At 62.5% G+C, this 48,950-nt stretch carries 46 protein-coding genes and 1 tRNA gene; 19 read left to right on the top strand and 28 right to left on the bottom strand.

Going from position 1 to position 48,950, the window contains the following annotated elements; all coding sequences use genetic code 11:
• The first annotated feature begins 181 nt into the window (after window positions 1-181).
• On the top strand, window positions 182-472 hold the full coding sequence (locus Q0025_RS08795) for a hypothetical protein (RefSeq protein ID WP_297298074.1): 291 nt from the start codon (window positions 182-184) through the stop codon (window positions 470-472).
• Between the two features lie 59 nt (window positions 473-531).
• On the opposite strand, the gene pal is transcribed toward Q0025_RS08795, so the two are convergent.
• Together pal and Q0025_RS08785 are read right to left on the bottom strand one after the other, a co-directional pair.
• Window positions 532-1,026, bottom strand: a complete 495-nt coding sequence (gene pal / locus Q0025_RS08790) for a peptidoglycan-associated lipoprotein Pal (RefSeq protein WP_297298072.1) — start codon at window positions 1,024-1,026, stop codon at window positions 532-534.
• Between the two features lie 216 nt (window positions 1,027-1,242).
• Window positions 1,243-2,103: a prephenate dehydratase gene (locus Q0025_RS08785; RefSeq protein WP_297298070.1), complete on the bottom strand. Its 861-nt coding sequence runs from the start codon at window positions 2,101-2,103 to the stop codon at window positions 1,243-1,245.
• Between the two features lie 241 nt (window positions 2,104-2,344).
• On the opposite strand from Q0025_RS08785, the gene Q0025_RS08780 reads away from it, so the two are divergent.
• The 5 genes from Q0025_RS08780 to Q0025_RS08760 all read left to right on the top strand — a co-directional run bounded on the left by Q0025_RS08780 (window position 2,345) and on the right by Q0025_RS08760 (window position 8,847).
• Window positions 2,345-2,893, top strand: coding sequence for a cytochrome c family protein (locus Q0025_RS08780; protein ID WP_297298068.1), 549 nt, complete (start codon window positions 2,345-2,347; stop codon window positions 2,891-2,893).
• Between the two features lie 156 nt (window positions 2,894-3,049).
• Entirely contained in the window at window positions 3,050-4,945 is a 1,896-nt protein-coding gene (locus tag Q0025_RS08775) for an extracellular solute-binding protein (RefSeq protein WP_297298066.1), read from the top strand.
• 1 nt (window position 4,946) lies between these two features.
• Window positions 4,947-6,041 carry a microcin C ABC transporter permease YejB gene (locus Q0025_RS08770; protein WP_297298064.1) on the top strand — a complete coding sequence of 365 codons (1,095 nt, stop codon included), beginning with the start codon at window positions 4,947-4,949 and terminating at the stop codon, window positions 6,039-6,041.
• Window positions 6,042-6,115: 74 nt separating this feature from the next.
• On the top strand, window positions 6,116-7,225 hold the full coding sequence (locus Q0025_RS08765) for an ABC transporter permease (RefSeq protein ID WP_297298080.1): 1,110 nt from the start codon (window positions 6,116-6,118) through the stop codon (window positions 7,223-7,225).
• Entirely contained in the window at window positions 7,222-8,847 is a 1,626-nt protein-coding gene (locus tag Q0025_RS08760; RefSeq protein ID WP_297298062.1) for an ABC transporter ATP-binding protein, read from the top strand. Before Q0025_RS08765 ends, Q0025_RS08760 begins: the two co-directional genes overlap by 4 nt.
• A 21-nt stretch (window positions 8,848-8,868) precedes the next feature.
• On the opposite strand, the gene Q0025_RS08755 is transcribed toward Q0025_RS08760, so the two are convergent.
• The 4 genes from Q0025_RS08755 to Q0025_RS08740 form a co-directional block, all read right to left on the bottom strand.
• The gene (locus tag Q0025_RS08755; protein WP_297298060.1) at window positions 8,869-9,357 is read right to left on the bottom strand and encodes a DoxX family protein; all 489 of its coding nucleotides are present in this window, start codon (window positions 9,355-9,357) and stop codon (window positions 8,869-8,871) included.
• Window positions 9,354-10,112, bottom strand: a complete 759-nt coding sequence (locus Q0025_RS08750; RefSeq protein ID WP_297298059.1) for a DUF2063 domain-containing protein — start codon at window positions 10,110-10,112, stop codon at window positions 9,354-9,356. The genes Q0025_RS08755 and Q0025_RS08750 overlap by 4 nt, the downstream gene beginning before the upstream one ends.
• A gap of 5 nt (window positions 10,113-10,117) precedes the next feature.
• Window positions 10,118-10,981 (bottom strand): DUF692 domain-containing protein, encoded by an 864-nt coding sequence (locus tag Q0025_RS08745; protein WP_297298056.1) that lies wholly within the window; start codon window positions 10,979-10,981, stop codon window positions 10,118-10,120.
• 112 nt (window positions 10,982-11,093) lie between these two features.
• Window positions 11,094-11,375 (bottom strand): DUF2282 domain-containing protein, encoded by a 282-nt coding sequence (locus Q0025_RS08740; protein WP_297298054.1) that lies wholly within the window; start codon window positions 11,373-11,375, stop codon window positions 11,094-11,096.
• Between the two features lie 194 nt (window positions 11,376-11,569).
• On the opposite strand from Q0025_RS08740, the gene Q0025_RS08735 reads away from it, so the two are divergent.
• The gene (locus Q0025_RS08735; protein ID WP_297298052.1) at window positions 11,570-12,130 is read left to right on the top strand and encodes a sigma-70 family RNA polymerase sigma factor; all 561 of its coding nucleotides are present in this window, start codon (window positions 11,570-11,572) and stop codon (window positions 12,128-12,130) included.
• Window positions 12,127-12,762, top strand: a complete 636-nt coding sequence (locus Q0025_RS08730) for a DUF1109 domain-containing protein (RefSeq protein ID WP_297298050.1) — start codon at window positions 12,127-12,129, stop codon at window positions 12,760-12,762. The genes Q0025_RS08735 and Q0025_RS08730 overlap by 4 nt, the downstream gene beginning before the upstream one ends.
• A 29-nt stretch (window positions 12,763-12,791) precedes the next feature.
• Here the strand turns inward: Q0025_RS08730 and Q0025_RS08725 are convergent, their stop codons facing one another.
• From Q0025_RS08725 to cyoA, 7 genes are all read right to left on the bottom strand, one after another.
• Entirely contained in the window at window positions 12,792-13,325 is a 534-nt protein-coding gene (locus tag Q0025_RS08725) for a response regulator transcription factor (protein ID WP_297298048.1), read from the bottom strand.
• Window positions 13,315-14,607: an ATP-binding protein gene (locus tag Q0025_RS08720; protein WP_297298047.1), complete on the bottom strand. Its 1,293-nt coding sequence runs from the start codon at window positions 14,605-14,607 to the stop codon at window positions 13,315-13,317. The genes Q0025_RS08725 and Q0025_RS08720 overlap by 11 nt, the downstream gene beginning before the upstream one ends.
• Before the next feature lie 83 nt (window positions 14,608-14,690).
• Window positions 14,691-15,425 carry an SURF1 family protein gene (locus tag Q0025_RS08715; RefSeq protein WP_297298078.1) on the bottom strand — a complete coding sequence of 245 codons (735 nt, stop codon included), beginning with the start codon at window positions 15,423-15,425 and terminating at the stop codon, window positions 14,691-14,693.
• A gap of 32 nt (window positions 15,426-15,457) precedes the next feature.
• Complete coding sequence (cyoD, locus tag Q0025_RS08710) at window positions 15,458-15,841, bottom strand: cytochrome o ubiquinol oxidase subunit IV (RefSeq protein ID WP_297298045.1); 384 nt, start codon at window positions 15,839-15,841, stop codon at window positions 15,458-15,460.
• Window positions 15,838-16,473, bottom strand: a complete 636-nt coding sequence (gene cyoC, locus Q0025_RS08705) for a cytochrome o ubiquinol oxidase subunit III (RefSeq protein WP_297298044.1) — start codon at window positions 16,471-16,473, stop codon at window positions 15,838-15,840. Before cyoC ends, cyoD begins: the two co-directional genes overlap by 4 nt.
• Before the next feature lie 3 nt (window positions 16,474-16,476).
• Complete coding sequence (cyoB, locus tag Q0025_RS08700) at window positions 16,477-18,474, bottom strand: cytochrome o ubiquinol oxidase subunit I (RefSeq protein WP_297298042.1); 1,998 nt, start codon at window positions 18,472-18,474, stop codon at window positions 16,477-16,479.
• A 25-nt stretch (window positions 18,475-18,499) separates the two neighbouring features.
• The gene (gene cyoA / locus Q0025_RS08695; protein ID WP_297298040.1) at window positions 18,500-19,606 is read right to left on the bottom strand and encodes a ubiquinol oxidase subunit II; all 1,107 of its coding nucleotides are present in this window, start codon (window positions 19,604-19,606) and stop codon (window positions 18,500-18,502) included.
• A 185-nt stretch (window positions 19,607-19,791) separates the two neighbouring features.
• On the opposite strand from cyoA, the gene Q0025_RS08690 reads away from it, so the two are divergent.
• The 3 genes from Q0025_RS08690 (at window position 19,792) to Q0025_RS08680 (ending at window position 22,052) form a co-directional block, all read left to right on the top strand.
• The gene (locus Q0025_RS08690; RefSeq protein WP_297298038.1) at window positions 19,792-21,111 is read left to right on the top strand and encodes an MFS transporter; all 1,320 of its coding nucleotides are present in this window, start codon (window positions 19,792-19,794) and stop codon (window positions 21,109-21,111) included.
• A gap of 138 nt (window positions 21,112-21,249) precedes the next feature.
• On the top strand, window positions 21,250-21,576 hold the full coding sequence (locus Q0025_RS08685; RefSeq protein ID WP_297298036.1) for a hypothetical protein: 327 nt from the start codon (window positions 21,250-21,252) through the stop codon (window positions 21,574-21,576).
• Between the two features lie 125 nt (window positions 21,577-21,701).
• Window positions 21,702-22,052, top strand: a complete 351-nt coding sequence (locus Q0025_RS08680; RefSeq protein ID WP_297298034.1) for a hypothetical protein — start codon at window positions 21,702-21,704, stop codon at window positions 22,050-22,052.
• A gap of 28 nt (window positions 22,053-22,080) precedes the next feature.
• Here Q0025_RS08680 and Q0025_RS08675 read toward each other — a convergent pair whose 3' ends face one another.
• From Q0025_RS08675 to cpdR, 3 genes are all read right to left on the bottom strand, one after another.
• Entirely contained in the window at window positions 22,081-23,154 is a 1,074-nt protein-coding gene (locus tag Q0025_RS08675; protein WP_297298032.1) for an acyltransferase family protein, read from the bottom strand.
• 285 nt (window positions 23,155-23,439) lie between these two features.
• A tRNA-Val gene (locus Q0025_RS08670) sits at window positions 23,440-23,514 on the bottom strand.
• Window positions 23,515-23,591: 77 nt separating this feature from the next.
• Window positions 23,592-23,975 (bottom strand): cell cycle two-component system response regulator CpdR, encoded by a 384-nt coding sequence (gene cpdR, locus Q0025_RS08665; protein ID WP_297298030.1) that lies wholly within the window; start codon window positions 23,973-23,975, stop codon window positions 23,592-23,594.
• Window positions 23,976-24,205: 230 nt separating this feature from the next.
• Between cpdR and Q0025_RS08660 the strand changes: the two genes are divergently transcribed.
• Window positions 24,206-25,138, top strand: a complete 933-nt coding sequence (locus Q0025_RS08660) for an N-formylglutamate amidohydrolase (protein WP_297298076.1) — start codon at window positions 24,206-24,208, stop codon at window positions 25,136-25,138.
• A gap of 345 nt (window positions 25,139-25,483) precedes the next feature.
• Window positions 25,484-26,284 (top strand): histidinol-phosphatase, encoded by an 801-nt coding sequence (gene hisN, locus Q0025_RS08655; protein WP_297298028.1) that lies wholly within the window; start codon window positions 25,484-25,486, stop codon window positions 26,282-26,284.
• Here the strand turns inward: hisN and Q0025_RS08650 are convergent.
• A complete protein-coding gene (locus tag Q0025_RS08650) occupies window positions 26,281-27,300 on the bottom strand; it encodes an alpha/beta hydrolase (RefSeq protein WP_297298026.1) in 1,020 nt (339 codons plus the stop codon). The genes hisN and Q0025_RS08650 overlap by 4 nt on opposite strands.
• A gap of 182 nt (window positions 27,301-27,482) precedes the next feature.
• Between Q0025_RS08650 and Q0025_RS08645 the strand changes: the two genes are divergently transcribed.
• Window positions 27,483-27,959: an Hsp20 family protein gene (locus Q0025_RS08645; protein WP_297298024.1), complete on the top strand. Its 477-nt coding sequence runs from the start codon at window positions 27,483-27,485 to the stop codon at window positions 27,957-27,959.
• Window positions 27,960-28,007: 48 nt separating this feature from the next.
• Here the strand turns inward: Q0025_RS08645 and Q0025_RS08640 are convergent, their stop codons facing one another.
• On the bottom strand, window positions 28,008-28,406 hold the full coding sequence (locus Q0025_RS08640; RefSeq protein ID WP_297298022.1) for a hypothetical protein: 399 nt from the start codon (window positions 28,404-28,406) through the stop codon (window positions 28,008-28,010).
• 452 nt (window positions 28,407-28,858) lie between these two features.
• Here Q0025_RS08640 and gltB point away from each other — a divergent pair, with 452 nt between their 5' ends.
• Both gltB and Q0025_RS08630 read left to right on the top strand, forming a co-directional pair.
• Complete coding sequence (gene gltB / locus Q0025_RS08635) at window positions 28,859-33,607, top strand: glutamate synthase large subunit (RefSeq protein WP_297298020.1); 4,749 nt, start codon at window positions 28,859-28,861, stop codon at window positions 33,605-33,607.
• A gap of 63 nt (window positions 33,608-33,670) precedes the next feature.
• Window positions 33,671-35,089: a glutamate synthase subunit beta gene (locus Q0025_RS08630; protein ID WP_297298018.1), complete on the top strand. Its 1,419-nt coding sequence runs from the start codon at window positions 33,671-33,673 to the stop codon at window positions 35,087-35,089.
• 22 nt (window positions 35,090-35,111) lie between these two features.
• Here Q0025_RS08630 and Q0025_RS08625 read toward each other — a convergent pair whose 3' ends face one another.
• On the bottom strand, window positions 35,112-36,605 hold the full coding sequence (locus Q0025_RS08625; RefSeq protein ID WP_297298016.1) for an amino acid permease: 1,494 nt from the start codon (window positions 36,603-36,605) through the stop codon (window positions 35,112-35,114).
• A gap of 17 nt (window positions 36,606-36,622) precedes the next feature.
• The gene (gene mtnA, locus Q0025_RS08620; protein WP_297298014.1) at window positions 36,623-37,720 is read right to left on the bottom strand and encodes an S-methyl-5-thioribose-1-phosphate isomerase; all 1,098 of its coding nucleotides are present in this window, start codon (window positions 37,718-37,720) and stop codon (window positions 36,623-36,625) included.
• Between the two features lie 211 nt (window positions 37,721-37,931).
• On the opposite strand from mtnA, the gene Q0025_RS08615 reads away from it, so the two are divergent.
• On the top strand, window positions 37,932-39,011 hold the full coding sequence (locus Q0025_RS08615) for a hypothetical protein (RefSeq protein ID WP_297298012.1): 1,080 nt from the start codon (window positions 37,932-37,934) through the stop codon (window positions 39,009-39,011).
• 39 nt (window positions 39,012-39,050) lie between these two features.
• Here Q0025_RS08615 and Q0025_RS08610 read toward each other — a convergent pair whose 3' ends face one another.
• Genes Q0025_RS08610 through Q0025_RS08590 form a run of 5 tightly spaced genes read right to left on the bottom strand, consistent with a single transcriptional unit; the run spans window position 39,051 to window position 44,608 of the window.
• A complete protein-coding gene (locus tag Q0025_RS08610) occupies window positions 39,051-39,497 on the bottom strand; it encodes a GNAT family N-acetyltransferase (RefSeq protein ID WP_297298011.1) in 447 nt (148 codons plus the stop codon).
• 44 nt (window positions 39,498-39,541) lie between these two features.
• Window positions 39,542-40,126 carry a sarcosine oxidase subunit gamma gene (locus Q0025_RS08605; protein WP_297298009.1) on the bottom strand — a complete coding sequence of 195 codons (585 nt, stop codon included), beginning with the start codon at window positions 40,124-40,126 and terminating at the stop codon, window positions 39,542-39,544.
• Window positions 40,119-43,088 carry a sarcosine oxidase subunit alpha family protein gene (locus Q0025_RS08600; RefSeq protein ID WP_297298007.1) on the bottom strand — a complete coding sequence of 990 codons (2,970 nt, stop codon included), beginning with the start codon at window positions 43,086-43,088 and terminating at the stop codon, window positions 40,119-40,121. Before Q0025_RS08600 ends, Q0025_RS08605 begins: the two co-directional genes overlap by 8 nt.
• Complete coding sequence (locus tag Q0025_RS08595; protein WP_297298005.1) at window positions 43,085-43,351, bottom strand: sarcosine oxidase subunit delta; 267 nt, start codon at window positions 43,349-43,351, stop codon at window positions 43,085-43,087. Before Q0025_RS08595 ends, Q0025_RS08600 begins: the two co-directional genes overlap by 4 nt.
• Window positions 43,352-43,357: 6 nt before the next feature.
• On the bottom strand, window positions 43,358-44,608 hold the full coding sequence (locus Q0025_RS08590) for a sarcosine oxidase subunit beta family protein (RefSeq protein ID WP_297298003.1): 1,251 nt from the start codon (window positions 44,606-44,608) through the stop codon (window positions 43,358-43,360).
• Window positions 44,609-44,698: 90 nt separating this feature from the next.
• Here Q0025_RS08590 and Q0025_RS08585 point away from each other — a divergent pair, with 90 nt between their 5' ends.
• A complete protein-coding gene (locus Q0025_RS08585; protein ID WP_297298001.1) occupies window positions 44,699-45,709 on the top strand; it encodes a GlxA family transcriptional regulator in 1,011 nt (336 codons plus the stop codon).
• On the opposite strand, the gene Q0025_RS08580 is transcribed toward Q0025_RS08585, so the two are convergent.
• The gene (locus Q0025_RS08580) at window positions 45,684-46,355 is read right to left on the bottom strand and encodes an XRE family transcriptional regulator (RefSeq protein ID WP_297297999.1); all 672 of its coding nucleotides are present in this window, start codon (window positions 46,353-46,355) and stop codon (window positions 45,684-45,686) included. The genes Q0025_RS08585 and Q0025_RS08580 overlap by 26 nt on opposite strands.
• 179 nt (window positions 46,356-46,534) lie before the next feature.
• Window positions 46,535-47,836 carry a type III glutamate--ammonia ligase gene (gene glnT, locus Q0025_RS08575; protein ID WP_297297997.1) on the bottom strand — a complete coding sequence of 434 codons (1,302 nt, stop codon included), beginning with the start codon at window positions 47,834-47,836 and terminating at the stop codon, window positions 46,535-46,537.
• Here glnT and Q0025_RS08570 point away from each other — a divergent pair.
• On the top strand, window positions 47,835-48,203 hold the full coding sequence (locus tag Q0025_RS08570) for a hypothetical protein (protein ID WP_297297995.1): 369 nt from the start codon (window positions 47,835-47,837) through the stop codon (window positions 48,201-48,203). The genes glnT and Q0025_RS08570 overlap by 2 nt on opposite strands.
• Before the next feature lie 5 nt (window positions 48,204-48,208).
• On the opposite strand, the gene Q0025_RS08565 is transcribed toward Q0025_RS08570, so the two are convergent.
• Window positions 48,209-48,775 (bottom strand): universal stress protein, encoded by a 567-nt coding sequence (locus tag Q0025_RS08565; RefSeq protein WP_297297993.1) that lies wholly within the window; start codon window positions 48,773-48,775, stop codon window positions 48,209-48,211.
• Window positions 48,776-48,950: the final 175 nt, after the last annotated feature.

Below are 48,950 nucleotides of genomic sequence, written 5' to 3'. Positions count from 1 at the left end.
TCGCCGGTGCCTGCGACCGGTCGCCAGCCCAAGGCCGGCCCCGAGCCGGGTCTGGAGCCGCAGCCGCAGACCTAGGGCAATTTGCTGGTCGCTAAAGTCTAAAAGCGGCGCCCATGGCGCCGCTTTTTTTGGCTTAGTCTAGCCTCTCCACGGGCGATGCGGATCCTGGGAGGCTCGGACGATGGTGGGGTCATTCAATGTCGCGACCGCGGCGGGTGTCGTCCTTGCGACGGCGGCGACGGATGCGGTCTATGTGATGTTCACATCGGCCGTCGCGACACGGCGCCGAATCTCGGCGGCGAGCTGGAGCAGCGTCTGGTATCTGCTCTCCTCTTACGCGGTCATCAATTACACCGAAAACTGGATCTACGTCTGCTTCGCCGCCGGCGGATCCTGGATCGGCGCGTTCTTTTCTCTGACGTTCCTGCGGTCACTGCCACCGCGGTCGCCCGCCGGGGCGCCGCCGGAATAACGGCAAAACAAAAAGGCCGGTCTGGAGACCGGCCTTTTTGCGAGATGAGCCGTCTTGGCTCAGGATTGGCCGGGGTTGAGGTCGGTCACCGCGCGGCGATTCTGCGACCAGCACGAAATGTCGTTGCACACCGCGACCGGACGTTCCTTGCCATAGCTGATCGTGCGGATGCGTTCCGCCGCCACGCCGCGCGAGGCCAGATATTCCTTGACGCGTTCGGCACGCCGCGCGCCGAGGGCGAAATTGTATTCGCGCGTGCCACGCTCGTCGGCATGGCCTTCGACGACGAAATTGTAGCGGCCGTATTGCTGCAGCCACGCCGCCTGCTTGTCGAGCGTCGCTTGCGCCGTCGGCGTCAATTCGGTCGAATCGGTATCAAAGAAGACGCGATCGCCGACGTTTTGGCTGAAATCCTGCGGCGAGCCGGGCGTCGCCGTGCCGTAGCCTCCTGCAAGGCCGTCGGCTCCCGGATTTTTGGCGCAAGCCGCCATCGCGAGGGCGGCGCCCAAGGCCAAGGCAAGCTTCAAAGCGCCCGCGCGCTGGTGAAGGCTCATGACAAAAACTCCTTTCATGGCACTCGGTCCGCCAGTCCTACCGGGCGTTGGTTAAACGAAGGTTCCGTCAACCTTTATGAGACCTTCCTGTGAAGCGTTGCATTCGCGTCATCCGTCGGGATGGTTAAATTGGCCTTGATGGCAGCAATGCGGCCAGCGCGTCGCTTTGGCGCAATCTCGCGGTTTTCCGCCCGCGAGCGTGTCCGAAAAGCCGCATCAATCCGACATGCCGGCCAAGCTTTCGGTCCGGAATGGGTGCGGCGCGTAGACGCCGAGGATCTTGAGTTCCTTGCAGAAGAAGGCCAGTTCCTCAAAGGCGCGCACGAGCGCCGGCTCGTCCGGGTGGCCGTCGACATCGGCGAGAAATTGCGTCGCGGTAAATTCGCCGTCGACCATATAGCTTTCGAGCTTGGTCATATTGACGCCATTGGTCGCGAAGCCGCCGAGCGCCTTGTAGAGCGCTGCCGGAACATTGCGGACACGAAAGACAAAGGTCGTCACGGCCGGGCCCGCGCCGACGGCCGGCCACCGCGGCTCGCGCGCCAGGATGACGAAGCGGGTCGTGTTGTGTTTGGCGTCTTCGACATCGGCGGCGAGAATGTCGAGGCCATAAATGTCCGCGGCCAGGGCCGGGGCGAGGGCCGCCTTTGTCGCATCGCGCCATTCGGCGACTTCCTTGGCAGAGCCCGCCGTATCGCCACTGATATGCGCGACAAGGTTGAGCTTGCGGATGATCTTGCGGCATTGGCCCAGCGCATGGACGTGGCTGTAGACCGATTTCAGGTCCTCGATTCGGGCGCCCTTGATGCCGAGCAATTGGAAGTGGATGGGCAGAAAATATTCGCCGATGATATAGAGCCCGGCCGTCGGCAGCAGCGCGTGAATATCGGCGACGCGGCCGGCCAGCGAGTTCTCGATCGGGATCATCGCATAGTCCGCGGCACCGTCCGTGACCGCCGTCAGCACGTCCTCGAACGTGGCGCGGGGCAGGGGCGTGAAATCCGGGAAGACGGCGCGGCAAGCGATATCGGAATTGGCGCCGGGTTCGCCCTGATAGGCGATTTTCTTATCGGTCATCTCTGCCTCGGAATGGGCGTCTCTGGAGCGCCCCGCGCTCTAAGCACAGTCTCGGGCACGATGATAGAGGGACGGACCTGCCGGAGCCAGAGCGGCGCGGGCCAAGGCAAGCGATGGACTTTTGCCCAAAAGGGAAAATACTCTCCCGCCTCGTTTATACGGGTTGCCAAGGCCGCGGCAAAACGACTAATCAACATGCGTTATGTTAGGTTTCGGTCGCGACGGGGGAGTGTGGTAAGCCATGAATTCTTTTGAGTTCAATAAGATCGCCGGGGGCGTTCTCGGCACGCTGCTATTTCTGCAAGTCGTTTATCTCGCCTCGAATGCGATTTTTTCGCACCCGACTCCGGCCAAGCCTGGCGATAATCTGGCCGGTGGCGAAGCGGCGAAGCCGGCCGCCGCGCCCGCGGCTCCTGCGCCGACCGAGCTTCTTGCGACGTATATCGGCAAGGCCGACGCCAAGAAGGGCGAGGACGATACCAAGCCCTGCCAAATCTGCCATAATTTCGCCAAGGGCGGCGGCGTGATCCTCGGGCCGCCGCTTTATGGCGTCGTCGGCCGCGCGCGCGCTTCGGTGCCGGGTTTCCAATATTCCGACGCGATGAAGGCCAAGGGCGGCACCTGGACGCCGCAGGATATCTTTACCTTCATCAAGGACCCACAGGCTTTCATTCCGGGCACGAAGATGACCTTCGCCGGCGAACCTGATCCGCAGAAGCGGGCCAATATCGTCGCCTATCTCGATACGTTGTCCGATCATCCCGTGCCGCTGCCGAAACCCGCGCAGTAAAAAAACGGCCGCAGCATAATCGCGCTTCGCGGCGGGTGCCGCGAAGCCTTCAATAGCTGGTGCGCGGCGCGTCACCTTGCGCGGTGATGTCAAAAAGCGACATAATCCTCCGACATTCTGCTCATGGCTCGTTTGCACAGCGCCAGAGAGGCTTTTTTGACATCCCAGAAACGCCCGGCCTTTTCCCGCCGCTCCGTTCTCCAGTTTTGCTCCGGCCTTCTCGGCGCCAGTGTTCCGCTTCGTTCGATCCGTCTTCTGGCCGATGTGCCGGCCGCCGGCCGTGAAACGCATGGTTTGTCGATCTTCGGCGATCTGGCTCTGCCGCCGGATTTCAAATCCTTCGCCTATGTCAATCCGCAGGCGCCGAAGGGCGGGCAGATCGTGCTTCAGCCGAGCGGCGGCGGCGCCAACGTCAATCCGACGACGTTCAATTCCTTCAACGTCTTCATCCTGAAGGGCGACGGCGCGACCGGCATGGGCGCCATCTTCGATTCCCTCATGGTCGGCAATAGCGACGAGCCGGATGCGCTTTACGGCCTCGTCGCCAAGAAAATCTGGGCTTCAGCGGATAAGCTCACCTACCGCTTCTTCCTGCGCCAGGAAGCGCGGTTCCATGACGGCACGCCGCTGACTGCCCATGATGTGGTCTTTTCGCTCAATATTTTGAAAGAGCAAGGCCATCCGGCCATTGCCCAATCCTTGCGCGACCTCGAAAGTACCATGGCGGAAGCCGATGATATCGTGCGCGTGACCTTGAAGAAGGGGCATAGCCGCGAGGCAATCCTGGCGGTTGCCGGCCAGCCGATCTTTTCCGCCGCCTATTATGGCAAACATGCCTTCAACGAGACGACGCTGGAGCCGCCGCTCGGCTCCGGGCCCTATAAGGTCGCAAGTTTCGACGCGGGCCATTTCATCGCCTTCGAACGCGTCGCCGATTATTGGGGCAAGGACGTGCCGGCCAATGTCGGGCAGAACAATTTCGATACCATCCGCTACGAATATTTTGCCGATCGCAAAGTCGCCTTCGAAGCGTTCAAGGCCGCGGTCTTCACCTTCCGCGAAGAATTCACCTCTGCGGTCTGGGCCACGCAATATAACTTCGCCGCAGTGAAGGACGGCCGCGTCAAGCGCGAGACTTTGCCGGATCAATTGCCGCTCGGCACCCAGGCCTGGTTCCTCAACGTCCGGCGCGAGAAGTTCAAGGACATTCGCGTTCGCGAGGCGCTCGAACAGTGCTTCGATTTCGAATGGACCAATCGCAACATCATGTACGGCCTTTACAGCCGCACGGTCTCCTATTTCCAGAATTCGCCGATGATGGCGAGCGGCAAGCCGTCGGCGCAAGAACTTGCGATCCTCGCACCGTTCAAAGCCAAATTGCCGGCTGCGGTTTTCGGCGATGTGCCGGTGCCGCCGGTTTCGGACGGCTCGGGCGAGGACCGCGCGCTGCTGCACAAGGCCAACGACCTTCTGCTTGCCGCCGGCTGCAAACGCGATGGCGACAATCTGCTGCTGCCGGACGGCAAGCCCTTCGAAATCGAATTTCTCGATTTTGACAATGCGCTGGAACCGCATACGGCGCCCTTCATCCGTAATCTCAATCTTCTCGGCATCACCGCCCGCTTCCGTGTCGTCGATCCGGCGCAGTATAAGGAGCGCACCGACAATTTCGATTATGACGTCGTCACATCGCGCTTCGGCCTCGGGCTGACTCCGGGCGAGGCGATGCGCGCCTATTTCGGCTCGCAGGTCGCGAACGTCCCGGGCTCCTATAATATCTCGGGCATTGCCGATCCGGTCGTCGACGCCTTGATCGAAGAGGCACTGACCGTCGATACGCGCGAGAAGCTCACTTACATCTGCCGCTGCATCGATCGCATCCTGCGTGCCGGTCATTATTGGGTGCCGATGTGGAACAAGCCCAATCATCTCGTTGCTTATTGGGACTTGTTCTCACGGCCCGCGCGCAGCGCAAAATACGACATCGGCGTCGTTTCGACCTGGTGGTACGACACCGCGAAGGCGGCGCGCGTGCAGCTTCCCGGCCATTGATATGCTCGCCTATATCGTCCGCCGAATCCTTCTGATGATTCCGACGATCTTCGGCATCCTGCTCATCTCTTTCGTCATCGTGCAATTTGCGCCCGGCGGCCCGGTCGAACGTATTCTCGCGCAATTGCAGGGCCTCGAGACCAATGCGACGGCGAATTTCACCGGCGGCGCGGATACGCGGGCGGGAGGCGGCGGCGCGGCGGACTATGGCTCACGCTATCGCGGCGCCCAGGGGCTCGATCCGAAATTCATCGCTGAGCTCGACAAGCAATTCGGTTTCGACAAGCCGGCGCCGGAACGCTTCTGGATCATGGTGAAGGATTACCTGCGCTTCGACTTCGGCAAATCCTATTTTCGCGATACTTCGGTTCTTGAACTGATCAAGGAGAAGCTGCCGGTCTCGATCTCGCTCGGCCTGTGGATGACGCTCATCTCTTATCTTATCTCGATTCCGCTCGGCATTGCGAAGGCGGTGCGCGACGGTTCCCGTTTCGATATCTGGACGTCGAGCGTCATCATCGTCGGCTATGCCATTCCGAGCTTTCTTTTCGCGATCTTTCTGATCGTGCTTTTTTGCGGCGGCTCATTTTGGCAGATCTTTCCGTTGCGCGGCTTGACTTCGGAAAATTTCGACACCTTGTCGCTGATTGGCAAGATCAAGGATTACTTCTGGCACATCACCTTGCCGGTGACGGCGCTGACACTCTCGGCCTTCGCCACCGTTACGTTTCTCACCAAAAACTCGTTTCTTGACGAGATCCGCAAACAATATGTCCTCACCGCGCGGATGAAGGGCCTGAGCGAAGGCCGCGTTCTCTACGGCCATGTTTTTCGCAACGCGATGATGATTGTCGTCGCCGGATTCCCTGGCGCCTTCATCAACGCCTTTTTCGGCGGCGCGCTGCTGATCGAGACGATCTTCTCGCTCGATGGACTTGGCCTGTTGTCCTATGAATCGGTCATCAACCGCGACTATCCCGTGGTCTTCGCGAACGTCTATATTTTCGCGTTGCTCGGCCTCGTCGTGAATTTGATTTCCGATCTCACCTATACCTGGATCGATCCGCGCATCGATTTCGAGACGCGGGAGGTCTGAGCGTGGAGAGCGCCGTTTCGAGCGCCGAAGCGAAATCCGGGCTCCGGCTTGCGCCGCCCTTGCCGAAGAGCGGGATGATCCGGCTGACGCCACTCAACCAGCGCCGACTCGCCAATTTCCGCCACAACAAGCGCGGTTATTGGTCGTTCTGGATCTTCATCGTCCTGTTTATCATTTCGCTCTTTGCCGATTTCATCGCCAACGACCGGCCCTTGATCGCATCCTACAAGGGCGAGCTTTTGTTTCCGATCTTTCACGATTATCCGGAATCGAAATTCGGCGGCTTTCTGGCGCGCACCGATTATCGCGATCCCTTCGTCGCCGACGAAATCAAGGCGCACGGCTGGATGATCTGGCCGCCGATTCATTATTCCTATCGCACGATCGAACGATCCCTGCCGACGCCGGCGCCGTCGCCGCCGACCTGGATGTTGACCAAAGCCCAATGCGAGGCCGCGGCAGCGCGCATCTTGCCGCCGGGGCGGCCAAACCGCGGCTGCGCCGACATCGAATGGAACTGGCTCGGCACCGACGATCAAGGCCGCGATGTTGCCGCGCGGCTGATCTATGGCTTTCGCATCTCCATTCTTTTCGGTCTCGCTTTGGCGTCGATCTCATCGGTCGTCGGCGTTGCGGCCGGGGCGGTGCAGGGCTATTTCGGCGGCTGGACCGATCTCATCATGCAGCGATTGATCGAGATCTGGTCGTCGGTGCCGCAGCTCTACCTGCTGATCATTCTGTCGTCGATCATCACGCCGAGCTTTTTCGTGCTGCTCGGCACGCTGCTGCTATTCTCCTGGGTGAGCCTCGTTCATGTCGTGCGCGCCGAATTTCTGCGCGCCCGGAATTTCGAATATGTCACGGCGGCGCGGGCGCTCGGCCTTGGCAACGCGCGGATCATGGTCAAGCACGTGCTGCCCAATGCCATGGTCGCGACCTTGACCTTTTTGCCCTTCGTCCTCAATGGCTCGATCTCGACTCTGACGGCACTCGACTTTCTCGGCTTCGGCCTGCCGTCGGGTTCGGCTTCGCTCGGCGAACTCCTGCTCGAAGGCGAATCGAACCTTCAAGCGCCGTGGCTCGGCCTGACCGGATTCTTTGTCATCGCCATCATGCTGTCTCTGCTGATTTTCATCGGCGAGGCAGTGCGCGACGCCTTCGACCCGCGGAAGACGATTGCATGAGCGACGCGCCGCTTCTCGATGTCCGCGAACTGCGCGTCGCCTTCCGACAGAGCGGCGAAGCTTTCGCCGCCGTCAAGGGCATTTCGTTCTCGCTGGCGCGCGGGCGGACCCTCGCCATCGTCGGGGAATCGGGCTCCGGCAAATCGGTGACGGCTTTGTCGATCCTGCGGCTGCTGCCGCCAGGCGCCGCCGTCTCCGGCGCAGCGCTGTTCAAAGGCGAGGATCTTTTAAAGTGCGACGAAAGACGCCTGCGGGCGGTCCGTGGCGCAGCGATCACCATGGTCTTCCAGGAGCCGATGACCTCGCTCAATCCGCTGCATACGATCGAACGGCAGATCGGCGAAATCCTCGAGCTTCACGGGGCGCGCAAGGGTTCGGCGCTGCGCCAACGCATTATTGACCTCCTCGTCGAGGCCGGCATCCCCGATCCGGCACAACGGCTCTCGGCCTATCCGCATCAGCTCTCCGGTGGCCAGCGTCAGCGCGTGATGATCGCCATGGGCCTCGCCAACCGGCCCGATCTCTTCATTGCCGATGAGCCGACAACGGCGCTCGATGTCACGGTGCAGGCGCAGATTCTGACACTGCTGAAGGATCTGCAAAAGCGCCACGACATGGCGATGCTGTTCATCACCCACGATCTCAATATCGTGCGCAAGCTCGCCGACGATGTCGCGGTGATGCAGCGGGGCGAAATCGTCGAAGCCGGCAGCGTCGCACAGATTTTCCGGTCGCCGCAGCATCCCTATACGCAAGCGTTGCTTGCGGCCGAGCCGAAGGGCCTGCCGCCGCAAAGCGATCCTGCGGCGCCCGTCGTGCTCGAAGCGCAGGATGTGCGTGTGCACTTCCCGATCCGGCGCGGTCTACTGCGCCGGACAATCGGCGCCGTCAAAGCCGTCGATGGGATTTCACTGTCCCTGCGGCAAGGCGAGACGATCGGCGTCGTCGGCGAATCCGGCTCCGGCAAGACGACGCTCGGCCTCGCCGTTCTGCGTCTCATCCGTTCGCAAGGTCCAATTCTCTATCTCGGACGGCGCATCGACGGCCTCAAGTTCAAGGCGATGCGGCCGCTGCGACGCGACATGCAGATCGTCTTTCAGGACCCCTATGGCTCGCTGTCGCCGCGGCTTTCGATCGCCGATATCGTTGCCGAAGGCCTGATCGCGCAAGGCGCGCGCTTGAGCCTTGACGAGCGGCGCGAGATCGTCGCCCGGGCGCTCGCCGACACCGGTCTCGATCCGGCGGCGATGGATCGTTATCCGCACGAATTTTCCGGCGGCCAGCGCCAGCGCGTCGCGATTGCCCGCGCCATGGTCCTGGCGCCGAAGTTCGTCGTGCTTGACGAGCCGACCTCGGCGCTCGACATGTCGGTCCAGGCGCAAATCGTCGATCTGCTGCGGCAATTGCAGGAAAAGCGCCAGCTTGCCTATCTCTTCATCAGCCACGATCTGCGCGTCGTGAAAGCGCTTGCCAATGAGATCATCGTCATGCGCCATGGCAAGGTCGTGGAGCAAGGCGCCGCCAGCGAGATTTTCGCGCATCCGCAGAGCGACTATACGAAGGCGCTGTTCGCTGCGGCCTTTGCCATCGAGGCCGACCGCAGCGGTGTCGTCGCGCAATAGGGCGCCTTACTTGAGCGCCCCTTACTTGGCCTTGCGCGAGACGATACCGAAATGTTTCGCGATGAAATGGTCGAGCGAGATCAGGCCCGGCCCGCGCGTGATCACGAGCAGAAAGCAGGTCGCCCAGACGCCATGCGTCGGCCAGGCGTCGGGATAGACGAAAATCTCGATGATCGAGGTCATGATCAGCAGCGAGAATGCGGCGAAGCGGCTGGCAAGGCCGAGCACGAGCAAGATCGGAAAGAAATGTTCGGCGAAAGCCGCCGCATAGGCCGCCGCCGTCGGGTCGACGAGCGGAAGTTTATATTCGTCCTGGAAGAGCGCGATGGCGCTGTCGCTCAGATGCCAGCCCTCGATCTTGGTCTGGCCCGATTGCCAGAAGACGGCGGCGGGAAACACCCGTGCCGCGAGGCCCAAGACCCAGTAGGGCAGGGATTCAAGCAAGCCGATGACTTGCGCGGCGCGCCGCAGGAGCGAACCTTGCTTGGCGGGAAGTGAAACACTGCTCATCGTATCGTTCCTTCGGGAGGCATGGACATGTGCGAGACGAGGCCGGCGCTGAACAGCGCCGCGAGATTGAGCGTGAGCTCGAAATCGGCCGCGGATAGCTGCGCGGTTTCGGCCGCTTCGGCGAGCGGCGTGGCGCGCGCCAGCGCTGTAAGAAAAGCCGCGCCGCCGGGCGGCAATATGCGGACCTCGACATCGATCGCCGGCCGCGAAATAAGCGCGGCCTGGTCGCGCCAATCTTCGATATTTGCGAGTGGCTGTTCGCCTGTGTTCATCGCCCAGATGGTGACGATCGGATGGGCCGAGACGATGATGGCGACCGCCGGATGCAGCGTGACGCGCAGGTCGGCGAGCGACTCGGCCGAGAGGACGGCGAGCGTCTCGGGCCCGAGCGGCGCTGCGTCGGCAGCGTGATAGGCGTGGGTGCGCGCCGCTTCCAGCCGGGCGAGATCGCCGAGATAAGGAATCTCCGCGCAGGCGGGCAGGCGCTCGAGAAAATCGGCAAAATCTTCGCCATAGATGGCGATCCTCCGCGACGTCGGCGGATGGCGGGCGACGAATAAGCGTGCGGCTTCGGCGAAAAATTCCTCGCCCACGACGCGACGCACCGCCGGAAAGCGTGTCGCCAAGGCCTCGATCAGGCTCACGGCGACATTGTTGCGATAGATCGCAAAGCGGCTGCGATGACCGGCGCTGACCGTCGCCGGCGCGGCGAGATCCGGATCGAGCAGGGCTGCGGCGAATTGGGCTTGGCTCATGGCGCTCACGCAGCCTGATGCGATTGGGCTTTGCGCGCGGCCTCGAGGATCTCGCCCGCTTTTGCAGCCTCATCGACGAGCGCCGGCCAAGCCGGCACGTCGTTGTCGCGCTCGATCAGGCTTGGCCGCGGCCCGGTGCGCGCCAGCACCCATTGGTAAAGCGCAAAGACGGGGTCTGCGATCGGCGCCCCATGCGTGTCGATGAGCAGGGTGCGGCCTTCGGCATCGGTCGCATCGCTATGGCCGGCGAGATGGATTTCGCCAATCCATTGGAGCGGGAAAGCGTCGAGATAGGTCTTCGGATCGAAACCCAGGTTGACGGCGCTGACATAGACATTGTTGATGTCGAGCAGCAGGCCGCAGCCGGTGCGGGCGGCGAGCTCGGCGAGAAATTGCGGCTCGGCGATCGTGCCGTCGGAAAAGCTCAGATAGCTTGCCGGATTTTCGATCAGCACGCGGCATTGCAGCGCCGCCTGCAATTCATCGACATGCGCGGCGACGCGCTTGAGCGTCGCCTCATTCAGCGGCAGCGGCAGAAGATCGTTGAAATAGGTCTCGTTGTGCGAGGCCCAGGCCAAATGTTCGGAAAAGCTCTCCGGCTCGTAGCGCACGCACAGCGCCTTGAGGGCCGCAAGATGATGGCCGTCGAGCCGCGTCTCGCCGCCGATCGAAAGACCGACGCCGTGCAGCGACAGCGCATAGTCGCGCCGCAAGGCGGCGAGCTGGCGATGCGGGACGCCGCCGGCGCCGAAATAATTTTCGGCATGGACCTCGAAAAAGCCGACCGCCGCCGGAGCCGCCGCGATATCGGAAAAATGTTGCGGCTTGAAACCGAGGCCGATCTCGGCCGGCAGCGAAGCGAAGCTCATGGCGAAAGTTCCCGCGTCAATCGGCACGCAAGCCTGCAGCCCGCGTGCCGGGCAAAATCACGAGAGCCGAATGGGCGCGGACAACCCGCATCCAACACCGCCCTCGCGCATCTCACATTTTCTCGGTCAAGGAGCCGGCGCCCTTGGGCGTCTTCATCGCGGTGCAGGTGCCCTTGGGCACGAGTTTGAAATAATGGCCGTCGTAATCGATCGGCTGGGTTCCGGCGCAGGTGGTACCGGCCCCGGCGGCGCAATCGTTATGGCCCTTCAGCGCCACGCCGTAACATTTTTCGGTCTTTTTGGTATCGGCCTGCGCCTGGACGGATACAAGCGCGATGGCGGCGGCGAGCGAGGAGGCCAAGGTGGCCTTCGTCAGTCCCGATTTGGTCGTCATAAATTGCTCCTTGAGCCTTGTGGAAGGGGCCGTCGTCGATCTGGGGTTGGCAACCCGCACGGCCCTAGTACGAGGCGCCTTCGATGGCCGTTACCGGCGCCGCCGACGATTTTAGATCACGAAGGCGTGACAACACGAGGCCAAAAAGGCATGTAACGCCAAGCAGGGTTTTTGCGAACAAGCTAAGAGGGTGCGTGCGGCCAGACCGGGATAGCGAGTGGAGTTCTCTTCTGCGCGCCGCTAATGCCGGGGATTCGCTGTCCTACCAGCGATTCCTGCGGGAATTGGCGCCGGTGCTGCGGGCCTTCGTGCGGCGTTTGCTGGCGCGGACAAATTCGGCAGGGGCTGAGGCTGAGGATATTGTGCAGGACATTCTGCTGGCCATCCATCTGAAACGGCAGACGTGGATCGAAACTGCGCCGGTGACGCCTTGGGTTTTCACCATTGCCCGGCATAAGACGATCGACGCCTTGCGCCGCCGCGGCCGGCATGTCGACGTCCCCATTGACGATTTTACGGAGATGCTCACGGCCGACACCGAAGAGCCCAATCTCGCCAGCCTTTATATCGACCGCCAGCTCGGCACGCTGCCCGAAGTGCAGCGCAAGGTCGTGCAGGCCATTGCGGTCGCCGGCGATTCGATTGCCGAGGCGGCGGAGAAGCTGATGATGACGCGGGGCGCCGTGCGGGTCGCCCTGCATCGCGGGCTCGCCGCGCTCGCCGCACGCACCTCCAGGGGAGGCGGCGCAGCATGAAAACGGATGACCTGATCCGTAGCCTGGCGCAGGACAGCGCACCGCGCATGTCTCTCGCGCAGGCGCTTCTTTACGGCTTTCTTCCAGGCGTCGCGGTCTCGCTCGTCTTCTATTCCCTGGCCATCGGCCTGCGCCCGCATCTCTTCACACTGCTGCCCGACTGGCGCATCCTGTTCAAGATTGCTTTCCCGGTCGCCGTTTTTGCCTGCGCCGGGCCTCTGGCCTTGCAACTGGCCAGGCCACGCGGCGACCCGCGGCCGCTGGTGCTGATCTTGATCGCGCTGCTGATTGTGCTCGCCGGCGCGGTCCTGATCGAACTGGCGGTCGTTCCGCCGGACCTCTGGCGTGTGCGCCTCATCGGCCACAACGCCCTTGTCTGCATGGTGCTGATCCCGCTGATGTCGGCGGCGCCGCTGGTCGGCACCCTCATCGCCCTGCATCGTGGCGCGCCGGACAATCCCGGTCTCGCCGGCGCCGTCGCAGGGCTTTTTGCCGGCGCGTTCGGCGCTTCGCTTTACGCGACCCATTGCCCCGACGATTCGCCGCTTTTCGTCGCGACCTGGTATACGCTCGCCGTACTGGTCGTCATGGCGGTCGGGGCGCTTGCGGGCAGCCGCTGGCTGCGCTGGTAATTTATTTCACTCGAACTATTTCACTTGAACTATTTCACTTGCCGCTTTTCGAGTTTGCGGGCGAGCGTGCGCCGGTGCATGCCGAGCCGCCGCGCCGTTTCCGAAATATTGAAATCGGCTTCGACCAGCGTGCGGTGGATATGTTCCCATTCGAGCGTCTTGATCGAGGTCGGGCGCTCTGTCAGGGGAACCTGCGTATCGCCGGCCGATCGCTGGAAGGCTTCCTCGATATCGTCGGTATTCGACGGCTTGGCGAGATAGTGGCGGGCGCCAAGCTTGATAGCTTCGACGGCGGTTGCGATGCTGGCATAGCCGGTCAAGACGACGATCAGCATTTCGGGATCGTGCGCGTGCAAGGCCTCGACGCAGGCAAGGCCCGAGCCGCCGCCGAGTTTGAGGTCCACCACCGCATAGCCGGGGTTCTGTGTTTCGAGCAACGTTTTCACCCCGCCGAGGCTGTCGGCGTGCAGCACCTTGTAATCGCGGCGCTCGAAAGAGCGCTTCAGCGTATTGGCAAAGGCGACGTCGTCCTCGACGATGATCAGCAAACGCTCATTGACCATAACGCGGGGCTCCGATTGCCAGGGCGCTCAAGGGCAGACGCAATGTTACGACGGCGCCGCGGCCGCGATTGCGCGCAGTGACGGTGCCGCCAAGTTTCCTGACCACATTGACGACGAGAAACAGGCCAAGGCCGCGGCCGCGCCGGCCTTTGCTCGATTGATAGGGCCGGCCGAAATTTGCCAGAATCTCCGGCGCGAAGCCAGGACCGATGTCGCTCACTTCGAGGATAAGCGAATCAGCCTCGCGCGCGGCGGTGAACCCGACCCAGCTCGGCGAGGCTTCCGCGGCATTGTCGAGCACGTTGAAAACGATCTGCTTCAGTGCCGAATCCGAGACGATCGGCAGGTCCGCCCCAAACTTGTTCTGATAGGCAAGCGTGGCCGTCGGCCGGCCCGCGCGCCAGTCGGCGACGATATCGTCGAGGAATTTTGTCACCGTCGTCACGCCTGGCGCCTCGCCGCGCGCCTCGCCGGCCGAAGCCAGGATATCGTTGACGATCCCCTTACAGCGGTTGACCGCCGTCTGCATTTCTTCGACCTCCTGGCGCAGGTCGGCATTGGTTTTGACGAGCGGCATGCGTCGCCAATCGCCAAGAATGACCGACAGCGAGGCGAGCGGCGTGCCGAGCTCATGCGCCGCGCCGGTCGCGAGCAGCCCGATACGGACGACATGGTCTTCTTCGATCGCGGCCTGTTTGAGCGTCGCGAGGCGGGTGTCGCGTTCGCGCAGATTGCGCGTGATCCGGCTGATGAAAACGACGAGCAGCGCCGCATTGAGGATGAAGCACACGAGCATCCCCAGAATTGGCAGCGAGAAGGTGTTGGTGCCGGCCCAGCGGCTTGGAATATCGAGCGGTTCGTGAAAGCTGACGAGAACGACAAAGCCGGTAAAGGTCAGTGCGACAATCAGCCAGGTCGATTGCGCATCGAGCAGCACCGCCGCCATCGTGATCTGCAGCAGATAGAGCGAGACGAAGGGATTGTTGGCGCCGCCGGAGAGCCAAAGCTGCGCCGTCAGGGCAAAGACATCGAGCATCGAGACGAGCAATAGCGCCGCGCTGCCGATATCGTCATGCGAGCGCAGCCAGAGGCGGCTCGCGAAATTGAGCAGGATGAGACCGCCCAGAACGGCCATCATCGGCGGCAACGGCAAGGAAATGCCGAGGCCGAATTGCACGAACATGATGGTGATGAACTGGCCGATCACCGCGATCCAGCGGAACTGGATGAGCAGGGCCATATTCTTGCGATTGGCGGCGTCCGAGATCGGCGGCGCGGCCATGAGGTCCGCCGCTGCACCTATCGGCGCCGGCGCCGCGACGGCCGCGTCATCGTCAAGGCTTGCGGGATCCGGGTCTTCGCGCGCTAGCATCTCGATCCAGGGTCGGCGGCGGCTTCGTGCCGTCCGCGCCATTCCTCCCGTACATTATAAAGGGTCCCGCCGGCCAACAGCAAAGCCAGGCTGAACCAGGTCAGGGCATAGATGAGATGGTTATTCGGAAAGCTGAGCACCGTCAGGCCGCCACGCGGCCAGGCAGCCGGATTGGCGCCGGCCTCGGCATCGATAAAATAAGGCGCCACGTCGGTGAGGCCGTGGGCGGCGGCGATGGCCGCGACATCGCGCGAATACCAGCGCCCCGCCTTGGGATCGTTCGGCCGTAGGAACCGGCCTTTCGGCTCGCTGATCCGCAGCAGGCCGGTGATGCTGGTCTCGCCGGAGATGACGTCGTGCTCGGCGCCCGCGCGCCGTGCCGGAGGAACGAAGCCGCGATTGATCAGTACGACGAACCCCTGGTCGGTTTTGAGCGGTGCCAGCACCCAAAAGCCGGGGCCGAGCTCGGTCAGGGCTTGAACGAAGGTCTCGCGGTCGTTGAGGAAGCGGCCGGATAACCGGACGCGCAGATATTCGTCCTTGGCGGTCGAGATCGCCGGCCAATCGGCGGGGCCGGGCGGCGCGACCGGCGCGGCATGGACCCGTGCATTGACGCGGGCGATGAGGTCGAGCTTCCAGACGCGCCGCTCGAGCTGCCAGACCCCGAGTGCGGTCAATCCGGCGACGGTGAGGCAAACGAAGCCGAAAAGCGCCCATCGCGCGAGCAGCGAGCGTCCCCGCCCCCTGCCGCGCGGGGTCGTCACGGCATCTGTCTCATGACGGCGGGGGTCGGCGCCATGTTCGAGGTGAGATGATACATGACCCACAGCGAGCCGCTGAGCGTGATGAACAGGATCACCACCGTGAAGATAAAGGTCATGATCGTCCAGCCGCGCTCGGACTTGAAGTCCACGTGCAGGAAATAGATGACGTGGACGATGATCTGGACGAAAGCGAAACCCATGATCGTGATCGCCGCCACCGTCTTGTCGGCGATGACGCCGGACATGACCAGCCAGAACGGAATGGCTGTCAGAACAACCGACAGGCCGAAGCCGATCAAATAGCTTTGCAGCGTGCCGTGCGGCGGGCTGTCGTCGTGGCCGTGATCGGATTCGTCGAGCGCGTGCGCATCAAGGCTCATCGCAACATCCCCAAGAGATAGACAAAGGTGAACACGCCGATCCAGACGACATCGAGGAAGTGCCAGAACATGCTGAGGCACAGGAGCCGGCGCTTGTTGGCCTGCACGAGTCCCTTGGTCGCGACCTGCACCATCAGCACGACCATCCAGACAAGGCCGGAGGTGACGTGCAGTCCGTGCGTGCCGACAAGAGTGAAGAAGGACGACAGGAAGGCGCTGCGCTGCGGCGTCGCGCCTTCGTGGATCAGGCCGGCGAATTCGTGCAGCTCGATGCCGACGAAGGCCGCGCCGAAGAGCGCGGTGACGGCAAGCCAGCCGAGCGTCGCGCCGGTCTTGTCCCTGTCCATCGCCAGCATGGCGAAGCCGTAGGTGATCGAGGACAAGAGCAGCATGGCGGTATTGACCGCCACGATCGGCAATTCGAACACGTCTTTCGGCGCCGGGCCGGCGGCATAATTGCCGCCCAGCACGCCGAAGGTCGCAAACAGGCACGCAAAGATGAGACAATCGCTCATCACATAGATCCAGAAGCCGAGGTATGTGCTCGCGCCTTCCGGATGCTCATGCTCGTCAGCGACGTAGAAGACCGGCGCCTGGGCGCCGGGTGTGGCGGTATCGGTCAGGACGGTCATGACTTAAGCCTTGGCCGAGAGGAGACGGGTGCGTTCAGATTCCGTGCGGCTCACATCGGCCGCCGGAATGTAAAAATCGCGGTGATAGTTGAACGTATGCGCAATGCCGGTGGCGATCGCCGCGGCAAAGCCCGCAATCGCCAGCCACCAGATGTGCCAGATCATCGCAAAGCCGAAGATCGTCGCGAGGGCCGCGAGGATGAGGCCGGCAGCCGTGTTCTTCGGCATATGGATCGGCTTGAAACCTTCGAGCGGGCGAACATAGCCGTGCTGCTTCATGTCCCACCACGCATCGATGTCGTGCACCATCGGCGTAAAGGCGAAATTATAGGCGGGCGGCGGCGAGGAGGTCGACCATTCCAAAGTGCGGCCGTTCCACGGATCGCCGGTCGTGTCGCGTAGCGCCTCGCGATTCTTGAAGCTGACGGCAATCTGGATGAGGAAGCTCGCAATACCGATGAGGATGAGCAGGGCACCGAAAGCCGCGATAATGAACCAGATGTGCAAAGACGGGTCGTCGATGACGCGCAACCGGCGGGTGACGCCCATGAAGCCCAGCACATAGAGCGGCATGAAGGCAAAGTAGAAGCCGCTGACCCAGAACCAGAACGACATCTTGCCCCAGAACGGATCGAGCTTGAAGCCGAAGGCCTTCGGGAACCAGTAATTGACCCCGGCGAACATGCCGAACAACACGCCGCCGATGATCACATTGTGGAAATGCGCGATCAGGAACAGGCTGTTATGCAGGACGAAGTCGGCCGGCGGCACCGCCAGCATGACGCCCGTCATGCCGCCGATCACGAAGGTCAGCATGAAGGCGACAGTCCAGAGCATCGGCACTTCGAAGCGGATACGGCCGCGATACATGGTGAACAGCCAGTTGAACATCTTCGCGCCGGTCGGAATCGAGATGATCATCGTCGTGATGCCGAAGAACGAGTTCACGCTTGAGCCCGAGCCCATCGTGAAGAAGTGGTGCAGCCAGACGAGGTAGGAGAGAATGGTGATGACGAGCGTCGCGTAGACCATCGACGTATAGCCGAAGAGCCTTTTGCCGCTGAATGTCGCCGTCACCTCGGAGAAGACGCCGAAAGCCGGCAGGATGAGGATATAGACCTCCGGATGGCCCCAGATCCAGATGAGGTTCACATACATCATCGGATTGCCGCCGAAATCGTTCGAGAAGAAGTTGAACCCGAGATAGCGGTCGAGGCTGAGCAGCGCGAGTACGGCGGTGAGAACCGGGAAGGCGGCGACGATGAGAATGTTGGTGCAGAGCGCCGTCCAGGTGAAGACCGGCATGCGCATCAGGGTCATGCCCGGCGCACGCAGCTTCACGATCGTACAGATCATGTTGATGCCGGAGAGCAGCGTGCCGATACCGGCGATCTGCAAGCCCCAGATGTAATAATCGACGCCGACATCGGCGCTATAGGCGGCTTCCGAAAGCGGCGGGTAGGCCAGCCAGCCGGTGCGTGCATATTCGCCGACGAAGAGCGAGATCATGGTGAGGATCGCGCCGGCGACCGTCATCCAGAAGCTGAAGCTGTTGAGGAAGGGAAAGGACACGTCGCGCGCGCCGATCTGCAGCGGCATGACCAGATTGATCAAGCCGGTGACGAACGGCATGGCGACGAAGAAGATCATGATGACGCCGTGCGCCGTGAAGATCTGGTCGTAATGGTGCGCCGGCAGGTAGCCCTGGCCGCCGCCGGAGGCCAAGGCCTGCTGCAGGCGCATCATGAGCGCATCGGCGAAGCCGCGCAGCAGCATGACGACGGCGAGGACGATATACATGACGCCGATCTTCTTGTGATCGACGCTGGTGAACCATTCCTTCCAGAGGTAGCCCCAGGCGCGCAGATAGGTAATGGCGCCGAGGACGACGAGGCCGCCGATCGCGACGCCGATAAACGTGCCGATCAGGATCGGCTCGCGATAGGGGATCGCGTCGAGCGTCAGGCGGCCGAAGATTTCGTGCTGCAGGGTCGGATTCATTTCGCGCAATACTGCCTTGAGAGGATTATTCGGCGTCGGTCGATTGCAGCGGCGCGAGGCGCACCGGTGCGGTAAGCTGGCGGGCAAGGTCGGCCGCGGTCGCAGCCGGTATCGCGGCGCCGTTGCGCTGGCAGAGCGCCGCGACATAGGCCCGCGTCGGGCCGGAGCCGCGTCGCGCATATTTGTCGTAGACGAGCGGCACGACATTATTGATACCGGCGAGGCCGAGCCCGCCCTTGGCATCGATCGCCATCATTTCGTCGAGACACATTTTGCCGGCGTCGACGCATTGATTGACCGCGAGCTTGAAAAGCGCCGGGTCGACCGCGCCATAGGTCTTGGGCGGCACGTTCTCGCTCGGCCGCTCGAGATCGAGATAGGTGTTGCGGTCGAGGGCGCCGCCATCAGCCTTTACCTTCGCGACCCATTTGCCGAAATCCGCCGCGCTCAGGCTGCTGAGAGCGAAATGCATTCCGGCGAAACCGCTGCCGCTGTAATTGGCCGAGAGACCTTGGAACACGCCTGTCTTGTTCATGACTGCGTGGAGCTGCGTTTCCATGCCCGGCATCGCATAGATCATGCCGGCCATGGCCGGGATGTAGAACGCGTTCATCACGCTCGACGAGGTGATTCGGAATTCGACCTGCTGATTGACCGGGACCGCCGCCTGGTTCAGCGTGGCAATGCCATATTGCGGGTAGATGAAGAGCCACTTCCAGTCGAGCGCAACGACGTCGACTTCGACCGGCTTTGCCGATGCCGGCACAGCCTTGCCTGCAGCAATGCGGTCGATTGGCCGATAGGGATCGAGGAGATGGGTGCTCACCCAGGTGACCGCGCCGAGCGCGATGATGATGAGCAGCGGCGCGCCCCAGATGACAAGTTCGAGTTGGGTCGAATGATCCCAGTCCGGCTCGTAGCGTGCCACCCGATTCGATTGGCGGTAGCGCCAGGCAAAGAGCACCGTCAGCGACATCACCGGCACGATGACGAGCAGCATCAACCAGACGGAATCGAGCAGGGCGTCGCGCTGCTGAATGGCGACATCGCCCGCCGGATCCAATACGATCGCCTTGCAGCCGCCGAGGAGGGTCAAGCACGAAAGCAAAGCGATAGAGCGGAGACGTCTCACGGCAATTCCCGTTTTTATGGCGCGGAGAATGATGGCGGTGACTGGCTAGCTGCACTGCAAAAGAGGAGCTATTGGACAATTTGCCCAATGCCCCGATGGCGCATTGCAGCACAAAAGACTGTCGACTTGTGGGGCCTTGCGGCGCCGGGTGCAGCCGTCTGCCATTTTGGGAGTAAGATCGATCCATGAGCGCCGAATCTGCAGCGCCTTCAGCAGTCCTTTCCTCCGGAGCCGAGGCGAGCGCCCAACACAGCGGCGTGAACCCGGCTGATCTCGCGACCGGCGTCATCATCGGGCGGACGTCGGAATATTTCGACTTTTTCGTTTATGCGATTGCCTCGGTCCTGGTCTTCCCGAAATGGGTCTTCCCCTATGCCTCGCCGCTGAACGGCACGCTCTTGTCCTTCGTCGTCTTTGCGGTTGGCTTTCTCGCCCGGCCGGTCGGCGATGCCCTCTTTTTGACGGTCGAGCGAGCCTTCGGCCGTGGCGTTAAACTGACCATCGCCTTGTTCCTGATGGGCGCTTGCACCGTGTCGCTGGGCTTTTTGCCGGGCTATGCACAGGTCGGCTGGGTCTCGGCATTGATCCTGACGATTCTGCGCATCGGCCAATGTATGGCTTTCGGCGGCGTGTGGGACGGCCTGCCGTCGCTGCTCGCGATTTACGCGCCGGAGAAACAGCGCGGCTGGTATGCCATGATTCCGCAGCTCGGCGCGCCGCTCGGGCTGATCGTCGCCAGCGGCCTGTTCGCCTATTTCATCTCCTATCTGACGCCGCAGGATTTCTACGATTGGGGCTGGCGTTATCCGTTCTTTGTCGCCTTCGCCATCAACGTCGTGGCTCTGTTCGCCCGGCTGCGCATCGTCGTCACGCCGGAATATCGCGAACAGTTCGAGGCGCTCGAACTCCAGGCGGCGCCGGTGCTTGAGACGATCGAGGCGGAAGGCCGCAACATCATCATCGGTGTCTTTGCTCCGCTCGCCAGTTTCGCCATGTTCCACATGGTGACGGTCTTCCCCTTGTCCTGGGTTTTGCTGTTCACCAATCAGACGGCGGAGAAGTTTCTCATCATCGAATTGATCGCCGCCATTTTTGGCGTGATCGCGATGGTCGCGTCCGGCCTCATCGCCAACCGCATCGGCCGCACGCGGGTGTTGAGCATCACCGCTGCCGCGATCGCCGCGTTCAGCGGTTTTGCGCCGCAATTGCTCAACACCGGCGATGCCGGCGAGACGGCCTATATGGTCATCGGTTTCATTCTGCTCGGCCTTTCGTTTGGCCAGGCCTCTGGGACGGTCGCCTCCAATTTCGCGCAAATCTATCGCTATACGGCTTCGGCCTTGACGTCTGATCTTGCGTGGCTTTTCGGCGCCGGTTTCGCGCCCTATGTCGCGCTTGCCGTTTCGAGCCGCTTCGGCGTCATGTCCTCCGGCGGCTATTTGCTGTCGGGTGCGATCGTCACGGTTTTGGCACTCGCCATCAATCGGCAGCTCGAGGTCGATTGAGGCTGACCGATCGGCGGGCAGGCCTCTTGCGGGGGCCGTCCCGGTCCTGATCGAGCCGCAAAACGTTCGCGCCGAGGCGTCGTAAACCCGCCATTGTGGCTCTATATGCCTCCGCGATCGGAAGAGCAGGAGGCTGAAATGCGGTCACGGATTTCGATGTTTGCGGGCGTCGCGCTCGCCGTTGCGGCGATGACGCCCGCGTCCGCCGAACCGCTCGCTTTGGCGTCATGCGCAAAATTCACTGCCGCGCGGGACGACAAGGCGGCGCTGTTCGCAGGCTATATCTATGGGTTTCTGGCGGCGCGGCTCGGCACGCAGGACGAGAAACGCCTGACGGCCGCAGCGCTGAAAGTGCGGTCGTCCGCGCTGGATTTCTGCCGCAAGAACGAGAATGCCGTTTTCGTGAAAGTGGTCGGCGCTTTGGCGGCTGATGTGGCAAAGAAATCGTGGATTCCAAAGCTCTGATTACGTTATAAATTCCTCGCTTGAGATGGGCGGCGCCGTGTCCTTCGCGCTCTCGGACATGTGAGTGCCGGCAAAGGCGATCCGGGGTAAATTCCGCCCGGATCCTGTCTTTCTTGGGGGCAGATATGGTTCGGCGTTGCATCGGCTTAGCGGCAATCCTCGTTCTCGGCTGGGGCTCGGTTGCTCTTGCGTCGGCTGCTCTTGCGCAAGACGGCCAAGCGCCGAAGCATCCGGCACATAAGGCCCATGCCAAGACGGTCGAGAGCAGCAACCCCAACGATTTTTCCGAGGATTGGTCGATCGCTGCGCCGAGATCGTCCGGCGGCTCGTCGGCGGGGGTGGGTGAAGATCCGAGTGTCGCTGCGGGACGCAAGAAATTCTTCGAGCAATCGACGACGATGCAGGGTGGCGGGCCGACCGGATCCCAAAGCGGCTCGAGCTCCGGCTTCCAGCCTTCGATGGGCCTGAGTTTCTGATTTTCCGCGCCCGGCCGGTTTCCCAACACTATAATGAGGCTTGCAGCCGTTCGGTTCGGGCGGCGGCATGCTCGCGTGCGCCACGCCGAGCCGCGCTCCAAATCGGCTTCGCAAGCGATAGGATGATCGCTTCGATCACGACACTTGTCGCGAGAGACGCAGCGAGCAAATAGACGCTCTCCCACGACCAATGATAGCGGATCGGCGATCCTGCCGGCAGATAATAAAACAGAACAGGGTGCGCGAGCATGATGACGAGGGATCGTTTCCCGACCGATGCCATCGCGGGAACGAATCGCGAGACGGTTTTTGCGACATAGAGAACGGCGAAGGATCCGGCGACGGCTCCCGTCATCGCCAAGGGGAAGTTGTCGTATTGTCTATTGTTCATCGAGAGCATGCTGAACGACATGCAGCCGAACCAAACGACCCCGGCTCCCAAGGCATGCCAGACCGTGGCGCGAGCGACGTAATCGTGTTGCTTTAGTTCGTATCCTACGAGGACGAAAAGCAGCGCGACGAAAGAAATATCCAAGCTCCAAGGCAGGAATATTTTTCGCCCGATCAGAACGCCCAAGAGCGCCATCGAGATCGCCGCGCACAGCCGTATGCCGGCAGGGGCCCGTCGCAGCGCCTTCAAAAAAAACAGGAACAGGATTTCGGTGCAAAACAGCGCCGCCAAAAACCACGCGGTTCCCACCGGCGTTATCCAGGCGAGCGACGCAAGAACATTGATTTGCCCGATGCCATAGAGGTAGCTGACGAGGCTTTGAGAAGCCAAGGCGGCAATTGCCCCGCCGGGTGTGGCCACAAATGGCTTCGGACACGAAAATAGGAGCCAAATCGAAAATACCGAAACCCCGCAGACAAAATACGGGATCATCAAGTGATGGAATTTCGTCTTGATCGTCTTCGGCAGGTCGGCGTCGTTCTTTTCGAAATTGAACAAATACCCGGATATGACGAAAAACAACGGCATATGAAACGAATATAGCGTTCTCGCGAGATATCCGGTCGGTTCGACGACGTGACCGACGACGACCGCGATGATTCCGATTCCTTTCGCCGCATCGATCCAATCGATCCGCTTCGCATCATTCATATTCGATGCCTCGAGAACAGCAGGGGGCGATGAGAAAATCTTGAATCGTCTCTTTCGTTCCTAAAGCCGGGCAGGAATCGCTGATTACAAAGACGGGCGGTGAATCGGACGATTGTCCTGAAAGCCTCCGGCAGATGCCGTCGCTCGCGCGTCCTTCATTGCGGCGTGAATGGGGTGGATTGCGGCTCGCGCGCATCATAGCGCACACCCCAAATGACCCGGCACCGTTGTAATTTGCACCGATCGGGGTTCGGGTGCAACGCCTCGGAGAGTCGGGGTTTTAAATGGTGGGCGCGACAGGGATCGAACCTGTGACCCCTACGATGTCAACGTAGTGCTCTCCCGCTGAGCTACGCGCCCGAAAAGACGGCCAAGGGCCGCGGGAAGCAGAGCCTATATCGGCTTCATGCTCGCGGCGCAAGCCGAGCGTCGCGGCCTCAGGCGGCGAGCAGACGCTGGACTTCGTTGACCAGGTCCTTCAGGTGGAAGGGCTTCGAAAGGATTTTCGCTTGGCGCGGTGCGTGATTGTCGGGGTTGAGCGCGACGGCGGCGAAGCCGGTGATGAACATCACCTTGATTTCCGGGTCGAGTTCGGTCGCCCGGCGCGCCAGCTCAATACCGTCCATCTCCGGCATGACAATGTCGGTGAGCAGAAGCTCGAACGGCTCCTCGCGCAGGCGGTTATAGGCCGAAAGCCCATTGTCGAAGGAGGCGACGGCATAGCCGGCATTCTGCAGCGCCTTGGCGAGGAAGCGACGCATGTCGTTGTCGTCCTCGGCGAGCAGAATTTTGGGATTTTGTTGAAAGGTCTCGTCGTTCATCACAGCCCCTGGTTTCCCGCCATCAAAGCCCCGTTCGGTAAAAATCGAGTGAAAGTGACCCTATAATCAACTAACGATCGAGGCTTTCGCGGAGATTTGACCATCGCCGGTGCCATCGACAGGCCGGCCATCTGGTGTCAAACTTGGCCCTAATTCGGGCGCCGATGCCTTGGCCGGCACCGCGGCGCCCGCAGATCGGAGCTTTGATGGCCGCATTCAAACCCGGCAGCATGCCGTTTTTGTCCTTGCTCGAGACCGCGCCCGTGCACGAGCCGGAGCTCGATCCCCCCTTCGACGTGGTCGAGCCAGCGCGATTGGCCGCACCGCTGGTGCTGTCGTCGCCGCATTCAGGCTCGGTTTATCCGGCGCGCTTTCTGGCCAGCTCCCGCCTCGATGCGGCGACTCTGCGCCGCTCCGAGGACGCCTATGTCGACGAGCTTTTCCTCGGCGGCGTCGAAGTCGGCGCGCCGCTGATCCGGGCGCGCTTTCCACGCGCCTATCTTGATCTCAATCGGGAACCTTACGAGCTCGATCCGCGCATGTTCGAGACGCGCCTGCCGAGTTTTGCCAATACGCGCTCGGTGCGGGTTGCGGGCGGCCTCGGTACGGTCGCGCGCGTGGTCGGCGATTCACAGGAAATCTACGCACGCAAGCTGCGGCTCGATGAGGTTCTGGCGCGGATCGATTCGCTTTATAAGCCTTATCATCGGACGCTCGAAGCCCTGCTGTCGCGCGCCTGGCAAAAGTTCGGCATGACGGTTCTGATCGATTGCCATTCGATGCCGTCGGTTTCGACCTGTCCGCCGGGGCGCGAGAGCGAGCGGCGGATCAAGGCGGATTTCGTTCTCGGCGATCGTTACGGCACGAGTTGCGCCACAGACCTCATCGATCTCGTCGAGCACGAATTGCGAAGCTCGGGTTATACGGTCTTTCGCAACAAGCCCTATGCCGGTGGCTTCATCACCGAGCACTACGGCGATCCGGTCAATCATCTGCATGCGATGCAGATCGAGATCAATCGCGGGCTTTATATGAATGAGGCGAGCCTGGCCAAGGCGCCGCGCTTCTCCACGATCGCCAGTGATTTGTCGCGCGTCATGGCCGTGCTGGCCGCCTATATCGCCGCCGGGCATGCGGGCACGACCCGGGCCGCCGCCGAATAAGCGCGGAGACCGGTTCAGAAATGAAAGAGGCCGCTTGCCAAAGAGCAAGCGGCCCAAGTCTAGGGAGGAAACGCCCAAGGAGGGCATCGGCGACAACCGGGTTGTCGCACTGCAATAATATGCCCCCGCGTCGCACAAAGCGCAAGTCTTATTGACCTATTTTGCGCTTCTGCGGCGGCGCGCCGCATGAAATGGCCTAAGGTATTATTCTCGAAGAGAAAATTTGGCTTTTTCCGCCACTAAAAAAGCGTTGCTCTGATGCAACGCTCACGCAGCTTCGGCCATAATCCAGGTTCGGCACGGCGATAGAGGCTCTATGGTCGTTTCACGCATATCGAGTCGCGCATGACCGCCATCGACCTTACCGCTTTCATCGAAAAACTCGCCGATGTCGCCGGGCAGATCATTCTGCCGTTCTTCCGCACCGCGATTGGTGCGGAGGACAAGAGTAGCGCCGGCGGCGTGTTTGATCCGGTCACGGAGGCGGACCGCGCCGCGGAAGTCGCCATGCGCCGCTTGATCCGCGAGACCTTCGCGCACCACGGCATTGTCGGCGAGGAATTCGGCAGCGACCGCGAGGAGGCCGAATATGTTTGGGTGCTGGATCCGATCGATGGCACCAAGAGCTTCATCTCGGGGTTTCCGACCTGGGGAACCTTGATCGGCCTGCTGCATCGGGGCCGGCCCATCTACGGCGCCATGGCGCAGCCCTTCACGCGCGAATATTTCTTTGGCGACGGCAAGATCGCGACCTGGCGCGGGCCGGGGCGCGATCACAAGCTGGCCCAGCGCCGGCTCTATGTGCGCGCTTGCGAAACGCTATCGCGCGCCACGCTGCTCACGACATCGCCCTTGCTTTATCCCCCCGAGGCGCTTGCCCGATTCCGCCGTGTCGAAGACAAGGCCCGGCTCTCGCGTTATGGCTATGATTGCTATGCCTTCGCCATGCTTGCGGCGGGCCACGTCGATTGCGTCATGGAGGCCGGCGTCAAGGCCTATGACATTGCGCCGCTCATTCCGATCGTTGAAGGGGCAGGCGGGATCGTTACGACCTGGACCGGCGGCGACGCGGCGTTGGGCGGCAATGTCATCGCCGCCGGGGATAAGCGCCTGCATGAAGCGGCGCTCGCCTTGCTCGCGGGCTAAGCGCGGGCGGCGAGCGGCCAGCGCCAGAAGCGCCGGCGGCGGCGCCGCGGCATGGCGCGCAAGGTCTTCGCGAGTTCGTCATTCGCGCCCGGGACGAAGGCGTCGAAAGCCGCCCAGAATTGGCTGCGAAACGCATCGCGCTCCATCAATAGGTCGTGGCGCGCCTGGGGCAGGGTGATGAAATGTCCAGCCTTGAGACGGCTGGCAAAGGCTTCGATCGCCGGCGTCGCGACGATGCGGTCGGCGCCCGCGGCAATCACCAGAATTGGCGTCAGCGTCCGGCGCGCGTAATCGGCATTTTCGAACCGGCGCATCAGCCGCAGCGCGGCGTTCGCCCAACTGACCGTTGGACTGCCGAGGACGAGCTGCGGCGCGGCGTTGAGCACCGCGACGGTGCGTTCATGCCGGGTCGCGTCAGAGGTCAGGATATTGCGCGCGAAGGGCCGCAGGAAAACCGAGCGGCCGCTGCCGCCGGGAATGTAAGCGCCGCCGAGGCCGATGATGTCGAGGCCTTCCACCAAAAGCCGCGCGCCGGTCTTGAAGCGCAATTGATAGAGATCGATCATCGGCGATGTCAGCACCAGCCGGGTGAAGGGCGAACGCCCGGCGTGTGCCTGGGCGATGAGCACAGCGGCACCCATGCCGTGGCCAAGCGCGAACCATGGTTTCGGACATAAAGGTTCGAGCAATTGATCCCGCAGCGCGATGAGATCGCGCTCGTAGATTTCGAAGTCGTCGATATGGCTTTTGCGCGGATTGCCGAGCTGGCGTTCCGATAGGCCCTGGCCGCGCCAGTCCATGGCGACGACAGCAAAGCCGCGCGCCAGCAAATCGGCGACCGTCTCGAAATAGCGTTCGATGAATTCGGCGCGCCCGGTGAGGATTGCGACCGTGCCGCGCGGCTTCGGCGGCCCTTCCCAGCGTGCGGCCCGCAGGCTGACTCCATCCTGGGTCGTCAAAGGTGTGGCGATGGCGCCGTCGGGCACCGGATTGGCCGGAATATTGATCAGCTCCAATCGAAGCCTCGTCTTTGCCGTTTGGAGGCGCGGCGCCTCGCGAATCCGGTCGAAAGCGCCCTTGCAACCCGCACAATCGCTACCACATCAAATCCGCGCGGGCCAATCGGACGCGCAGAAAACGGGTTGCGGTCAGGGCTTTAGCCGGCTGCCGCCCCACTCGCTTTTTTGAGGAGAATGAAATGCGACAGTTAGACCTTACCCCGCTTTACCGTTCGACCATCGGCTTCGACCGTCTGTTCAATCTCGTCGACCAAGCCGCCGGCTTCGAAGCGGTTCCGTCTTATCCGCCCTATAACATCGAACGCACCGGCGAGGATTCCTATCGCATCTCCGTCGCCGTCGCCGGCTTCGCCGAGAATGAACTTTCGGTCGAGAGCCGGGAAAACAGCGTGCTCATCCGCGGCTCCAAGGAAGCTCGGATCGACAGCGATGCCGCCAAGAAGGATGTTCTTTATCAGGGCATCGCCGCGCGCGCCTTCGAGCGCCGCTTCCAGCTCGCCGACCATGTCTATGTGAAAAGCGCGAGCCTTGAGAACGGGCTGCTGCATGTCGATCTCGTACGCGAACTGCCGGAGGCGCAGAAGCCCCGCCAGGTTCCGATCGGCAAGGCCGGGCCGAAGGCCGTCGAGAGCGATACGGCTCCCAAAGCTGCTTAACGCTTCAGTTTGCGGACCAGCAGAGAAGGGCGCCTGAACCGGCGCCCTTTATTGTCCGCCGACGCCGCCAGCAGCGGCGGCGGGTTTTCCCGCCGCAATTTTTTTCTTGAGCGGCGGCAGCTTAGTGTTCTGGATCAAGCGTCCGGCTTCGGCATCGAAGACCAGCCGATAGGCAACCCCGTTCGGGTCTTCGGCTTCCGCGAGGTAAATATTGTCCCTGCGTTTCGGCTTGGCGACGAGATGCAGGCCGAGCCGCGCGACGCGGCGGCGGATGTCTGCGACGGTGAAGCTTGGCGCGTAATATCCAGGCGGCCCGGCAAGCGGGCCTTCGTCGCCGGGTGGTCCGGGCGGCGGCGGATAATCGCCGTGATAATATTGATAGGCCCAGGGCGGCGGACCATATTGCGCTTGCGCCGGCGCGGCGGGAAACATTGCGCCGCTGAGCATAAGAACAATCGCGCCGGCGGCCGATGAGGCGTGTTTCGATGCGCGGAGGGTTCGGTTCGCGCGTGCCGCGTCAGAGCCAGCCATGATATCCTCCATCGAGCACGGAGCTCTCCTGAACCTTTACAAGAATTTCGGCGAAAGTCGGCGCGGATTGCGGCAGGGCAGCGGCCTAAACCGCCGCGGGAATCGAGGTGAATTTTGAGGCGCGTTCGGCCGGCGCAAGATCGGTTCGCCGGGGGCGTAGATTGGCGGCGATATTTTGCCCTCCCGAGCAAAGTGTGCTTGTGTTTTCACTACAAATTTGAAAAAGTCGCACCGCGTCGATAGGACAGCTTTGTTGACCTTTCAGAATGCTGGCACGTTTCCAGCATTTTTCAGGCACAATGCCGGTTGCGGCGGGCATTCTCAAATATTGGGCGAGTTCGACCCGGCTTGAGTTTTGGGGACGGAGCATGACGGCTGCAGGAAAGCATCAGCGGATTGGGTCGGATCATGGGCACGAGGCGGCGAAAGACCGGCTTTCGGCAGCCCCCGGCCTCGACCCGGGGCTGCCGCCCGCGCAGGGCCTGTACGATCCGGAGCGCGAGCATGATTCATGCGGTGTCGGCTTTATCGCCAACATGCACAATCAGAAGTCGCATGACATCATCAGCAAGGGCCTGGAGATCCTTCTCAACCTTGACCATCGCGGCGCGGTGGGGGCGGACCCGAAGGCGGGCGACGGCTGCGGCATGCTTGTGCAGATGCCGCACCGGTTCTTCGCCGCCGAAGCGGCCAAGCTGGGCTTCAATCTGCCGGCCGCCGGCGACTATGCCGCCGGGCTGATCTTCCTGCCCCGCGATGCCGAAATCCGCGGCAAGATCGAAGCGCTGATCGAATCGATCGTTGCCGCTGAGGGGCAGACGTTGCTCGCCTGGCGCGACGTGCCGGTCGATTCCTCCGGGCTCGGCGAAAGCGTCAAGCCCACCGAGCCCGTCATCAAGCAAATCTTCATCCAGCGCGGGCTCAATGCCGGGCAGGCCGGGGCCGATCACGACGCATTCGAGCGGCGCCTGTTTATCCTGCGCAAGGAGGTTTCGAACGCCGTTCTGGCGATGAACGATCCGCGTACCAAAGGCTTCTACCCAGTCTCGCTATCGTCGCGCACGATCGTCTACAAAGGCCTGCTGCTGGCGACGCAGCTCGACGAATATTTCAAGGATTTGCAGGATCCGCTGTTCGAGTCGGCGCTTGCTTTGGTGCATCAGCGCTTCTCGACCAATACGTTCCCGACTTGGCAGCTCGCCCATCCCTATCGCATGGTCGCCCATAACGGCGAGATCAACACTGTGCGCGGCAATAACAATTGGATGGCCGCGCGCGAGGCTTCGGTCAGTTCGCCTTTGTTCGGCGACGACATCAAGAAGCTTTGGCCGATTTCCTACAATGGCCAGTCGGACACGGCCTCCTTCGACAATGCGCTCGAGTTCCTCGTGCGCGGCGGCTATTCGCTGACGCATGCGATGATGATGCTGATCCCGGAGGCTTGGTCCGGCAATCCGTTGATGGATGAGGGCCGGCGCGCCTTCTACGAATATCACGCCGCGCTGATGGAGCCGTGGGACGGCCCGGCGGCGGTGGCCTTCACCGACGGACGGCAGATCGGCGCGACGCTCGACCGCAACGGCTTGCGGCCGGCGCGCTATGTCGTCACCGACGATGGCTATGTCGTGATGGCGTCGGAAGCCGGCGTGCTGCCGATTCCGGAAGAAAAAATCGTCACCAAATGGCGTCTGCAGCCCGGCAAGATGCTGCTCGTCGATCTCGAACAGGGCCGCATCATTTCGGACGACGAGATCAAGGCGGAGATGTCGAAGCAGGCGCCTTATGCCAATTGGCTGGCGCGCACGCAGATCAAGCTGGAGGAATTGCCGCCTGCGGCTGCCGCCGTGCGCGCCACCCGCGGCGATGTATCCTTGCTCGATCGCCAACAGGCCTTCGGCTATACGCAGGAAGACATTGCGCTGTTGATGGAGCCGATGGCCGAGACCGGCCAAGAGGCCGTCGGCTCGATGGGCACCGACACGCCGATCTCGGCGCTGTCGTCGAAGTCGAAGCTGCTCTACACCTATTTCAAGCAGAATTTCGCGCAGGTGACGAACCCGCCGATCGATCCGATCCGCGAAGATATCGTCATGAGCCTGGTCTCGTTCATCGGGCCGCGGCCGAACATTTTCGACCGCGAGGGCAATGCCATGCGCAAGCGTCTCGAAGTCAAGCAGCCGATCCTGTCGAACGACGATCTTGAAAAGATCCGCAACATCGGCATGGTCGAGGACACGTTCGACACGCGCACGCTCGACGTGACTTATGGCGCCGACAAGGGCGCCGAAGGCATGGCGGAGGCGCTCGACCGGCTCTGCAAGCGCGCCGAGCAGGCCATCACGAGCGGCTATACGATCATCGTCTTGTCGGACCGCCTCGTCGGGCCGGACCGGATTCCGATCCCCTCGCTGCTTGCGACGGCCGCGGTGCATCATCATCTGATCCGCAAAGGCTTGCGGACGTCGGTCGGCCTCGTCGTCGAGACGGGGGAGGCGCGCGAGGTGCATCATTTCGCGCTTTTGGCCGGCTATGGTGCGGAAGCGATCAATCCCTATCTCGCCTTCGAAACCTTGAACGCCCTCGCCGAGGAACTTCCCGACGACGTCGACGGCCACGAGGCCGTGAAGCGTTACATCAAGTCGATCGACAAAGGCCTCATGAAGGTCATGTCGAAGATGGGCATCTCGACCTATCAATCCTATTGCGGCGCGCAGATCTTCGATGCGGTCGGCCTCGCGGAAGACTTCGTCGCGCGTTATTTCACCGGCACGGCGACGCGCATCGGCGGCATCGGCCTTACGGAGGTCGCGCAGGAATCGGCGCGGCGGCATCAGGATGCGTTCGGCGATTCGCCTGTCCTGCGCAACGCCCTCGATGTCGGCGGCGAATATGCCTATCGCATTCGCGGCGAGGCGCATTCCTGGACGCCGCAGTCCGTTTCGCTGCTCCAGCACGCCGTGCGCAGCAATTCGGCCGAGACTTACAAGTCCTATGCGGCGCTTCTGAATGAGGAAAGCGAGCGGCCGCTGACGATCCGCAGCCTGTTCCGCATCCGCGGCGCGGAGGAAGACGGCCGCACGCCGGTGCCGCTCGATGAAGTCGAGCCTGCGGCGATGATCGTGCGGCGGTTCGCGACCGGCGCCATGTCCTTCGGTTCGATCTCGCGCGAGGCGCATACGACGCTCGCCATTGCGATGAACCGCATCGGCGGCAAGTCGAACACCGGCGAGGGCGGCGAAGAAGCCGATCGCTTCAAGCCGCTGCCGAATGGCGATTCGATGCGCTCAGCGATCAAGCAGGTGGCCTCCGGCCGCTTCGGCGCGACGGCGGAATATCTCGTCAACGCCGACATGATGCAGATCAAGATGGCGCAAGGTGCCAAGCCCGGCGAGGGCGGCCAATTGCCCGGCCACAAGGTCGATGCGGTCATCGCCAAAGTGCGTCATTCGACGCAGGGCGTCGGCTTGATCTCGCCGCCGCCGCACCACGACATTTATTCGATCGAAGATTTGAAGCAGCTGATTTACGATCTGAAGAACGTCAATCCGCGCGCCGACGTGTCGGTGAAGCTCGTCTCGGAGATCGGCGTCGGCACGGTGGCCGCGGGTGTTTCCAAGGCCAAGGCCGATCATGTCACGATCTCGGGCTTCGAAGGCGGCACCGGCGCTTCGCCGCTGACTTCGATCAAGCATGCCGGTTCGCCGTGGGAGATCGGCCTCGCCGAGACGCATCAGACGCTGGTGCTCAATCGCTTGCGCTCGCGCATTGCGGTGCAGGTCGATGGCGGCTTGCGTACCGGCCGCGATGTCGTGGTCGGCGCGCTGCTCGGCGCAGATGAGTTCGGCTTCGCCACCGCGCCCTTGATCGCCGCCGGCTGTATCATGATGCGCAAGTGTCACCTCAACACCTGTCCGGTCGGCGTCGCGACGCAGGACCCGGTGCTGCGCAAGCGCTTCGTCGGCCAGCCCGAGCATGTCATCAATTATTTCTTCTTCGTCGCCGAGGAAGTGCGCGAATGGATGGCCAAGCTCGGCTATCGTAGCTTCAACGAGATGATCGGCCAGATGCAGATGCTCGACCGCGCCAAGGTCGTCGAGCATTGGAAAGCGCAGGGCCTCGACTTCTCGAAATTGTTCCATAAGCCGGCGGCGGCGAGCCCCGAGGCGATCTATCACTCGGAACTGCAAGACCACGAGCTCGAGAAAGTTCTCGATCATAAGCTCGTCGCCGAGGCGCAGCCGGCGATTCAGCGCGGCGCCAAGGTCAAGATCGAAACGACGATCCGCAACAGCGACCGCACCGCCGGCACGATGCTGTCGGGCGAGATCGCCCGCGTCTACGGCCATGCCGGCCTGCCGGATGAGACCGTGCATATCAAACTCAAGGGCACGGCGGGACAGAGTTTCGGCGCTTGGCTCGCCAAGGGCGTGACGCTCGAACTCGAAGGCCAGGCCAACGACTATGTCGCCAAAGGCCTGTCCGGCGGCAAGATCATCATCTATCCGCCGGCACAATCGCCGATCGTGCCGGAAGAATCGATCATCGTCGGCAATACGGTGCTTTACGGCGCGATCGCCGGCGAATGCTATTTCCGCGGCGTCGCCGGGGAGCGCTTTGCCGTGCGCAATTCCGGCGCGATCACGGTCGTCGAAGGCACCGGCGACCACGGCTGCGAATATATGACCGGCGGCATCGTCGTCGTCATCGGTAAGACGGGGCGCAATTTTGCTGCCGGCATGTCGGGCGGCATTGCCTATGTGCTCGACGAAGAGGGCGATTTCGCCCAACGCTGCAATCTTGCGATGGTCGAACTCGAGCCGGTTGTCGCCGAAGAAGAGAAGATGCAGGAGAGCTATCACCAGGGCGGCGATCTCGACTTCCACGGCCGTGTCGACGTCATGCGTGACATGACGCGGTTCGATGCCGAGCGCCTGTATCAGTTGATCAGCAATCATGCCGCTTACACCGGCTCGGCGCGGGCGCGTCTCATCCTCGACAATTGGGATGAGTATAAAGGCAAATTCCGCAAGGTGATGCCGGTCGAATATCGCCGTGCGTTGGCCGAGCTGATGGCGCAGGAGCAGGACGCGCCGACGCTTGCGGCGGCCGGCGAATAAACGTCATAGGGTTTGACCAATCATTGGTTTGCCCGCCGCGAGGCGGGCCGGTTCGGGGCTGATATGGGCAAAGTTACGGGCTTCCTGGAGATCGACCGGCGCGACCGGCGCTATGCGCCGGCCTCTGACCGCATCCGCAATTATAAGGAATTCATGATCCCGCTTTCCGAGGAAGCGACGAGGGATCAGGCCGCGCGCTGCATGAATTGCGGCATTCCCTATTGCCACAACGGCTGCCCGGTCAATAACCAGATCCCAGACTGGAACGATCTCGTCTACCGGTCGGATTGGGAGGAGGCCGCGCGCAATCTCCATTCGACCAACAATTTTCCGGAATTCACCGGCCGCGTCTGCCCGGCGCCGTGCGAAGCGGCCTGCACCCTGAGCCTCACCGACCAGCCGGTGACGATCAAGACGATCGAATGCGCCATCGTCGATCGTGCCTTCGCCAAAGGCTGGGTGAAGCCGGAGCCGGCGGAGCGCCGCACCGGCAAGAAGATCGGCATCATCGGTTCGGGGCCTGCGGGCCTTGCCTGCGCGCAGCAGCTCGCCCGCGTCGGTCACGATGTCCACGTCTTCGAGAAGCATCTGAAGATGGGCGGCCTGCTGCGCTATGGCATTCCCGACTTCAAGATGGAGAAGCATCTGATCGACCGCCGCATCCAGCAGATGGAGGCGGAGGGCGTGAATTTTCACGGCGGGGTCAATGTCGGCGTCGATCTCGATCCGCTGAACCTCGTTGAAGATTGCGATGCGGTCGTGCTCGCCGGCGGCGCGGAAAAACCGCGTGATCTGCCGATCCCCGGCCGCGACCTCGCCGGCATCCATTTCGCGATGGACTTTCTGCCGCAGCAGAACCGGCGCGTCAGCCGTGAGCCGTTCCACACCAACCAGCCGATTCTCGCCGCTGGCAAGCGCGTCATCGTTATCGGCGGCGGCGACACCGGCTCCGACTGCATCGGCACTTCGGTCCGCCAGGGCGCGGTGAGCGTCACGCAACTCGAAATCATGCCGATGCCGCCGGAAAAGGAAAACAAGCTCCTCACCTGGCCGGATTGGCCGCTGAAGCTGCGCACGTCCTCGAGCCACGAAGAAGGCGCAAAGCGCGATTTCGCGGTCATGACGAAGGAATTCCGCGGCGAGAACGGCGTCGTCAAGCAGCTCGTCTGCATCCGTGTCGACGAGAAGATGAAGGAAATTCCCGGCAGCACCTTCACCATCGAGGCCGATCTCGTGCTGCTGGCGATGGGCTTCGTCTCGCCGATTTACGAGGGCTTGCTCGAGAAGCTCGGCGTCAAGCTCGACGGCCGCGGCAATGTCGCAGCCAATGTGAAGGATTACCAAGCGTCGCTCGACAAGGTCTTCGCCTGCGGCGACATGCGCCGCGGCCAGTCTCTCGTCGTCTGGGCGATCCGCGAGGGGCGGCAGGCGGCGCAGGCGGTCGATACGTTCCTGACGGGATCGAGCGTTCTGCCGCGGTGATCCGCGCGACGCGGACTATGAGCTACGCGCTCTTTCGCAGACGGCTGTGCTTGCGGCTGTAGAAAAAATAGATCGCGAGCCCGATGACGAGCCAGACGCCAAGCCGCACCCAGGTATCGGCCGGCAGGCCGACCATCAAAAGCAGCGAGGCGGCAGCGCCGAGGGGCCCGACGACGAAAACGGCGGGCGTCCGGAACGGGCGCTCGATGTCGGGATGGCGGAAGCGCAAAATCATCACGCCGAGGCAGACGATGACGAAGGCGAAGAGCGTGCCGATTGAGACGAGTTCGCCGACGAGGCCGATCGGTGCAAGGCCGGCGAGAAGCGCGACGACGATGCCGGTTGTGATCGTCGTAATGTAAGGCGTGCGGAATTTCGGATGCACACGCGCCGCCAGGGGCGGCAGCAGGCCGTCATGCGCCATCGTATAGAAGATGCGCGATTGCCCGAGCAACAGCACCAGGACGACGGAACTCAAGCCGAGAATGGCGCCGAATTTCACGATCGGCGCGAAAAAGCCGAAGCCGATATGATCGACGCCGACGGCGATCGGATCCGGCACATTCAATTTATCGTACGGCATGATGCCGGTGATCACCAAGCCGACCAGCGCATAAAGAACCATGCAGACAAACAGCGAGCCGAGGATCGAGCGCGGCATATCGCGCTGCGGATTGACGGCCTCCTGGGCCGCGGTCGAGATCGCGTCGAAGCCGATATAGGAGAAAAAGACGACGCCGGCGCCGCGCAGCACGCCGCCCCAGCCGTAGTGGCCTGGCCCCGCGCTCGGCGGGATGAAGGCGCCGTGCGGATTGCCCGCCGTCACCCAATTCGCGGTGCTGAAGAAGAAGGCGCCGACGAGGATGAAGAGCACGATGATCGTGAGCTTGATCGCGACGATTACATTGTTGGCGATCGCCGAGTCACGGATACCGAGCACGAGCAGCGTGCTCATCGCGCCGATCACGAGGGCCGCCGGCACGTTGAAGATCGCATGCGTATGTGACCAATGTCCGCTCGTAGGATCGAAAACAAAGGGCGCGCTCGCATAGAGCGCCGGAATGTGGATGTGAAGATCGGTGAGGAAGCTCACCACATAGCCGGACCAGCCGATCGCGACCGTGGTGGAGCCGAGCGCATATTCGAGAATCAGGTCCCAGCCGATCATCCAGGCGACGAATTCGCCCATGCTCGCGTAAGCATAGGTATAGGCGCTTCCGGCGATCGGGACGGCGGAGGCCAATTCGGCATAGCAAAGACCGGCGAGCGCGCAGGCAAAGCCAGATAAAATGAAGGACAGGGCGATCGCCGGCCCGGAATATTCGGCGGCGGCATGCCCGGTGAGAACGAAAATGCCTGCGCCGATGAGGCCGCCGATGCCGATGGCGATGAGGCTCGGCAGCGTCAGAGTGCGTTTCAGTGGCGGGCTGCCGTGCGCGGTGATGCCTTGAACTTCGACATTCGCGGCTTCGGCTTCGAGCACTGCGAGCGGCTTACAGGCAAAGAGATCGGTCATCGGCTCCCCCAAATCGCTTATTCTACCGGTACGAGCCGGTCTGGAAAGGCGGCGGCCAAGGCCTCCTTGCGCGGCGGAATAATGCCGCGTTCGGTGATGAGGCCGGTAACAAGCCGCGCCGGCGTGACGTCGAAGGCGGGATTGGCAGCCCCGCTCCCGTCCGGCACGATGCGCACCGTCTCGAGCCGGCCATCATCGGTGCGGCCGCGCATGTGGGTAACTTCGCGGGCGCTGCGCTCCTCGATCGGAATGTCCTGCAGGCCGTCGGCGATGGCGAAATCGATCGAGGACGAGGGGGCCGCGACATAGAAGGGCACGTCATTGTCTTTCGCTGCGAGCGCTTTGAGATAGGTGCCGATCTTGTTGCAGACGTCGCCGGTCGCGGTCGTCCGATCCGTGCCGACGATGACAAGGTCGATGCCGCCATGCTGCATGATATGGCCGCCGGCATTATCGACGATCACCTGATGTGGGATGCCTTGCTGCGAAAGCTCCCAGGCGGTGAGGGAGGCGCCCTGGTTGCGCGGCCGCGTCTCGTCCACATAGACATGCAGGTCGATACCGGCTTCTTGCGCTTTGTAGATCGGCGCCGTCGCCGTGCCCCAGTCGACGGTGGCGAGCCAGCCGGCGTTGCAATGGGTAAGGATGTTCACGCGCCGCTTCCGTTCGGCAATCGCGGCGATCAGAGCGAGACCGTTGATGCCGATTGAATCGCAGATCGCAGCATCGCCATCGGCCAGTTCGCCGGCCTTAACGAAGGCGGCGGCGGCGCGTTCCGCCGGAGGCAAAGGCAAGAGCGTCGCGGCCATCACGCCGAGCGCCCAGGCGAGATTGACGGCAGTCGGTCGCGTCGCGTTGAGCTTTGCGCTGGCCTGGGCAAGACCGCTGTCGCTTGGGTCCTCGCGCAGCGCGATGGCCAAGCCATAAGCGGCCGTGACGCCGATGAGCGGCGCGCCGCGGACTTTCATGTCCTTGATGGCGATGACGAAATCGAGGAGCGTCGCCAGCTCCGCGATCACGAATTCGTGCGGCAGACGCGTTTGATCGATAATCATGACGCCGCGACCGTCCGCGGCAGGCCAGATAGTGCGGGTGGGCGTGCCGTTTACGACCATGGAACTCCTGAGGAACGGGCGGTTCGGGTGGATTCGGTCGAGTTTGGCGCTTTGACATCCATTGGCAAGAACTAGCAAGGCCCGCGCCGCCTTGTGTGCAATGTCGCAAATCACCGGCCTTCGGCCGATGAAATGCCGAGTCTTCAACAAGCTTTTAACGAAATCTCGTGCAACGTTTTGACTGTCTTAATCTGCCGCCGGGACCTGCGCCATGGATTCCTCAGCCGATCCGCACGCTTTCGACGATAAAAAGTCCGAGCCCGCGAGCGAGAGCGCGGCCGATGCCGCACCTGATGCCCAGAAGAGCAGCGCGCAGGCGTTGACACCGTTCGAGGCCAAGGTTCCTGGGGCAAACAGCGAAGCCAAGAAGCCGGAGCCGCCGAAAACGGCGCCAATCCCGAGCTCGGCGCTGGTGATCCTGCCTCCAAGGAAGGACAAGTTCGGCGGTGCTTTCGCTGCCGGCGAACCTTTGGGCGGGACGGCGCGTGTCAAGCGCAGTTCGTGGACGAGCACTATGCTGCGGGCCGCGGCCGTGCTGATCGTCGCGGGGGGTGCCTATGCGGCCGGCAGCCGCTATCTCTCCATTCCTGGCCTGTCGATGCCGAGCCTGACCTGGCCGAGCGTTCATCTGGCCGCGCTGGCGCCGCATCCCGCGACTGCCGCACCGGCACCCGCTGCGGCGGCACCTGCGCCCGCAGCGGCGGATAATGCGCTCGCCGATCTGCGCCGCGATAATTTGGCCCTGACCGATCAGGTTCACAAATTGCAGGCGCGGCTCGCCACCCTCCAGGCGGCACCGGACGAAATCCGCGGCCTCAAAAAGAGCCTCGACGGGGTCAAGGCCAGTCTTGATGCCGAGAAGGCCGAGGCCAAGGCGGAAATTGCGCAGCTCACCGCCAAGCTCGACCATGCCCATGTCGCCGCGGCCGAAAAGGCGCACACGGCACGTCTCGATGCCAAAGCGGTCCAAGCGACGCTTGACCGGGAGGCACGCAACGAGGGCCCCGATGGCGATGCGACCGGCACAATTCCCGCCTCGGATGCGCCGCGCGCCGATCCGATGACTCTGGCGTCCGCGGAGGCGCCCCGCCGTGCGCCCGCGCCGATCAACGATTGGGTCGTGCGCGACGTCTATCACGGCATCGCTTTGATCGAGGGACCGCAGGGCGCCGTCGAAGTCGTGCCGGGCGACGTCCTGCCGGGCGCCGGTACGGTGCGCTCAATCCAGCGGCGCGGTGACGGCTGGATCGTGCTGACGAGCCGCGGCTATGTCGATTACGATCACGAATAGATAATAGCGCTTCAATCGCTGTCGCTTACGTCGCGGCGATCAGAATTGCAGCCGATAGCGGACGAAATCGTCGGCTTTGACGAATTCATCGTACAAGTGCCGTGCGGGGTTATTTGCGCGCGTATGCCAATAGAGGCGCGACCAACCGCGTTCCGCGGCAAGATCGACCAAATCCTGAATCAGTTTCCTGCCGACGCCTTTGCCACGCCAAGCTGGATCGACGAACAGGTCTTCCAGATAGCATATCGGCGAAGCGACCCAAGTCCCCTCGTGCAGGACGCTGAGGCTGAAGCCGATTGCGTCCCCGCCGCTCTCGGCAATCCGCGCGAAAATAGCGGAGCTTGGGTCTAGGATGCGTTCCCAGGTCCGCCGGGTAATGTCCGGGGACACGTTGGTCTCGTAGAAGGCATTGTAGCCAGCCCACAGACTGTGCCAATCGACCTCATCCGATCGTTTGGCCTCGCGGATCTTGATCACATCGCTCATCGGCAAGGCCGTGACGTTTCAGGCCGAATGAAGAGGTCCCGAGCCTAGAGAACTTTAAGTCCAAACTCGGCGACGCTTTCCATCAGCCAATGGCAGAACGCGGCGGCAAAGCTGCGTGGCACGGCGACATCATAGGTCGGCGCGCCGTCGACCTGCCAGATGACAACGTTGAGATGGGCGCAAGAGGTCGAAGCCGCATCGCCGGGCGCAAAGGCGCGCGGGTGCAGATCGATGCCGAGACCTTTCTCGAAGGTCGCCCGCGCCTTCTCGCCGGCGATGCGCAGCACGGCATAGCCGCTCGATTGTTCGATGACGGCAGCGGTCTCGCCGAGGCCTTCGCCCAGCGACGTCGCGAGATTTTCGCTCCCTGCATCACGCAAGGCGAGCCAAGCCCGCGGCCCCGTCGCGACCAAAACGAGGCCGCCGCCGGAACTGACTTTGCTGCCTTCGACCCATTGGACGCCGAACGAGGCCTTCAGTCGCGCCGCGAAATCCGCGATCGCGCCGCGTGCAATGACGGTCGCAATCTGCGGGCTCCTTTCGCGCACGCTGACGCCGGGCGTCGCCGCCACGCCAATGTCTTTCAAGGCGCCCGCGCAAGGCGAGCGGAAGGTGAGCACCTCACTCATGCAGCCATTTCCCTTCGGGATCGACGAAGATCGGCGAGACGACCTCGACCTCCACATCGCCTTCACGGACCGGATCGTAGGCGCGGACATATTCGCCAATGCGCGCCGCACCATGCTTGAGAAGACCGAGGCCGACCCAGCAGCCGGCATGCGGAGAATAGGTGACGGAGGTCATATAGCCCTCGTCGTTCTCGGCCGTCGCGGCCGCCTCGATCGCCAGGAAATGCGCCCCGGAGCGCAGACGCTGGCCGGGATCGACCGGCTTGAAGCCGACGAGGCTCGGCCGGTCGGGATCGGTCAAAGCCGGGCGCTCGGCCAAGACGCGGCCGATGAAATCTTTCTTCTTCGAGAGCATCTTGCCAAGGCCGAGATCGGCCGCGGTCGTCTGGCCGTTGAGTTCCGGCACCGAGACATGGCCCTTTTCGATGCGCAGCACGCCGAGGGCTTCGCTGCCATAGGGCACCGCACCGAATTCCGCGCCGGCGCGCATGAGCGCGCGGATGAGGCTGTCGCCGTAATTGGCCGGCACGGCGATCTCGTAAGCGAGCTCGCCGGAGAAGGAGATGCGATAGAGCCGCACCGGCACGTCGCCCCAGAAAAATTCGGCGCAAGCGAGGAAGGGGAAGGCTTCGTTCGAGACGTCGAACCTGTCGCCCAGCAGAGTTTCGAGAACTTTTCGCGATTTCGGCCCGGCGACGGCATATTGCGTCCATTGCTCAGTGACCGAGGCCATCGCCACATCGAGCTCCGGCCACAGGACCTGATGGCAGAATTCGAGATGCTGCATCACCTTGCCGGCATTGCCGGTGGTCGTCGACATTACATATTGCTCGGGCCCGAGACGCGCCGTGGTGCCGTCGTCAAGCACGATGCCGTCTTCGCGCAGCATCAGACCGTAACGCGCCTTGCCGACCGGCAGGGTCGAGAACATGTTGACATAGACGCGGTCGAGAAAGGCTCCCGCGTCCCGGCCGTGGATCTCGATCTTGCCGAGGCTCGAGACGTCGCAGATGCCGACTGCGGCGCGCACGGTCTTCACCTCGCGCGTCACGCTTTCGAACCAATCCGTCTCGCCGGGCTTGGTGAACCAGCGCGGCCGCAGCCATTGGCCCGCTTCGATCATCGTCGCGCCGTTCTCGAGCGCCCAGTCGTGGCCGGCGCAATAGCGCGTCGCCTTGAAGTGTTTGCCGACATGCGGGCCGGCGAAGGCGCCGATGGCGACCGGCACATGCGGCGGCCGGAAGCGCGTCGTCCCGGCCTGGTGCATCGTGCGGCCGGTCAAATGCGCCATCAAGGCTTGGCCGGTGACGCTCGAGGTCTTGCCTTGCTCGGTCGCCATACCGAGCGTCGTATAGCGCTTCAAATGCTCGACGGCGCGGAAACCCTCGCGATTGGCGATCGCGACGTCCTTGGCGGTCACATCGTTCTGCTGGTCGACAAAGGCCTTGCCGCGATGTTCGACGTGCCAAACGGGCGACACCGCGCACGGCTCGTCATCGGCGCGCGGAACCGCGGCCGGGGCAGACGCAAAGCCGAGATCCGAGGCAAGCGTCCGGCCCGCTTGCATTCCGGCGCGCAAGCAAGCGGCGAGAGCGAAATCGCCGGCGGCCGCGCCGATGCTTTGCATCCCAGGCGGAAGCTCGCCTGGCACGAAGGCACCGCATTCTTCCGACCAAACAGGCTTGCCGCCGAGATGCGTCGTCAGCCCGACTTGCGGATTATAGCCATTGGAGACCGCCAGCACGTCGACCTCGAACTGGAGGATTTTGTCGTCTTTGCGCACCTCGATATGTTTGAGGCCCGGTCGCCCATGCGCGTCCGAGACGACGGCGTCGAGAAGAACGCGGACGCCGGCGCGCGACAGCGGCCGGGTCAAGGCGTCGGCGACATGGGCGCGGGCATCGACGACGATCTCGATCGGGAGGCCGGCCTTCAGCACGTCCTGCGCCGTGAGCCAGCCATCGTCCGAGGTGACGAAGAAGGCGATCTTGCGGCCCGGCGCCGTCGCAAAGCGGTTGACGTAAGTGCGCAGCGCCGAGGCGAGGATGACGCCCGGCTTGTCATTGCCGCCGAAGACGATCGGCCGCTCGATCGCACCCATGGCATTGATCGTGCGGCGCGCAACGATCTGCCAAAGACGTTGGCGGGGCTGATGCAGTCCCGGCTGCGGCAGATGATCGGAGACGCGTTCGAGCGCGCCATAGGTGCCGCCGTCATAGACGCCGAAGACCGAGGTGCGGCGGAAGATGCGTACCTCTGGCAGCGAGGTGAGTTCGGCTTCAACACCCGCCACCCAGTCGACGGCGGGCATCGAATCGATCTCGTGCGGTTCCGATAGCAGCCGGCCGCCGAGGCGGAAATCTTCTTCGCAGATGATGACCCGCGCACCGGTGCGGGCTGCAGCCAGAGCTGCGGAAAGCCCCGAGGGTCCCGAACCGACGACGAGCACATCGCAATAGGCTGTTGCATGCTCGTAATGATCGGGATCGGGCAGGCGGCTGACCATGCCAAGGCCAGCGGCCCGGCGGATTGCCGGCTCATAGACCTTCTCCCAGAAGGACGCCGGCCACATGAAGGTCTTATAATAGAAGCCGCCGACGAAGAGCGGCGCGAACAGCTGATTGACGGACAGCACGTCGAGGCGCGGCGAGGGCCAGCAATTCTGGCTCGTCGCGACGAGGCGGTCGAAGAGCTCGACCGTGGTGGCCTTGGTATTGGGCTCGCGCCGGGAGCCGTTGCGCAAAGTGACCAGCGCGTTCGGTTCCTCCGGTCCGGCGGTGAAAATGCCGCGCGGCCGATGATATTTAAACGAGCGTCCGACGAGGTTGACGCCGTTCGCCATCAAAGCCGAGGCGAGTGTGTCGCCGGGATGGCCCGCGTAAGGCTTGCCGTCGAACGTGAAGGTGATCTCGCGGCGCCGGTCGAGCAGGCCGCCGTTTGAGAGCCGCATCGGTTTGCTCATCGCGCGCCCTCCCGCGCCAGCGCCGCGCTTTCGATTTCATGGGTGCGGGTGTCGCGCACGACCTTCAGCCAGGAGCGGCAGCCGAGCGCGTGATACCAATGTTCCTCGCTCGGCCCGGCCGGATTGGAACGCAGATAGGCATAGGCGAAGAATTTCTCCGCCGCGTCGGGCGCAGCGGGATCGGGGCGCGGCCCCGTCGCTTCGCCGAGGGTGACGAATTCGGATACGTCGCGGGGACCGCAGAAGGGGCAGGGGATTCGCATGGTGCCTCAGTGCAGATTGGGCTGCGGGCCTTGGCCCTTTTCGTCGAGCACGGCGCCGCGGGCGAAGCGGTCGAGCCGGAAGGCCGCGGCAGCCGAGTGGGGTTCATCGCGCGCGATCAGATGGGCGAAGCACCAGCCGGCGGCGGGCACGGCTTTGAAGCCGCCGTAATTCCAGCCGGCGTTGAGATAGAGACCTTCGACCGGCGTCTTATCGATGATCGGCGAACCGTCCGCCGACATGTCCATGATGCCGCCCCAGTTGCGTAGGATGCGCACCCGGCCGATCATCGGCATGAGCGCGACGCCGCCTTCGCAAACGTCCCTGACCGTCGGCAGATTGCCGCGCTGCGCATAGGATTTGTAGCCGTCGAGATCGCCGCCGAATACGAGCCCGCCTTTGTCGGACTGGCTGATGTAGAAGTGCCCGGCGCCGAAGGTGATGACGTTGGGGATCAACGGCTTCACGCCTTCCGAGACGAAGGCCTGGATCACATGGCTTTCGATCGGCAGCCGCATGCCGGCGAGCGCCGCCACGCGCGAACTATTGCCGGCGACGGAGAGGCCGACTTTCTTGGCAAGGATCTTGCCGCGTGTAGTTTCGACACCGGTGATGCGGCCGTTCTCGATGACAAAGCCCGTCACTTCGCAATTCTGCACGATATCGACGCCGCGATCGCTCGCGCCGCGCGCATAGCCCCAGGCGACGGCGTCGTGCCGCGCCGTGCCGCCGCGCTTCTGGAGGAGACCGCCGTGGATCGGGAACCGCGCATCGTCGAAATTGAGGAAGGGAAGCATGGCGCGGACCTGGTCGCGGTCGAGAAGATCGGCATCGACGCCGTGCAGGCGCATCGCATTGCCGCGCCGCGCATAGACGTCGCGCTGGCCGTCGGAATGGTAGAGGTTCAGCACGCCGCGCTGGCTCACCATCGCATTGTAGTTGAAGTCCTGCTCCAGCCTTTCCCAGAGCTTCATCGACCATTCGTAGAAGACGATATTGCCGGGCAGCAGATAGTTCGAGCGAATGATCGTCGTGTTGCGGCCGATATTGCCGGAGCCGAGCCAGCCTTTTTCCAGCACCGCGACGTTGCGGATGCCGTGTTCCTTGGCGAGGTAATAGGCGGTCGCAAGGCCGTGGCCGCCGGCGCCGATGATGATGACATCATAGGCGCCCTTCGGCTCGGCATCGCGCCACGTCGGCGTCCAGCCGCGATGGCCGGTTAAGGCATTCTGGAGAAGGGAGAAAAAGGAATAGTGCATCCGGATGAATCGCCCAGCACGAGCCGCTCTTGACTTCGGCGGAGCATGCGCCGAGACAAGGCAGTAATCTTGTCCATAAGCGCCATTCTCATGATCAAAAACGACATGCTGGGGCTGCCGTCTGAGCCGCGAAAGATCGGCTTTCTGCTGATCGACGATTTCGCATTGATGTCTTTCGCTTCGGCGATCGAGCCGTTCCGCGCCGCCAATGTGCTGGCCGGGCGGACGCTCTATCATTGGGTCACGATCGGCGTCGATCGCGCGGCGGCCGCGGCATCTGCCGGACTGTCCGTACGGACGCAGCACCGTGTCGGCGACGATCTCGATCTCGACACGCTTCTCGTTTGCGCGGGCAGTAATTCAGCCGAATTCGCGCAGGAAGCCGTGCTGCAATGGCTGCGCCGGCTGGCGCGGCGCGGCGTGCGCATCGGGGGTGTTTCGGCAGGGCCTTTTATCCTCGCCCGCGCCGGGCTTCTCGACGGCTATCGCTGCACGATTCATTGGGAGCATGTGCCGGCTTTCCGCGAGAGCTTTCCGCAGCTCACGCTTCGGCGCTCTTTGTATGAGATCGACCGCGACCGGCTGACCTGCGCCGGCGGCATTGCGGCGCTCGACATGATGCATGCGTTGATCGCCGCCGAGCAGGGGCGCACCTTGGCCGACAAGGTCAGCGAATGGTTTTTGCAGACACAGATCCGCGTCGGCACCGGCGCGCAGCGCCGCTCGCTGCAAGAACGCTATGATACCGCCAATGCGCATCTCTTGACCGCTTTGGAACTGGTCGAAAGCCATATCGAGCATCCGATGAGCCGCCGCGCCCTAGCGCAAGCAGCCGGCATTTCGGTGCGTCAGCTCGAACGGCTCTTCGCCCAGCATCTCGATACGACGCTGGACGGGCATTATCGCGAAATCCGGCTCGAGCGCGCGCGCACGCTCTTGCGCCAGACGGTTCTGCCGGTCGCGGAAGTGGGTCTCGCCAGCGGCTTCCAGAGCGCCAGTCATTTTTCGCGGCAATATAAGCGGCGTTTCGGCCATGCGCCGGCGCAGGAGCGGCGGACGAAGGCGCAAAGGACGATCAGGGCCGGTCGCGCTGGTAGATGATGATCGACAGATAGGTCATCGGCAATTCTAGCAGAGCCTCCGGCCCGTGCATGGCACTCGAATCGAAGAGCAGCGAATCGCCCGGGGCCAGCCGGTAGACCGTGTCACCGTGCCGGTAATCGACAAGGCCGGTGAGCATATAGATGAATTCACGCCCGGCATGCTGGAAGGCGGTGTATGGCGCCGCCTCTTTTTCCAAAGTGATCAGATAAGGTTCGACCGCGATATCGCCGCCAAGCGCATGGCCGAGAAGCTGGTAGATATGGCCGACCTTGGAGCCGCGCCGTTCAATGACGACGCCCTGATCGGCTTTCACATAGGAGCAGTCGCGCTGATCTTCGAAAGCGGCGAAGAGTGCCGTCATCGGTGCGCTGAGCGCCGCGGCGATCGATTGCAGCGAAGCGAGCGAAGCCGATATCTGGCCGGTTTCAATCTTCGACATCATGCCGGTCGAGATTTGCGCCGCATTGGCAAGATCGGCGACCGACAGGTTGAGGCGCCGGCGCAATTGCCGAATCTGGCTGCCGATGGCGCGTTCCAGACTCCGCGCTTCGCCCGGTGGCGCGTTGGAGACCGTCAATAATTTTTGCACTGCGGCGGCGGAATCTTCGACTGCCGCAGCCGCGGATTTTGTCTTGCGATCCATGGTTTTAACCGGCGAGATTGAGCGGCGATAAGTCCAAAGCAACTGTAACTTATGCCGGATCACGGCGGCAAGGAACCTAAGGCTGCCTTGCCCCCAAGTTTTTACAGTCTCTCGCCGGCCTTAACAGGGCCGTCACGGTAAAGCGGCTTCAAAATCAGTGCTTTACCCCCATGCTGTGGTCAGCAGTCGAGTGTCGTCTCGACCTCCCATTTGCTCAGATGGCGCATGAATTCGTGCCAATTGTCGGTTCTCAGCTTCACATAGGCGTTCACGAATTCGGTACCGAAGGCCTTTCCGTAGATCGGCGACGCCTCGAGCGCTCGCAAGGCATCGAGAAGATTGAGCGGCAGTTTCTTGGCGCCTTCGACCAGATGGCCGTGCGTATACATGTTGATGTCGAGCCGCTTGCCGGGGTCGCGCGCGTGCGCGATGCCGTCGAGGCCCGCCGCCAGTACGCCCGCCTGGAGCAGATAGGGATTGGCGGCGCCGTCGGCGAGGCGGAATTCGAAGCGGCCTTCTTCCGGGATGCGCACCATGTGAGTGCGGTTGTTGCCGGTATAGGTGATCGTGTTGGGCGACCAGGTCGCGCCGGAGAGCGTGACAGTGCCGTTAATGCGCTTGTAGCTGTTGACCGTCGGGTTCGTAATGGCGGTCAGCGCCTCGGCATTGGCGAGGATGCCGGCGAGGAAATGATAGCCGAGCTTCGAGACGCCAAGTTCGCCCTTCGGGTCCTCGAAGACGTTCTTGTTGCCTTCCCACAGCGAAACGTGGACGTGGCACCCATTGCCGGTGAGGTTGGGGAAGGGCTTCGGCATGAAGGTCGCGCGCAGCCCGTGCTTCTCGGCGATCGACTTCACCATATATTTGAAGAACGAGTGCCGATCGGCGGTCTTGAGCGCCTCGTCATATTCCCAGTTCATTTCGAACTGGCCGTTCGCGTCTTCATGGTCGTTCTGGTAGGGCTTCCAGCCCAATTCCAGCATGCTGTCGCAGATTTCCGAGATCACATCATAACGGCGCATCAGCGCGGTCTGGTCATAACAGGGCTTCGACTGCAGGTCGGCCGCATCGGAAATGCAATCGCCGTTCGGCGAGATGAGGAAAAATTCGCATTCGACGCCGGATTTCATCTGCAAGCCTTGCTCGGCGGCGGCGGCGATCTGCTTGCGTAGGATATTGCGCGGTGCGTGCTCGACTTCCTTGCCATCCATCCACGGATTGCCGGCGAACCAGCCGACTTCCTTCTTCCACGGCAATTGAATGAGGCTGTCGGGATCGGGAATGACGAACATGTCGGAATCGGCCGGCGACATGTCGAGCCAAGTGGCAAAGCCCGCGAAACCGGCGCCGGTTTTCGCCATGGCGGTGATCGCTTCTGCCGGCACGAGCTTCGACCGCTGAGTTCCAAACAAGTCGGTGAACGAGATCAGGAAATATTTGATGCCGCGGTCCTTGGCGATTTTCTCGAGATCTTTTGACATGTCTTTTTCCTCATCCTCACTGACCGGGAATCCGGCCCGTGCCGAAACGCGGCACTTGTATAACGCCCGTCGTTTTGGCGGCGGACGCGGCGGGGTTCTCAGGTTGGAAATTGCGCTTATTTGGAATTTCGGTATTGCGAGTCGCGACCTGGAGGTCGAGCTCCGCGCGCTCGGACAGCATCCCAATCTGGAAAATCTCGACAATGCGATGCATGGAGAATTCCTCGCTTGCGAAGAAAGCTATTGTGAATTTTTTTTGCCGTCAACTAATAAGAAGAAACTTTTCTTCACAAGAAAAGAAAAAGGCCGCCGCTTTCCATGCGCAAGACTTCGCGGCCACTTGGCGAGACCGTGCTCACTTAAGTGAGCACGTCAGGCGAACAGGCGATCTGCGCGCTTCTTCTTGGATGAGCCGTTGGCCTGCTTGGCGATCGCGTTTCCGACAACGAGATACACTGGCCGTTCTGCCAGACGGCGGACGCGGTAAGGCTCTTGATCCCAGAACAGCCCGGCGAGGAACCAGTGGCGCGGCGGCGGCGCCGCCATGACGACGGCATCGGGCGCGCGCCGCTTGATCTCCGCCAAGATACGTCCAGACGCATTGCGCGTGCTGACGACGGTGGCGGTGGCGTCGACGCCGCGGCGTTTCAACTGTCGCACTGTCTCCGCGACACTGTCGTGCTGCGCTTGCCATTCGCGTTTTGTCGGCATGAGGCCGGGGTGAGGCAGGCCGAAGCTGCTGCCCCAAATTCTCGCGATCATGAAGACTTGCACGGGCGCCTTCGCGTTTCGCGATAGGCGTGCGGCGAATTCGATCGCCTCGGTCGAGACCGGCTTGCCTTCAGACGCAAGCATGATCGATTTGGGCGCCGCGGTCTGCGGGTCCGGCGGTTCCGGTGGCTGGCTCCACGGCAAGTGTGGTGTGAATTTCAGAGTCATGACGCAATACCGAATGTTTGGGAAAGATTCCGATCGGCAGCTCTTTCGAACTGCCGATCGCTTTTCATCAGCATTCGCCGCGATTACGACGTCGCATTGGCTTCGATCGCGGGTTTGCGGCGGTCTTCCATCTTTCGGTACCAATAGAGCGGCAGGTAGGCGAGCAAGGTGACCC

This window comes from uncultured Methylovirgula sp. (genome assembly GCF_947646745.1).
In the GTDB taxonomy this organism is placed as follows: Bacteria; Pseudomonadota; Alphaproteobacteria; order Rhizobiales; family Beijerinckiaceae; genus Methylovirgula.
This window is presented reverse-complemented; position numbering and strand designations above follow the sequence as displayed.

Excerpts from the sequence above, each read along its gene's own strand:
- Q0025_RS08750 (WP_297298059.1), bottom strand. The coding sequence starts at position 10,112 with ATGAGCCAAGCCCAATTCGCCGCAGCCCTGCTCGATCCGGATCTCGCC.
- Q0025_RS08640 (WP_297298022.1), bottom strand. The coding sequence starts at position 28,406 with ATGCTCAGCGGCGCAATGTTTCCCGCCGCGCCGGCGCAAGCGCAATAT.
- Q0025_RS08785 (WP_297298070.1), bottom strand. The coding sequence starts at position 2,103 with ATGACCGATAAGAAAATCGCCTATCAGGGCGAACCCGGCGCCAATTCC.
- Q0025_RS08570 (WP_297297995.1), top strand. The coding sequence starts at position 47,835 with ATGTCTTTTTCCTCATCCTCACTGACCGGGAATCCGGCCCGTGCCGAA.
- hisN (WP_297298028.1), top strand. The coding sequence starts at position 25,484 with ATGACCGCCATCGACCTTACCGCTTTCATCGAAAAACTCGCCGATGTC.
- Q0025_RS08725 (WP_297298048.1), bottom strand. The coding sequence starts at position 13,325 with ATGGTCAATGAGCGTTTGCTGATCATCGTCGAGGACGACGTCGCCTTT.
- mtnA (WP_297298014.1), bottom strand. The coding sequence starts at position 37,720 with ATGGTCGTAAACGGCACGCCCACCCGCACTATCTGGCCTGCCGCGGAC.
- Q0025_RS08605 (WP_297298009.1), bottom strand. The coding sequence starts at position 40,126 with ATGAGTGAGGTGCTCACCTTCCGCTCGCCTTGCGCGGGCGCCTTGAAA.
- Q0025_RS08795 (WP_297298074.1), top strand. The coding sequence starts at position 182 with ATGGTGGGGTCATTCAATGTCGCGACCGCGGCGGGTGTCGTCCTTGCG.
- Q0025_RS08630 (WP_297298018.1), top strand. The coding sequence starts at position 33,671 with ATGGGCAAAGTTACGGGCTTCCTGGAGATCGACCGGCGCGACCGGCGC.
- Q0025_RS08740 (WP_297298054.1), bottom strand. The coding sequence starts at position 11,375 with ATGACGACCAAATCGGGACTGACGAAGGCCACCTTGGCCTCCTCGCTC.
- Q0025_RS08675 (WP_297298032.1), bottom strand. The coding sequence starts at position 23,154 with ATGAATGATGCGAAGCGGATCGATTGGATCGATGCGGCGAAAGGAATC.
- Q0025_RS08760 (WP_297298062.1), top strand. The coding sequence starts at position 7,222 with ATGAGCGACGCGCCGCTTCTCGATGTCCGCGAACTGCGCGTCGCCTTC.
- Q0025_RS08580 (WP_297297999.1), bottom strand. The coding sequence starts at position 46,355 with ATGGATCGCAAGACAAAATCCGCGGCTGCGGCAGTCGAAGATTCCGCC.
- Q0025_RS08680 (WP_297298034.1), top strand. The coding sequence starts at position 21,702 with ATGGTTCGGCGTTGCATCGGCTTAGCGGCAATCCTCGTTCTCGGCTGG.
- cyoD (WP_297298045.1), bottom strand. The coding sequence starts at position 15,841 with ATGAGCCTTGATGCGCACGCGCTCGACGAATCCGATCACGGCCACGAC.
- pal (WP_297298072.1), bottom strand. The coding sequence starts at position 1,026 with ATGAGCCTTCACCAGCGCGCGGGCGCTTTGAAGCTTGCCTTGGCCTTG.
- Q0025_RS08720 (WP_297298047.1), bottom strand. The coding sequence starts at position 14,607 with ATGGCCGCGCCGCCGATCTCGGACGCCGCCAATCGCAAGAATATGGCC.
- cyoC (WP_297298044.1), bottom strand. The coding sequence starts at position 16,473 with ATGACCGTCCTGACCGATACCGCCACACCCGGCGCCCAGGCGCCGGTC.
- Q0025_RS08770 (WP_297298064.1), top strand. The coding sequence starts at position 4,947 with ATGCTCGCCTATATCGTCCGCCGAATCCTTCTGATGATTCCGACGATC.
- Q0025_RS08590 (WP_297298003.1), bottom strand. The coding sequence starts at position 44,608 with ATGCACTATTCCTTTTTCTCCCTTCTCCAGAATGCCTTAACCGGCCAT.
- cyoB (WP_297298042.1), bottom strand. The coding sequence starts at position 18,474 with ATGAATCCGACCCTGCAGCACGAAATCTTCGGCCGCCTGACGCTCGAC.
- Q0025_RS08690 (WP_297298038.1), top strand. The coding sequence starts at position 19,792 with ATGAGCGCCGAATCTGCAGCGCCTTCAGCAGTCCTTTCCTCCGGAGCC.
- Q0025_RS08685 (WP_297298036.1), top strand. The coding sequence starts at position 21,250 with ATGCGGTCACGGATTTCGATGTTTGCGGGCGTCGCGCTCGCCGTTGCG.
- Q0025_RS08765 (WP_297298080.1), top strand. The coding sequence starts at position 6,116 with ATGATCCGGCTGACGCCACTCAACCAGCGCCGACTCGCCAATTTCCGC.
- Q0025_RS08755 (WP_297298060.1), bottom strand. The coding sequence starts at position 9,357 with ATGAGCAGTGTTTCACTTCCCGCCAAGCAAGGTTCGCTCCTGCGGCGC.
- Q0025_RS08585 (WP_297298001.1), top strand. The coding sequence starts at position 44,699 with ATGATCAAAAACGACATGCTGGGGCTGCCGTCTGAGCCGCGAAAGATC.
- Q0025_RS08745 (WP_297298056.1), bottom strand. The coding sequence starts at position 10,981 with ATGAGCTTCGCTTCGCTGCCGGCCGAGATCGGCCTCGGTTTCAAGCCG.
- Q0025_RS08615 (WP_297298012.1), top strand. The coding sequence starts at position 37,932 with ATGGATTCCTCAGCCGATCCGCACGCTTTCGACGATAAAAAGTCCGAG.
- cpdR (WP_297298030.1), bottom strand. The coding sequence starts at position 23,975 with ATGAACGACGAGACCTTTCAACAAAATCCCAAAATTCTGCTCGCCGAG.
- Q0025_RS08565 (WP_297297993.1), bottom strand. The coding sequence starts at position 48,775 with ATGACTCTGAAATTCACACCACACTTGCCGTGGAGCCAGCCACCGGAA.
- Q0025_RS08730 (WP_297298050.1), top strand. The coding sequence starts at position 12,127 with ATGAAAACGGATGACCTGATCCGTAGCCTGGCGCAGGACAGCGCACCG.
- Q0025_RS08595 (WP_297298005.1), bottom strand. The coding sequence starts at position 43,351 with ATGCGAATCCCCTGCCCCTTCTGCGGTCCCCGCGACGTATCCGAATTC.
- gltB (WP_297298020.1), top strand. The coding sequence starts at position 28,859 with ATGACGGCTGCAGGAAAGCATCAGCGGATTGGGTCGGATCATGGGCAC.
- glnT (WP_297297997.1), bottom strand. The coding sequence starts at position 47,836 with ATGTCAAAAGATCTCGAGAAAATCGCCAAGGACCGCGGCATCAAATAT.
- Q0025_RS08600 (WP_297298007.1), bottom strand. The coding sequence starts at position 43,088 with ATGAGCAAACCGATGCGGCTCTCAAACGGCGGCCTGCTCGACCGGCGC.
- Q0025_RS08645 (WP_297298024.1), top strand. The coding sequence starts at position 27,483 with ATGCGACAGTTAGACCTTACCCCGCTTTACCGTTCGACCATCGGCTTC.
- Q0025_RS08780 (WP_297298068.1), top strand. The coding sequence starts at position 2,345 with ATGAATTCTTTTGAGTTCAATAAGATCGCCGGGGGCGTTCTCGGCACG.
- Q0025_RS08625 (WP_297298016.1), bottom strand. The coding sequence starts at position 36,605 with ATGACCGATCTCTTTGCCTGTAAGCCGCTCGCAGTGCTCGAAGCCGAA.
- Q0025_RS08660 (WP_297298076.1), top strand. The coding sequence starts at position 24,206 with ATGCCGTTTTTGTCCTTGCTCGAGACCGCGCCCGTGCACGAGCCGGAG.
- Q0025_RS08610 (WP_297298011.1), bottom strand. The coding sequence starts at position 39,497 with ATGAGCGATGTGATCAAGATCCGCGAGGCCAAACGATCGGATGAGGTC.